This is a genomic window from Ferrimonas marina, assembly GCF_900129905.1.
Classification (GTDB): domain Bacteria; phylum Pseudomonadota; class Gammaproteobacteria; order Enterobacterales; family Shewanellaceae; genus Ferrimonas; species Ferrimonas marina.
This window is the reverse complement of the sequence record NZ_FQXG01000003.1, coordinates 56,389-114,059: the sequence shown is the minus strand read 5'-3', so window position 1 is coordinate 114,059 and position 57,671 is coordinate 56,389. Positions and strand designations below refer to the sequence as shown.

Annotated in this window: 55 protein-coding genes (2 of these 55 only partly in view); 34 read left to right on the top strand and 21 right to left on the bottom strand. The window is 55.7% G+C overall.

Going from position 1 to position 57,671, the window contains the following annotated elements; translation table 11 throughout:
* The 17 genes from BUC04_RS07525 to BUC04_RS07445 all read left to right on the top strand — a co-directional run.
* On the top strand, positions 1-786 hold the 3' portion of the coding sequence (locus BUC04_RS07525; RefSeq protein WP_067663268.1) for a flagellar hook protein FlgE. It extends 420 nt beyond the left edge of the window; the window shows 786 of its 1,206 coding nt (coding positions 421-1,206); the start codon falls outside the window, past its left edge; its stop codon occupies positions 784-786.
* A gap of 33 nt (positions 787-819) precedes the next feature.
* Positions 820-1,554: a flagellar hook-basal body complex protein gene (locus tag BUC04_RS07520; protein WP_067663271.1), complete on the top strand. Its 735-nt coding sequence runs from the start codon at positions 820-822 to the stop codon at positions 1,552-1,554.
* A 2-nt stretch (positions 1,555-1,556) separates the two neighbouring features.
* A complete protein-coding gene (gene flgG, locus BUC04_RS07515; protein ID WP_073325743.1) occupies positions 1,557-2,339 on the top strand; it encodes a flagellar basal-body rod protein FlgG in 783 nt (260 codons plus the stop codon).
* 72 nt (positions 2,340-2,411) lie between these two features.
* A complete protein-coding gene (locus tag BUC04_RS07510; RefSeq protein ID WP_143165583.1) occupies positions 2,412-3,104 on the top strand; it encodes a flagellar basal body L-ring protein FlgH in 693 nt (230 codons plus the stop codon).
* 17 nt (positions 3,105-3,121) lie between these two features.
* Positions 3,122-4,213 (top strand): flagellar basal body P-ring protein FlgI, encoded by a 1,092-nt coding sequence (locus BUC04_RS07505; RefSeq protein WP_073325741.1) that lies wholly within the window; start codon positions 3,122-3,124, stop codon positions 4,211-4,213.
* Positions 4,214-4,217: 4 nt separating this feature from the next.
* The gene (locus tag BUC04_RS07500) at positions 4,218-4,520 is read left to right on the top strand and encodes a hypothetical protein (protein ID WP_067663283.1); all 303 of its coding nucleotides are present in this window, start codon (positions 4,218-4,220) and stop codon (positions 4,518-4,520) included.
* Positions 4,510-4,974, top strand: a complete 465-nt coding sequence (locus tag BUC04_RS07495) for a hypothetical protein (protein ID WP_067663286.1) — start codon at positions 4,510-4,512, stop codon at positions 4,972-4,974. The genes BUC04_RS07500 and BUC04_RS07495 overlap by 11 nt, the downstream gene beginning before the upstream one ends.
* Before the next feature lie 72 nt (positions 4,975-5,046).
* Positions 5,047-5,748: a sigma-70 family RNA polymerase sigma factor gene (locus BUC04_RS07490; RefSeq protein WP_073325739.1), complete on the top strand. Its 702-nt coding sequence runs from the start codon at positions 5,047-5,049 to the stop codon at positions 5,746-5,748.
* A 30-nt stretch (positions 5,749-5,778) separates the two neighbouring features.
* Entirely contained in the window at positions 5,779-7,560 is a 1,782-nt protein-coding gene (gene fliF / locus BUC04_RS07485) for a flagellar basal-body MS-ring/collar protein FliF (protein ID WP_067663290.1), read from the top strand.
* Between the two features lie 11 nt (positions 7,561-7,571).
* Complete coding sequence (locus tag BUC04_RS07480) at positions 7,572-8,546, top strand: FliG C-terminal domain-containing protein (protein WP_067663293.1); 975 nt, start codon at positions 7,572-7,574, stop codon at positions 8,544-8,546.
* Between the two features lie 13 nt (positions 8,547-8,559).
* Positions 8,560-9,201, top strand: coding sequence for a flagella basal body P-ring formation protein FlgA (locus BUC04_RS24270; protein ID WP_067663295.1), 642 nt, complete (start codon positions 8,560-8,562; stop codon positions 9,199-9,201).
* The gene (locus BUC04_RS07470; protein WP_067663298.1) at positions 9,201-11,351 is read left to right on the top strand and encodes a flagellar biosynthesis protein FlhA; all 2,151 of its coding nucleotides are present in this window, start codon (positions 9,201-9,203) and stop codon (positions 11,349-11,351) included. Before BUC04_RS24270 ends, BUC04_RS07470 begins: the two co-directional genes overlap by 1 nt.
* Positions 11,352-11,354: 3 nt before the next feature.
* Entirely contained in the window at positions 11,355-12,251 is an 897-nt protein-coding gene (locus tag BUC04_RS07465) for a FliM/FliN family flagellar motor switch protein (RefSeq protein ID WP_067663301.1), read from the top strand.
* A gap of 12 nt (positions 12,252-12,263) precedes the next feature.
* Positions 12,264-12,626 carry a FliM/FliN family flagellar motor C-terminal domain-containing protein gene (locus BUC04_RS07460; RefSeq protein ID WP_067663304.1) on the top strand — a complete coding sequence of 121 codons (363 nt, stop codon included), beginning with the start codon at positions 12,264-12,266 and terminating at the stop codon, positions 12,624-12,626.
* A 22-nt stretch (positions 12,627-12,648) separates the two neighbouring features.
* The gene (locus BUC04_RS07455) at positions 12,649-12,966 is read left to right on the top strand and encodes a flagellar hook-basal body complex protein FliE (protein ID WP_067663306.1); all 318 of its coding nucleotides are present in this window, start codon (positions 12,649-12,651) and stop codon (positions 12,964-12,966) included.
* A gap of 161 nt (positions 12,967-13,127) precedes the next feature.
* Positions 13,128-14,003: a motility-associated protein gene (locus BUC04_RS07450; protein ID WP_073325737.1), complete on the top strand. Its 876-nt coding sequence runs from the start codon at positions 13,128-13,130 to the stop codon at positions 14,001-14,003.
* Positions 14,000-14,788: an OmpA/MotB family protein gene (locus tag BUC04_RS07445; protein WP_067663312.1), complete on the top strand. Its 789-nt coding sequence runs from the start codon at positions 14,000-14,002 to the stop codon at positions 14,786-14,788. The genes BUC04_RS07450 and BUC04_RS07445 overlap by 4 nt, the downstream gene beginning before the upstream one ends.
* Before the next feature lie 36 nt (positions 14,789-14,824).
* Here the strand turns inward: BUC04_RS07445 and BUC04_RS07440 are convergent, their stop codons facing one another.
* The 3 genes from BUC04_RS07440 to BUC04_RS07430 form a co-directional block, all read right to left on the bottom strand.
* Complete coding sequence (locus tag BUC04_RS07440) at positions 14,825-16,093, bottom strand: hypothetical protein (protein WP_067663314.1); 1,269 nt, start codon at positions 16,091-16,093, stop codon at positions 14,825-14,827.
* A 129-nt stretch (positions 16,094-16,222) separates the two neighbouring features.
* The gene (locus BUC04_RS07435) at positions 16,223-16,687 is read right to left on the bottom strand and encodes a hypothetical protein (protein ID WP_067663317.1); all 465 of its coding nucleotides are present in this window, start codon (positions 16,685-16,687) and stop codon (positions 16,223-16,225) included.
* Positions 16,688-16,716: 29 nt separating this feature from the next.
* Entirely contained in the window at positions 16,717-17,826 is a 1,110-nt protein-coding gene (locus tag BUC04_RS07430; RefSeq protein WP_067663320.1) for a hypothetical protein, read from the bottom strand.
* 113 nt (positions 17,827-17,939) lie between these two features.
* Between BUC04_RS07430 and BUC04_RS07425 the strand changes: the two genes are divergently transcribed.
* On the top strand, positions 17,940-18,560 hold the full coding sequence (locus BUC04_RS07425) for a hypothetical protein (RefSeq protein WP_143165582.1): 621 nt from the start codon (positions 17,940-17,942) through the stop codon (positions 18,558-18,560).
* Between the two features lies 1 nt (position 18,561).
* Here BUC04_RS07425 and dnaE read toward each other — a convergent pair whose 3' ends face one another.
* Positions 18,562-22,263 (bottom strand): DNA polymerase III subunit alpha, encoded by a 3,702-nt coding sequence (gene dnaE / locus BUC04_RS07420; RefSeq protein ID WP_067663326.1) that lies wholly within the window; start codon positions 22,261-22,263, stop codon positions 18,562-18,564.
* Positions 22,264-22,353: 90 nt separating this feature from the next.
* On the opposite strand from dnaE, the gene BUC04_RS07415 reads away from it, so the two are divergent.
* Positions 22,354-23,079 carry an exonuclease domain-containing protein gene (locus BUC04_RS07415; RefSeq protein ID WP_082766762.1) on the top strand — a complete coding sequence of 242 codons (726 nt, stop codon included), beginning with the start codon at positions 22,354-22,356 and terminating at the stop codon, positions 23,077-23,079.
* Between the two features lie 48 nt (positions 23,080-23,127).
* Here the strand turns inward: BUC04_RS07415 and BUC04_RS07410 are convergent, their stop codons facing one another.
* Genes BUC04_RS07410 through BUC04_RS07395 form a run of 4 tightly spaced genes read right to left on the bottom strand, consistent with a single transcriptional unit; the run spans position 23,128 to position 27,647 of the window.
* Positions 23,128-23,652 (bottom strand): hypothetical protein, encoded by a 525-nt coding sequence (locus BUC04_RS07410; protein ID WP_067663332.1) that lies wholly within the window; start codon positions 23,650-23,652, stop codon positions 23,128-23,130.
* Positions 23,653-23,666: 14 nt separating this feature from the next.
* Complete coding sequence (fliD, locus tag BUC04_RS07405) at positions 23,667-25,784, bottom strand: flagellar filament capping protein FliD (RefSeq protein WP_067663335.1); 2,118 nt, start codon at positions 25,782-25,784, stop codon at positions 23,667-23,669.
* A gap of 13 nt (positions 25,785-25,797) precedes the next feature.
* Positions 25,798-26,316: a flagellar export chaperone FliS gene (locus BUC04_RS07400; RefSeq protein WP_067663338.1), complete on the bottom strand. Its 519-nt coding sequence runs from the start codon at positions 26,314-26,316 to the stop codon at positions 25,798-25,800.
* The gene (locus BUC04_RS07395) at positions 26,313-27,647 is read right to left on the bottom strand and encodes a FliI/YscN family ATPase (RefSeq protein WP_067663609.1); all 1,335 of its coding nucleotides are present in this window, start codon (positions 27,645-27,647) and stop codon (positions 26,313-26,315) included. The genes BUC04_RS07400 and BUC04_RS07395 overlap by 4 nt, the downstream gene beginning before the upstream one ends.
* Before the next feature lie 361 nt (positions 27,648-28,008).
* Between BUC04_RS07395 and BUC04_RS07390 the strand changes: the two genes are divergently transcribed.
* The gene (locus BUC04_RS07390; protein WP_067663341.1) at positions 28,009-28,458 is read left to right on the top strand and encodes a hypothetical protein; all 450 of its coding nucleotides are present in this window, start codon (positions 28,009-28,011) and stop codon (positions 28,456-28,458) included.
* Positions 28,459-28,509: 51 nt separating this feature from the next.
* Here BUC04_RS07390 and BUC04_RS07385 read toward each other — a convergent pair whose 3' ends face one another.
* The 4 genes from BUC04_RS07385 to BUC04_RS23880 all read right to left on the bottom strand — a co-directional run bounded on the left by BUC04_RS07385 (position 28,510) and on the right by BUC04_RS23880 (position 32,975).
* The gene (locus BUC04_RS07385) at positions 28,510-29,427 is read right to left on the bottom strand and encodes a flagellin N-terminal helical domain-containing protein (protein ID WP_073325732.1); all 918 of its coding nucleotides are present in this window, start codon (positions 29,425-29,427) and stop codon (positions 28,510-28,512) included.
* An 11-nt stretch (positions 29,428-29,438) separates the two neighbouring features.
* On the bottom strand, positions 29,439-31,052 hold the full coding sequence (locus tag BUC04_RS07380; RefSeq protein WP_067663347.1) for a flagellar hook-associated protein FlgK: 1,614 nt from the start codon (positions 31,050-31,052) through the stop codon (positions 29,439-29,441).
* A gap of 173 nt (positions 31,053-31,225) precedes the next feature.
* Positions 31,226-32,395 (bottom strand): flagellin N-terminal helical domain-containing protein, encoded by a 1,170-nt coding sequence (locus BUC04_RS07375; RefSeq protein WP_067663349.1) that lies wholly within the window; start codon positions 32,393-32,395, stop codon positions 31,226-31,228.
* Between the two features lie 184 nt (positions 32,396-32,579).
* On the bottom strand, positions 32,580-32,975 hold the full coding sequence (locus BUC04_RS23880; RefSeq protein WP_159437666.1) for a flagellar hook-length control protein FliK: 396 nt from the start codon (positions 32,973-32,975) through the stop codon (positions 32,580-32,582).
* A gap of 999 nt (positions 32,976-33,974) precedes the next feature.
* Between BUC04_RS23880 and BUC04_RS07365 the strand changes: the two genes are divergently transcribed.
* Genes BUC04_RS07365 through BUC04_RS07355 form a run of 3 tightly spaced genes read left to right on the top strand, consistent with a single transcriptional unit; the run spans position 33,975 to position 37,070 of the window.
* The gene (locus BUC04_RS07365; protein WP_067663356.1) at positions 33,975-34,424 is read left to right on the top strand and encodes a hypothetical protein; all 450 of its coding nucleotides are present in this window, start codon (positions 33,975-33,977) and stop codon (positions 34,422-34,424) included.
* Positions 34,425-34,428: 4 nt separating this feature from the next.
* Positions 34,429-35,760, top strand: a complete 1,332-nt coding sequence (locus tag BUC04_RS07360; protein WP_067663360.1) for a fused MFS/spermidine synthase — start codon at positions 34,429-34,431, stop codon at positions 35,758-35,760.
* A gap of 2 nt (positions 35,761-35,762) precedes the next feature.
* On the top strand, positions 35,763-37,070 hold the full coding sequence (locus tag BUC04_RS07355) for a hypothetical protein (RefSeq protein ID WP_067663363.1): 1,308 nt from the start codon (positions 35,763-35,765) through the stop codon (positions 37,068-37,070).
* Here the strand turns inward: BUC04_RS07355 and BUC04_RS07350 are convergent.
* The 3 genes from BUC04_RS07350 to BUC04_RS07340 all read right to left on the bottom strand — a co-directional run bounded on the left by BUC04_RS07350 (position 37,067) and on the right by BUC04_RS07340 (position 39,334).
* A complete protein-coding gene (locus tag BUC04_RS07350) occupies positions 37,067-37,561 on the bottom strand; it encodes an SPOR domain-containing protein (protein ID WP_159437665.1) in 495 nt (164 codons plus the stop codon). The two genes, BUC04_RS07355 and BUC04_RS07350, sit on opposite strands and share 4 nt — an antisense overlap.
* 56 nt (positions 37,562-37,617) lie before the next feature.
* Entirely contained in the window at positions 37,618-38,385 is a 768-nt protein-coding gene (locus tag BUC04_RS07345) for a cupin domain-containing protein (RefSeq protein WP_143165580.1), read from the bottom strand.
* A gap of 133 nt (positions 38,386-38,518) precedes the next feature.
* On the bottom strand, positions 38,519-39,334 hold the full coding sequence (locus BUC04_RS07340; protein WP_143165579.1) for a hypothetical protein: 816 nt from the start codon (positions 39,332-39,334) through the stop codon (positions 38,519-38,521).
* 86 nt (positions 39,335-39,420) lie between these two features.
* Between BUC04_RS07340 and BUC04_RS07335 the strand changes: the two genes are divergently transcribed.
* Entirely contained in the window at positions 39,421-40,170 is a 750-nt protein-coding gene (locus BUC04_RS07335; RefSeq protein WP_067663375.1) for an NERD domain-containing protein, read from the top strand.
* Between the two features lie 18 nt (positions 40,171-40,188).
* On the opposite strand, the gene BUC04_RS07330 is transcribed toward BUC04_RS07335, so the two are convergent.
* On the bottom strand, positions 40,189-40,521 hold the full coding sequence (locus BUC04_RS07330) for a hypothetical protein (protein WP_067663378.1): 333 nt from the start codon (positions 40,519-40,521) through the stop codon (positions 40,189-40,191).
* A gap of 145 nt (positions 40,522-40,666) precedes the next feature.
* Positions 40,667-40,987: a hypothetical protein gene (locus BUC04_RS07325; RefSeq protein ID WP_067663381.1), complete on the bottom strand. Its 321-nt coding sequence runs from the start codon at positions 40,985-40,987 to the stop codon at positions 40,667-40,669.
* A gap of 174 nt (positions 40,988-41,161) precedes the next feature.
* Between BUC04_RS07325 and BUC04_RS07320 the strand changes: the two genes are divergently transcribed.
* From BUC04_RS07320 to BUC04_RS07300, 5 genes are all read left to right on the top strand, one after another.
* The gene (locus BUC04_RS07320) at positions 41,162-41,440 is read left to right on the top strand and encodes an HPF/RaiA family ribosome-associated protein (protein ID WP_067663384.1); all 279 of its coding nucleotides are present in this window, start codon (positions 41,162-41,164) and stop codon (positions 41,438-41,440) included.
* A 119-nt stretch (positions 41,441-41,559) separates the two neighbouring features.
* The gene (locus BUC04_RS07315) at positions 41,560-45,063 is read left to right on the top strand and encodes a DEAD/DEAH box helicase (protein ID WP_067663387.1); all 3,504 of its coding nucleotides are present in this window, start codon (positions 41,560-41,562) and stop codon (positions 45,061-45,063) included.
* Positions 45,064-45,177: 114 nt separating this feature from the next.
* Entirely contained in the window at positions 45,178-45,768 is a 591-nt protein-coding gene (locus BUC04_RS07310) for a hypothetical protein (protein ID WP_067663390.1), read from the top strand.
* Complete coding sequence (locus BUC04_RS07305; protein ID WP_067663393.1) at positions 45,758-46,567, top strand: prepilin peptidase; 810 nt, start codon at positions 45,758-45,760, stop codon at positions 46,565-46,567. Before BUC04_RS07310 ends, BUC04_RS07305 begins: the two co-directional genes overlap by 11 nt.
* Positions 46,568-46,581: 14 nt before the next feature.
* Positions 46,582-47,037 (top strand): hypothetical protein, encoded by a 456-nt coding sequence (locus tag BUC04_RS07300; RefSeq protein WP_067663396.1) that lies wholly within the window; start codon positions 46,582-46,584, stop codon positions 47,035-47,037.
* Positions 47,038-47,040: 3 nt separating this feature from the next.
* Here BUC04_RS07300 and BUC04_RS07295 read toward each other — a convergent pair whose 3' ends face one another.
* The 3 genes from BUC04_RS07295 to BUC04_RS07285 form a co-directional block, all read right to left on the bottom strand.
* Positions 47,041-49,458, bottom strand: a complete 2,418-nt coding sequence (locus BUC04_RS07295) for a TraM recognition domain-containing protein (protein WP_067663399.1) — start codon at positions 49,456-49,458, stop codon at positions 47,041-47,043.
* Between the two features lie 148 nt (positions 49,459-49,606).
* Positions 49,607-50,857, bottom strand: coding sequence for a secretion/conjugation apparatus DotM-related subunit (locus BUC04_RS07290; RefSeq protein WP_067663402.1), 1,251 nt, complete (start codon positions 50,855-50,857; stop codon positions 49,607-49,609).
* Positions 50,858-50,930: 73 nt separating this feature from the next.
* Positions 50,931-51,419 carry a hypothetical protein gene (locus BUC04_RS07285; RefSeq protein ID WP_067663405.1) on the bottom strand — a complete coding sequence of 163 codons (489 nt, stop codon included), beginning with the start codon at positions 51,417-51,419 and terminating at the stop codon, positions 50,931-50,933.
* 90 nt (positions 51,420-51,509) lie between these two features.
* Here BUC04_RS07285 and BUC04_RS07280 point away from each other — a divergent pair, with 90 nt between their 5' ends.
* Genes BUC04_RS07280 through BUC04_RS07265 form a run of 4 tightly spaced genes read left to right on the top strand, consistent with a single transcriptional unit; the run spans position 51,510 to position 55,385 of the window.
* A complete protein-coding gene (locus BUC04_RS07280; RefSeq protein WP_067663408.1) occupies positions 51,510-52,064 on the top strand; it encodes a hypothetical protein in 555 nt (184 codons plus the stop codon).
* Positions 52,061-52,843, top strand: a complete 783-nt coding sequence (locus BUC04_RS07275; RefSeq protein ID WP_067663411.1) for a hypothetical protein — start codon at positions 52,061-52,063, stop codon at positions 52,841-52,843. The genes BUC04_RS07280 and BUC04_RS07275 overlap by 4 nt, the downstream gene beginning before the upstream one ends.
* A complete protein-coding gene (locus BUC04_RS07270) occupies positions 52,840-53,862 on the top strand; it encodes a hypothetical protein (RefSeq protein ID WP_067663414.1) in 1,023 nt (340 codons plus the stop codon). The genes BUC04_RS07275 and BUC04_RS07270 overlap by 4 nt, the downstream gene beginning before the upstream one ends.
* 14 nt (positions 53,863-53,876) lie before the next feature.
* Positions 53,877-55,385, top strand: coding sequence for a hypothetical protein (locus BUC04_RS07265; RefSeq protein ID WP_067663417.1), 1,509 nt, complete (start codon positions 53,877-53,879; stop codon positions 55,383-55,385).
* Between the two features lie 42 nt (positions 55,386-55,427).
* Here the strand turns inward: BUC04_RS07265 and BUC04_RS07260 are convergent, their stop codons facing one another.
* Positions 55,428-57,488, bottom strand: coding sequence for an ATP-dependent helicase (locus BUC04_RS07260; RefSeq protein ID WP_082766763.1), 2,061 nt, complete (start codon positions 57,486-57,488; stop codon positions 55,428-55,430).
* Between the two features lie 147 nt (positions 57,489-57,635).
* On the opposite strand from BUC04_RS07260, the gene BUC04_RS07255 reads away from it, so the two are divergent.
* Positions 57,636-57,671, top strand: the beginning of a protein-coding gene (locus BUC04_RS07255) for a DNA topoisomerase (RefSeq protein WP_067663422.1). The gene runs 2,517 nt beyond the window's last position; 36 of the gene's 2,553 nt are visible here — the first part of the coding sequence; it begins with the start codon at positions 57,636-57,638; the stop codon falls past the right edge of the window.

Below are 57,671 nucleotides of genomic sequence, written 5' to 3'. Positions count from 1 at the left end.
AAAAGCCCAATGGCGCCCCAGGTAACCGCCAATGGCACCATTTCCGTGAACCTTGGCTCTGTACCTAGCCAGCCGACTCTGACCACTTCTTTGACCGTCTACGATTCCCGTGGTGAGTCTCACGTACTCGGAGCTCTGTTCAGTAACGAGCAGCCTGACACTCCGGTTGTTGGCCAGACAACCTGGACCATGAACTTCGACCTGGCAGGCACCGCAGTGAACCCGGCCGACACCTATGAAGCGGTGTTTAATCCAGATGGCACCCTGGCTGACATCTTGGTGAATGGTGCAGCCACAGTCCCTGCCGGCCACCTTCCGCTGGATCTGAGCACTGCACTGGGCGCATACGGCGTGACCACGGTAGACCTCGATATGTCTGCCAGTACCGCTTACGCTAACGACATCTCCGTTCGCGATGTAGCTTCCGATGGTAACGCGGCAGGTGAATTCACCACCTTCACGATCGAGAACGATGGCCTGATGACCGCATTCTTCGACAATGGTGAAAAGCGTGTAGTTGGCCAAGTAGCACTGGCGACCTTCGCTGCACAGCATGAGCTGTCTACCACTAACCGTGGAAACTTCAGCCAAACCAACGATTCCGGTGAAGCCATCTTCAAAGTCAGCGGCGGATCCTCAATGATCCTGTCTGAAACCCTGGAGATGTCGAACGTCGACGTCGCCGAGCAAATGGTTGGCCTGATCACCGATCAGCGTAACTACCAATCTGCTGCCCAAGTACTGTCCGTGGGCAAGCAGGTTTCACAGACGCTCAACAATCTGTAACTGAGGGCGGGCCCTGCCCGCCGGTTTTACTGAATGGATAACTCGTTATACGTCGGCATGTCAGCAGCGAAACAGCACTTCCAGCAGGAAGCGGTGCTTTCGCACAACGTGGCCAACGCCAATACGCCTGGCTTCAAGGCTGACCAAGCTGACTTCCACGCCCTGTACCTCAACGGCCCAGGGCTGAACGATACCGCCTTCACTCAACTCGAGTCGCTAAGTGTGGACAAGAGCAGGGGGACGCTGCGCACCACAAACCGCGAACTTGACGTGACCACGGCAAACGGCGCCTACATGGAGGTGCAAACACCGTCCGGCAGTCGCGGCTATGTAACCACGGCGAGCATCCAGCTCGACAACCAGGGGATGTTGCGGACCTCTGAGGGCCATTTCCTGCTTGATGAACGCGGCCCCGCCTCGGTGCCGACCGGTAGTAAGGTCACGATCAGCCCTGAGGGGCAGATTATTGCTCGATCACCCAGCGGCGCAGTCTTCCGGGAAGGCTACCTGCAACTGGTGGAACTTGACCACCTCAAGCTAGGTAAGTCCCCTGAGGGACTGCTGATCAGCATTGATGACACCCAGTCACCTCGGATTTACCAGGGGGACGGGATCCGTACCGGCGTGCTGGAGTCCAGTAACGTCGACAGCATGCTCAGCCTTGCTGAGCTGGTCCACATCCAGCGTAGCTACGAGCAAAGCATCAAACTCATGAAGGCCTCTGACAGTATGCACAGGCAATCAATCGGTATCTTAAGGGGGCAATAGCCATGGCAATTCCAGGCGTTAACGTCGCGGCCACAGGGATGCATGCCGAGCAACACCGCATGCAAGAGATCGCCAACAACTTAGCCAATGCCTCTTCCATCGGCTTTAAGGGCGAGCAGGCCGTTTTTCAAAGCCTGATGTATCAGCAGGTCCGGGAACCTGATGCTGCTGCAGGCGGTTCAGTGACCGGGGTTTACTCCGGTACTGGTGTGAAGATCGCCGGCGTAGCCAAGGATTACTCTCAGGGTTCACTGCAAATTACCAATGGCAGCCTTGATGTTGCCATCTCCGGTGATGGCTTCATCCCCATCGTCAAAGATGATGGCGCGGAATACTACACCCGTGATGGCCAGCTGAAGCGTAATGCGGAAGGGCAAATTGTAACCCTGCAGGGCTATCAACTGGCAGCCGACATTACCGTTCCGGATGAAGCGGAAGACATCCTCATCGATCCTAACGGGACGGTAAAGGCCATGATCCCCGGCGACCCATTCCCCCAGATCCTCGGGGAGATCGAACTGGTACGCTTTCAAAACCCCCAAGGCCTAAAACCACTGGCCGGCAACCTATACCAGTCAACAGCAGCAAGCGGTAGCGGTGTTTACGGCATGGCCGGTACCGACGGCTTTGGTGACATCATGCAAGGCGCTCTGGAAGCCTCTAACGTTGATACCGTAACCAACCTGGTTAAGCTCATCGAGGTTCAGCGAAACTTTGAACTGAACACTAAGGTCATGAAGGCGGCCGATGAGATGGCGCAGTACGCCAATCAACAACTCGGCTAAACCCAATTAATATCGTAGGTTTGTCATCCGCTTGATACCATCACCAGAGTGACTAGCGAGAAGGGAAGTAACGTGCGCAATATTTATAGTCTTTTGACCGGCCCGGCAGCATTGCTGCTGGCCGGCCTTTTTCTGTCGGGATGCAGTTCGACCCCGGATGCAGAGGATGCCACTGATGCCTACCTGACGCCGGACGAGCTCGTGACAGACTTTGACATGATCGCTGAGCGAGACGTCGGCACCATCTACAGTGAGAACGCCAACATCCTGGTCGGCACCGGGCGCTCCTATCGTATTGGCGATCTGATCGTAATCGAGGTGCAAGAGGACATCAGGGCCCGGGACTCGGCCGGTTCTTCTACCACTCGCAACCACACCTTCAGCAACGACGTCACCATTGATACTGGGTCCGCGCCCACCAAGATGGCCCTTGGCATTAAGTCCGGGAATCAGTTTGTCGGCAGGGGTGAGAACAGCCAAAGCCACTCAATTCAGGGCAACCTGACGGTGACCGTGGTGAAGGTGTACCCTAACGGCAACCTTGCTGTAGCCGGGAAGAAACGGGTCTCCCTAAAGAACGGCACCGAGACTATTGGCCTCTCCGGCATCATCCGAGAAGCAGACATCGATACCGCCACCAACTCGGTCCCCTCATCGAAGCTGGCCAATGCCCAGATCGTTTATTTGGGTGAAGGCGAGATCCACGAAGGCAGCAATAAAGGCTGGGCAAGCCGGTTCCTGTCTGGCGCCTGGTGGCCGTTTTAACAATTGGGGTTTCCAATATGATTCGAATGCTAATACTCGCCGGCGCTCTACTGGCATCGGCCCCATCCTTTGCCCAAAGGGTCATCGACCTGGTTGAGGTAGAAGGTGTGCGGCAAAACCAGCTGTCTGGGTATGGGTTGGTGATCGGCCTGGATGGTACCGGTGACCGTAGCACCTACATTAACAGGGCGATCGAGGCACAACTGACAAAGTACGGCTTTAGACTGCCTGAAGGCATCAACATCTCGGCGCGGAACGCTGCCGTGGTAGTTGTTTCTGCGGAGCTGGATCCCTTCAAGCGCACCGGACAAACCATCGATGTCACCGTCTCTTCAATTGGCAACGCAAAGAGTCTGAAGGGCGGTTCGCTCATCGCCTCGCCACTGCTTGGGCTGGACGGTAACGTCTATGCAGTGGCCCAGGGCCAGGTGCTGGTTGATGGCCTTTCCGCTGAGGGCCTAGATGGCTCTACTGTTCAGGTGAACACAACGACAGTAGGCCGGATCCCTGGCGGCGCCACCATCGAGCGCTATGTAGACACCGCCTTCACCACCAGCGCCAGCATCCGCCTGACGCTGAATGAACCGAACTACGAGACTGCCGCCAATATCGCGAACGAGATCAACTCAACGTTCGGCGCAGGCACCGCCACCGCAGTTGATGCCGGCCTGGTTGATGTCGCATCGCCAGCACCTGGCAGCAGCCGGGTCGACTTCCTAGCAGCAGTACAAAACCTGGATGTAGAGGTGGGTCGACCCAGCGCCCAGGTGACCGTCAACAGCCGAACCGGCACGGTCTCCATCAGCGAGAACGTGATTTTATGGCCTGTGGCGATCTCTGAAGGCCGCTGGACCATCAGCGTCTCTGAAGCCAGCAATGTGTATCAGCCACGGTCGTTCTCCGGTGGCGATACCATTGTGACGGCCAACTCCGAGATCCAGATTGAGCAAACCCAAGGCCAACTTTCAGTCGTCGCTCAGGGTGAACCGACTCTTAGCGACCTGGTTGAGGCATTCAACCGCGCTGGTACCGCTCCCAAGGATATGGCGCACCTGCTTCAGCTGTTGAAAAAGTCCGGCTCGCTCAGGGCGAAGCTCGTGGTGATCTAACGCGATGATCAACGAAATTCCCCCCCTCGGCGGTGTCCTGGGTGGCCCGATTGTTGCCCATGACTCCCCCGAGTCTGAACAAATCAAGGCGTTCTCCGAACACCTAACCGCCATGATGCTGGCCAAGAGCCTGCACCAGTCTGTCTCTGAGTCACAGCTAAGCAGCGAGACCCAGAGCGCTGGCATGTCTATGGCGCAAGAACTCCATTACCACCAAATGGTGCTGTCACTGGTTAAGGGACCACTGGATTACCTCCCCAAGGCAGTACAGCAACAGCTAACTCCTGAGGCCCAGAATGAGCAGTAAATGGAAAGCCCTGTTCGACGATATGACCCTGTTTCTCAATGCTTCAGAAACAATCATCCAGACGGTCCCTACCGCCCGAACCGCGGCAGCACAGTTCCAGCAAGGCCAGTTTGTCAGCGCCATGGATACCATTGAGCTGCAAACACACATCGCAGGCGAGCGCTTGCAGCGTATCCAGGCTGAGTGCAAGCAGGCTATGGGCGCCTATGACCCCGAAATCATGCGCCGCTGGCTTGATCAGCAACCGGCCGCTGCCGAACTTTGGCAACGCTGCAAGACCGCCGGGGAACTGGCTAAAGCGGAACTGACCCTACTCCAGGAAATGATGCAGGCCAACCAGGCGTTCTTTAACCAGGTGAAGGCCTCTGCATCGCCGTATGATCCAGAACTCAGGTCAGAATCCGACGCTCCTAAGCTCTATGGCAAGCGCGGCATTATCAGTGGTTCCGAGTGAAGATCGCACCCCGCGAACCCGGGTGCGATAAGCTGTTAGCTACCAAGCGATAAAGCCAGGAGTTCAGGCTTAGTGGTATCTCGGTCCGCTTACGAAAAGCGCCTAAAGCGTCCAGTCGATCTTTCCGCCCACGAAGGATTTGTCACCCGTATCGCGCACAATGTCATGCGCTCGATGGCGGTGCCCCCCTGTGTAGAGATCGACGACCTGAAACAACTGGGGATGATTGGCCTGCTCGACAGTTACGAGAACTTTGGTGAGGAGCAGGGGACAGCATTTGAGTCTTTTGCCTACCGCAGGGTGAGGGGCGAGATGATCGATCACCTTCGCGCCCTCAACCTGAAACCTCGGACATTGACTGACGATATAAAAAAGTATAATTCCCTTCTGTCGTCATTTCGGAACGAGCATCACCGGGACCCAACCCGGATGGAAATCGCTGACCAACTTGGGGTCAGTGCCAAGAAGGTCGAAGAGATCCTGGCCGGCGTTGGCACACCCATGATGGCCATTGAGGATGCTCCGGAAGTGCTGGACATGCATGCCACTGACATGCTCGAAGATTCCATAATTAATGCCGGCCTCGATATTGACTACCTAGAAAGCTGCATCGATAATCTTCCTGAGAGAATCAAGCTCGTGCTAAGCCTGTATTACCTAGAAGGGCTTAAGATGAAGGACATTGCCGCCATTATGTCCTGCAGCCAAGCTTATGTTTCGCAGCTACGCTCGGAAGGGATTTCCACCCTAAGGGAGATGGTAATTTCCGACTGACGGCTTCTTTTGCAGTTTTGAAGTGGAAATATGACAGCGATCTCCAGGTTAACCACCGCGTTCCAGAGCCTGAATTCAGCGACCAAGACCCTGGTTGTGGGTTCAATTATCTCCGTCGTACTCGGCACCAGCATCGTCGCCGCTATCAGTGCCGACAAAGGGGCGCTTGTCCCCCTGGTGTCCCCAGCTGACAACAGTGATGTTCCTGCTGTGCTGGAATCCCTGCGGGCAGAGAAGATCCGTTTCGAAATTGGTGCCGACGGCAGCGTGATGATCGGTCGCAACGATCTTGCCAAGGCACGCTCAGCACTGACAGCTGCCGGCCAGATGTTCCAGTCATCCAGTAGCGGTTACGACCTGCTGCAACAGGAACAGAGCATGTTCCTCAATGACACCCAATTGCAGCATTACGATGCGCAGATCCGGGTTGGCAACCTGATTAAGACGCTTAACAAGATACCCGGCGTGATCTCTTCCGAGGTGCACCTGGCGATGTCCGAGCGTACCGAGTTCCTGCGCTCATCGAAGCCCGCTTCTGCATCAGTGATGCTAGAGCTGGCCCGAGATGTCAGACTCACCCAGAGTCAGGTACAGGGAGTTGCCAAACTGGTAGCAAACTCCACCCCCAACCTCTCCGCCAACGACGTGGTGATCACCGATCAGTTTGCCAACCAACTGACCAACAACAACTCGGACAACATGTCCTTCAGCAGCAGCCAGCGTGAACATACCACTTACGTCGAGAATGAGCTGAAGCGAAACATCACCAACGTCATGGCCCCCATCTTTGGGGCCAACAACATCCGGGTAAACGTCGTTGCCCGGATCAATTACGACGAGGTTAAGTCGACTACCGAGTCCTACTCTGATGAACCCAACCCCATGGTCAGTGAGCAGGTGGAGCTGGACTTTGATGAACGTTACCGCGGCGGACAGGGAGTGCCGGGAGCTACCTCCAACCAACCCCCAGGCCATGCCGAGTTTGAACGCCGCGACCGGTCATTTTACGGTGACGGCAATCCTGCTCTGCGACATGAGAAATCCACAAGGAATTTCGAGGTTGGGCGCACCATCACTCAGACCAATTTTGCCGGTGCGGTAATTGAATCGATCTCTGCGGTAGTGGTGGTCAACCGCCGTGTCATTGAGCTCGATCTCCCGCAAGAGAATCCCTCCCCCGAACAGATCACAGAAGCCCTAAACCAAAGACTCCAGACCCTTGAGCTGCTGGTCGAGTCTTCCACCTATGGCGTCAATGAGAACGATCTGATCAGCGTCGTAGCGGAGCCCTTCCTCCAGGCCCCTGCGGCAGAGGCGGACGGAGCAGAACCCGCCGAGGCTAGCCTGTTTGAGCAACTTGACCAGACTGACTACATAGTTGCTGGAGCCATTGCCCTGGTTGCTGCGTTGCTCATTGCTGTCCTGGTGCGACGCCGACGCGCCCAGGTTCCTGAGGCATCCGAAGGCGTGATCATGCTCGAAGGTGATGACACCAACCCGGTTGACCCGGAGACTGGCATCAGTGAGCCCGAAACGTCAGATATCGACCTGCTCAAGGAGAAAGCACTGAGCATGTTCGAAGAGAAGCCAGAGGCCTCGCTGCAGATCATGAAAGCCTGGCTTAGCGACGATGACGAAACTATCGACTTCATTGTGAGCGGCGGCCATGCGCGAGATGTATCCCTAACCCCAGGAGATGCCAACAGCACAGAACTCCCCGAGAGTGACTCGGGGCCCGACGGAGACGATGCTGAAGGGAACGACGCCTCCAGTAACACCGACGACCGTGAACCGGCCTCCACTAAGGACTGAGGGTACCAAGCATGAGCCAGAGTAAAACCCTGATGAAATCGATGACTGGGCCCGATAAAGCGGAATTGCTGATGCGCCTCTTGGGTGCCAAAAACTGCGAGAAAACCATTGGCCGCTTGCCACAACTGCAACTCGAACACCTGCTGGACCGTCTAAACACGGCTCCGCGGGCCATCCCTGACCGACAAGCGATCTGGGTACTCCACGAGTTCGCTCAACTGGCCACCCGCCAGGTCGAGCCGGAAGATGCTGAAATGGACCCCAACCTGAACACCCAGCTGGAGCAGGTACTAATGGAGTCCAACCCGAGCTTTGAGAAGAAGCTCTTTGGGTTTACAAAGCTAGAAGACCTGGGTGCAGATCGCGTATACACCCTGATCAAGAACGAGAATAGCCAGGTACTGGTAATCATCTTGAGTCGGGTCTCCAAGGTAATGGCCAACGAAGTGCTGGCGCTTATGCCCCCTAAGCAGCGCTGCGAAGTGATGATCTCGATGGGCAGGTCCCCCAGCGTTCCGGTTGAGCGAGTAGAACAGGTGAACCAATTCATCGAATCCCAAATCGATCACCTCAAAACCCTGAAGAGCTATGACGGCGCCTCTGAGGTTGCGGAACTGCTTGAAACACTGCCGGAAGAGTCCATGGACACCGAGATTGAGGCTATTGCTGCAGCTGATCCGGACCTGGCGGAACTGGTTCGCTCCAAGATCCTGAAGTTCTCTGATGTGATGGCACTGCCGGAGAACAATGTGCGTGTGGTGATCGACGGCCTCAACGCCATGACCGTCGGCATCGCCTTGGTCAACGTCAGTGAGGAAGTCAAAGCCAAGGTTCTTGGTGTAATGACCGAAGGCAACCGATTGATCGCGCAAGCAGAGCTGATGAGCAAGAAGCGACGCCGGGAGGCGGACATTACAGCGGCTCAGTCAGAGATCCTCAAAGCGGCTAAACGAAAAGAGGCAGAGGGTCGTGTTGACCTGCGCTAGGCACTGATAGCCCATGAGAATCCTGCTACTTGCCGCGGGTCTGGCCTTGAGCACGTTACCTGCTCATGCCAACCACTATGAGGACGCCGTACAGCAGTACCTTGCCTCCTTGGGCGTAGATGTCTTTTCTGTTCAGGTCCCTGGTGCCCCCAGCGACCTGGAAGACTGCGATCAACGGGCCATAGTGACCCCGAAAGCTAACCGGCTTGATCGCGGGGTGGTTGAGTCTCTGTGTGACTCAGGGCGGACCTACCCATTCAACGCTACTGGCGTGGCGACTGTATTCGCCACGACCAGGAGTTTATCTCGCTGGAGCCCCGTCGACAGGTCCAGTTCGGCAGAAGCCCAAGCCAATCTTCGTATCGTCCGCAGTGACATGCTATTCCCTGATGGCCTGCCACGCGGCCACGAGAGCACCAGACCGCTGCGAAGCGGATCCTACGTGCGCCACTCCGATCTGCGACCGACTCCAGCAATCAGAAAGCGACAGGCTGTAACCCTGAGAACACAGATGCCCGGGCTGGTTTTCGATACATCTGGCGAGGCCATTCGGGACTTACAACTGGGCGAGGTAGGGAAGTTCATCAATACCCGATCTGGCGCAACGGTAAATGCGCGGGCAATTTCCCAGGGCATCGCTCTGATTGAGCGCTAATGGAAGAGAAAATGAACGGACGGATTTTCGACAAACTCAAGGCTATTGCAGCGAACGCATCAGGCGCCCCGCTGCTGTTGCTGATCATGCTGGCGATGATCACAGTTCCGCTGCCGGCGGCCGTGCTCGACTCCATGTTCACCATCAACATTCTGTTGTCGATCGTCATCCTCCTGGTGGCGGTACGGACTCTTAAACCGACTGACTTCTCCGTATTCCCCACCGTACTACTGATGGCCACCCTGACTAGGCTTGGCCTCAACGTTGCCTCAACCCGGATTATTCTCACCGAGGGGCACACTGGCTCAGCTGGCGCAGGCCACGTTATTGAGGCCTTCGGGACCTTTGTGATCGGTGGCAACTGGGCGGTCGGTCTGGTCGTTTTCCTGATCCTGCTAGTGGTGAACTTCATCGTAATCACCAAAGGTGCTGAACGTATCTCTGAGGTGAATGCCCGGTTCACACTCGACTCGCTACCCGGCAAGCAACTGGCCATCGATGCAGACCTTAACCAAGGGGCGATCACAGCCGACGAGGCGGGCAAGCGTCGCAAAGAACTGGCCCTCGAGAGCGAGTTCAACGGCGCGCTGGATGGTACATCCAAGTTCGTAAAAGGTGACGCCATTGCCGGGATCGTAATCCTGCTGATCAACATCATCGGCGGCCTGATCATTGGCGTAGTACAGCACGGCATTCCGTTCACTTCTGCCGTTGAGACTTACACCTTGCTGTCGATCGGTGATGGCCTGGTGGCACAAATACCAAGCATCATTCTGGCATCAGCCACTGCACTGATCATCTCCCGGTCGTCTACCGATGTCTCACTGTCGGATTTGGTTCAGATCCAGATCTTCGATGATCCCCGCACTCTCTACATGGCATCCGGCCTAATCATCGCCATTGGCCTGGTGCCTGGCATGCCGACCTTACCGTTCGTTGGCGTGGGCCTGCTCCTGCTGGGCATCACCCATATGATGGCCAAGAATGCACCGCCTTCTGCAACTGAAGATGGCGCATCTGAGGCGGCAGCCAGCCCGGTACCTGGCGGTGTTGAGAACTTTGATGGCGAACCGCTTGTCCCGGTTGAGAAGCCGGAACTGAGTCTATCGGACATCACTCCGCCGGATCCCATCGTGATCGAGCTCGGTATGCGCCTAACCCCGCTGGTTGATGAACTGACCGGGGATCTCAAAGCGCAGGCGATCGGCACGAGGCAGATGGTTTCCCAGGAGTACGGGATCCTGATCCAAAGCATCAACATCAGAACCGTCCGGGATCTGGACAGCGAGTCTTACCGCATCCTGATACGCGGCATCCCTCGCGCCAAAGGCAAGGTTAAAGCAAGCCTAGTGCAGGCGATCAACATGGACGGCCTTGCCGGAGAAATCGACGGGATACCAACTAACGAGCCAGTGTTTGGCCTACCTGCGTTCTGGATCTCGAAAGAGCAGGAATCCGATGCTCGAAGCCGCGGGTACGTCGTCACTGCCCCAGCTAGCATCATTGCGTCTCACCTAAACCAGGTCATGATCAAGAACCTCGGCACCCTTTTGGGCCACGAGGACGTTAGCCGGATGATGGACCACCTCCGCAACAAGTTCCCCAGGTTAATCGACGAACTGATCCCCAAAACCGTCTCTGTTAGTCGCCTGCTGACGGTCATGCGCTATTTGTTATCTGAGCAGATCAGCCTTTCTGATATGAGCACGGTACTAGAGACGATAGCGCGCTATGCCCCGCAGGGACTCACCGATCAGGAACTGGCAGATCAGGTCCGCAAGGCTATGGTGGAGAGCATCATCTACCACCTTTCCGGTAGCACCGAGAGCCTGGACGCCATCTGCCTTGACGGCAAACTGCAAATGCAAATGTTGCAGGGCCTGAATATGAAGACCGGTGATCTATCAATCGAACCCGAACTGGCACGAGACGTTATTATTAGAATTGGCCAGATGACCGAAGAACTGTTGCGCCAGGGTAAGCCGGCCGTGCTGTTTGTGCCCCATGCCCTGCGCCTTCCGCTGGTTGATCTGGTACGGCCAATCATCCGCGAATTGAACATCCTCTCGACAGAAGAGATCCCCAAAAGCTTGATAGTCAACTTTGCCGGGACTGTGGGTTATGATGACCCAGTTATTAATGGAGATTAACGAATGAGCTCTAACAGCCCTGAAAGCGCTGGTTTCGAGCCTTTGGGCCAAGACCTTGGTGATGAAGTTGAGCGCGCCTACGATCCCAACTGGGCGCCTGAAGCGGACATTAAAACGATAACGCTGGACTCCAACATCAGCCGCCTGACGGATCTGCATCGGGAAAACAGCCGCCACATCGCTCAACTGTTCAGCCAGATGATCGGCCGGAAGGTCACCTTTGAAGATGACGAGGTGATCACCCAGTCCACCTACGGTGAGTACCTGAAAAACGGCTATACCTGCGGCTACCTGCATCGCTTTGATCTGAATGACCAAGGCTTTGCCATGCTCCATCTCAACTTCCCGGTTATCGACCACCTCGTGGCTCTGCATTACGGTGCATCTGCATACCGCCCCACAAGCGACGTGAGAGCGCGTATGGGCTACATGGATGCCATCACCCTGGAACCGCTGGCTGAGGCCATCGCAGAGCATTACGTCGACTCCTGGAGCCATTTGCTGGCCGTTAACGCAAGCGACCTGGGCAAGTTCAACGTAGAGCGGCCTATCTATCCTGAGCAACAGCCGGTGGCCATATACCGCTTCTGGTTTGTCATTGACGACCAGCGCCACTCAGTGGACTGGGTTGTTGACGCTGCATTTATCGCCGAGGTGCACGAACTTGCAACGTTCAAGCGCTCTGAAGGCCTGCTGAAAACCGCCGCCAAGGCCAAGCTGAATGTGGACGTGGTTCTGCTCGAGCGCCCCAAGACCCTCGAGCAGATTTGCGAAATCCAAACCGGCACCATGATCCCGCTCCGCCAGATCAACGAAGTGGACCTCACGGTGCAGGGCCAAGTCGTCGGCAAAGCCAGCTACGGCCGCCACGACAACGAAAAATACATCCAAATTAAATAAGGAACCTGAGCCATGTCTCAAGAGATGAACGATCACGAACAGATGGCACTGGGCTCTATGGAATCCATTAAAGCCCTTGGCCAGGAGATTGACCCTAACTCCCCGGCGGCTAGCCTGGCTGCCAATCCCGCAATTCTGCCGCCGGCACTCGAACTGCAGATGAGCGTTGTAGTGGGCAACGTCAAGATGTCATTCGATGACATTGGCCAAATGGTCCCCGGCCAGGTGCTTCCACTGCACAAGCAGGTCAATGATGACATCGACCTGATGATCAACGGCACCCCGTTGGCGAAGGGCCAGGTTGTGACCCACGAGGGTAACTATTACCTGAAGATCACCAAGCTGGTTGAGTACGCAGACCAGCCCCTGATCTAAACCGGCACCGGAGGCACCGCTTATGAGCATCGAGGCGTCATTGGCAGATCTACAGGTCTCTATGGACCGGATGTCTGCACAGGCAGGGATCCCTGCGCAGCCACCTGCGAATCAGGTTGTTTCTGCCAGCATGGCTGACAGCTTCGCCAAAGCGATGAACGAAGCTAACCAGTCAGCCATAGTAGCGTCTCAAACCAAGCAGGCCCTGCTGCGGGGCGATCCGAACGTCACCATGGCCGAAACCCTTAGGGCCCAGACCCAGGCTTCGCTGTCGTTTGACCTGATCATGGAAGTCCGTAACAAGCTTCAGCAGGCATATCAAACGATCTCTAGCCAGTAAGCTAGATGACTACCTGCACTAGAGCGGCCGCCAGCACTCAATCTGGCGGCCGTTTTTCGCTATTAGAAGCCCGCTCTAGCTGCGGCCTGAGCCGATTTCCCTTGTGGACCCACCAACTCCGCTATCATGGTTTTCAAGACCCTCTACTAAGAACAATAAATATGAGGCCTGTCCTTTCCTTCTTTTTGCTGTTTGCCAGTGTTGTTGGTGGCTTTTTCCTGAACGGGGGCCACCCAGGGCTCCTCTGGCACCCGGGCGAGTACATTATCGTTCTCGGTGCCGCGGCCTCCATCTTCCTGATCAGCTATCCCTTCAAGGTCGGCTTTCAGGCCTTCGGTGCCATCAGGCACATGATCAAGCCGCTCTATTCGCCGGAGAAGTTCGAGGAGACGCTGTGCCTGATGGCAGAGCTAAAGATCCACCTAGAAGCCAATGGCAGTTCCGGCCTGGATGAGCACCTGAACAAACCAGAAGCCAGCCCCCTGTTCCAGCGTTACCCCAGGGTTCTCAAGGACAAGAATGCCGTCAGCTTTATCGTCGACAACTTCCGCTTACTGGAAACCGGCACTGAGCAGTTTATGGCCCATGAACTTGAGGCCATCATCAATGCTGACATTAAGAGCCAGTACACGGAAAGCCTGACCCCCTCAAAGGCGATGTCATCGCTAACCGAGGTGATGCCGTCGATTGGTATCGTCGCTGCGGTACTGGGCATGAACGTGACCATGATGTTCATCGACCAGGAACCAGCCGTGGTGGGCGCGAAGATCGGTGCCGCGCTGTTCGGTACCTTCCTTGGGATCTTCAGTGGGTACGGGGTGTTTTACCCACTATCTGCCGGCCTAGGTAAGATTGCCGAGCAGAGGCGCGAGTACCTGACTGTCATCAAGTCGTTCTTGATGGCGATGGTCAACGACTACGCCCTGTTCGTTACAGCGGAAGTGGCGAGGAAGCAGATCCAACCTGGCTACAGGCCGGACTTCCAGCACCTGCGCAACCGGATCCAGGAAATCCTGACCAAGGCGAATGAATCATGACGCAACCGATCATCATCAACCACCCAGAGGAAGATGGTGCGGTCGCTAAGAGCAGCGCCTGGAAGATTGCGCTGGCGGATTTCTACACCACCCTATCGTGCGTCTTCTTCGTCCTTTGGATCACCAGCCAGATCCCGGAGGACGCCAAGACCGGGGTTGCTGAGTGGTTTCAAGGTAAGGACACGCAATCCCTGAACTTCATCAAGCGCACCTACGGTGAGGTGTCAGTCGATGATACAGCCATGATCGATGGCCGTGCGGATAACCAGAACGACAAAACAGAGCAGGGCGCAGACTCTGATGTTGCCGGCGTCGATATGACCGAGATCTACCGGAAGCTTAAGTCGATGGTGCGAGAGGATGCAGCCCAGGTTCTGATGGACAAGGACGCCGAGATCATCGAGATCCAGTTCAGTTCTGACTTCCTGTTCCGCAGCGGCTCAGCGTCACTCAGCGAAAAGGCCCGCGGGGGCATCGCGGAGGTCGGTGAGGTGCTTGGTACTACGCCGGTGTTTGTTCATGTCTTCGGCTACGCGGATAACCGGCGGATCAACTCGCAGCGGTACCCAAGCAACCTTCATCTGTCGGCACATCGCGCCATCAGTGTCATCGGCGCTCTTACTGCCGGCGGCGTTGAGCACAACCGGGCCACGTTGCACGCGGAGGGCGAGTTGAACCCCATCGGTGACAATGAAACCGTTGCCGGCCGCAGGATGAATCGCCGGGTAGTTGCCTACGTGACCAAGTCATCGGAACTCCCCGACGCCATCGAAGAAGCACAATAAAAAATGGGGCCCTGGGCCCCATTCTCTTTGCTTATATCAGGCTAGCTGCTGCTCGATTGCCTTGATACGCGCTTCGTAGTTTTGCGCTTCAGCGCGCCACTGCTGCATCTCAGCGGTATCTTCTTCAGTGGCCATATTGACCATGCCCCCGGCATTCTTAATTTTGCTCCGCAGGGTGCGACGCTCAGCCATCAGATGGGAGCGCTCGAAGGTCAATCGCTCTCTGGCATCTTTGTTGGCCATACCTGCGTCAACAGTGCTCTGGATCTCGTTCAGGATTTCCTTGATTTTCCTCTCCTGGAGTTCGATCTTCTCCTCACGAGACTGCCCTTTGCGGCCGAGTAATTTCCCGCCCGGGGAAGTCTGACGCTCCTTCTCTGGGGCCTTCTTTAGCTTATCCAGTTCAGTCTGCAACTTGTTTCGGTCAGATATCAATTGCGTGATCGGAGCCGCCGGCGCACGGCTCGGGCGCTTCTCTGGCGCGTAGCCCTTGGCCTTCTTGAGAATGGTGCCCTCGCTGGGCATACGCTTCTTGAACTCAGGGTCGGCTTTCAGGAGAGCTTTGTAGCGGGCAACCAGACCCTCAACGTTCATGCGCTCGCGGATGAGATAATAGGTATTGGGCAACTTTGGACGGCCAGGATTCCGCTCCATCTCCTCAAGCTCGCTTGGGTAGGCCTCGTAGCGATTCTTCCTGGTGAAGCGATCAACCGCCTTAAGGTTGGCGCGGATTTCAACAAGAGGGTCAACATCCAGGGGCTCTTCTTCGACACACTCCAGCAGGGTCTGGACCAGCTGATGATTCAGCTCCATGAACTTCTCTAGCCAGAACGCCTGTAGGGCAGGAGTGAGGTGACATACGGTTTCACTAAGCTGCTCAAGGACCTCTTTCGGCCCCAGCTCGGCGAAGTAGTCCTCGTTAAACATGTCATCGACTTCGGCCAGCATCTCCTGGTCGTCTTCATCCACGTTGCTGTAACGCATCTGATAGGTGTCGATCAGCTTAGAGAAGCCATAATCCGCCTGCTCCAGCTCGTAGTTCGCAACAGCCTCTGAGTAGCCACCCTTGTCGATCACTTTCTTCAGCTTGAGAAGGGAATTCTCTGCCAGGTAGATCCAGGCTGCCTCTTCGCCGACCGAGTCTCTAGACCGAGCTTGCTCATCACGCTCCTTTGGCGACATATCGGGATAGGATGACATCAGGATCGCATTGTTTTCCCTGCGGTAGCCCTCCAGCCTTTCTTGCGCCTCAGCTATTAATCGCAGCACGTCTTCGGGGGTTGCTGCATCCAGGAGTGTTTTCATGATCGCCAGCCTTGTTGTTGTCTACAGGCCAACTATACATAGAATAACTAATGCCGACAACTCGGCAGGCTGGCAATATTATTGTTTCTATAGCGGATTTAATTTAACCTGCTGGCGGATCAGTAGGTATTAGTTACTGGTATTAGGCACCTGCTGTCGCTGGTAGAGCAGGTCTTCGATGGGATCGTACTCAATCCCTTCCATGTCGTAGATCTGCAGGTTGACGCTCTCACAATACTCTATGGCCGGCTGCAACCTCTGCGTCACCTCCTTCGCATCCGCCAGCATATGCTTGCTCAGATACTGGCGGTTGTGGCGCACCAACGCCTCCCCCTCCAGCCCCTTATCCGCCGCTGACTGGTGCATCTCCATTCTTGATTTAAATAGCTCACCGGCCTTAGCGAATACCAACAACGCTTGGTACGCATCCTCAATCCCAACGTTGGCGGCAGCCAGGCACGCCTGCGTGTAAGCATCGGATGCGAAGACATCGTTGGTAGCCTGGATCCGCGCCATAACTTCACCAACTTCTTTCGGCCCGAAACCCGGGGCAGCGGCCGCTGTGTTGCTGGTAGCGACGAACACCAGCGCCATTGAAACCGCTCTAATAGACGGAATGCCGATCATGCCTGCACCCCGCCCTGGAGCTGATTGAATTGACCTAAAGGGGCGTATAGGCCTCTGGAGACCTTAACGATTAAGGGAGAGAAATTAATGAAGTTGCTGTATCGATAATGCAACGCCGGATCCCCCTTGGTTACCCGCTCTTCCAGCTCCTTCTCACGGATCACTTCCCCGTTGGAAAAAGCCTTTAACGCATCCAGGGAAAAGCTGTCGATCTCTTTGCGCAATGTGATCTGATCAGGGTCAAAACTCACCTGATCCCCATCGACGCTAACGCCAGGCTGCTGCTTTATAATCCCCACAATCACGCTTTGTGGTGGCCGCTGACTATAGCCAGCCCCCTTGTCCTTTTCAGTGTCTTTCACGCTCCTGCACCAGAAGCGGTCAAGGCCGTCTATCAAGCTTCCAATTGGCACTTTTTGAAAGACAGTGCCGATCTGCAACACCCGGGTCACCAACCTGTTCTCAGAGCCCGCGTCATATACCCAGCTGTCCGTTGTCCCAACCAGTCTCAAATCAGGGTAGCCATGGATCAGATCTGACGTCACCTGTCGCAAGTGATCCCTGGAGGCGAACGCATCAGTGAGGGTGTCATGCTGATAGATATCGTGCAGTGACACGGCACCGTTATGCCGGCTGCGCTTTTTGATGTAGGCGAGAACCATTTCTTGCAGGTGGCGGGTTTCATGGGTCACCACATTGTCCACGCCGCCGATCTTCAGCGAGTAGTAATGCGAATCGCCCAGCAGAGCCTGCATACAAGCCAACATAGACTCGACACCAAAGCCATCAGATAGGTACCCACGCGCCTTGCCCCACTCCTCGAACCTAGAGAAGGGAAGCGGTACCACCTTGGTGAGCTCATCGTTGGCTTTGTGCAGGGCCACCAGTCCCTGGCGTTGAGCGACCAGCCCATCAAGCGTGCGCTTGATGGCCTTTCGACACCCCTCGCGAGTGACACCATAGCGCTGGGATATCTCCTGAAAGGTAGCCGGCATCTCGCCGGCTAGACCCAACTTAGCGAGGGTCATCTCCCTGTTGCGAACCGAAAGCGTTCCTGTGTCCACGAGGCCTATAGCTTCGCAGATCTCTCCTTGGATCAAGCTCATTAATATACTGTCCTACATCAAGCTAACAACCTGATTTTAGGTGCACCCAGAGGTTAGTCAATCCCCCCGGGTAAGGGTAATCTATAAGAAAACGAAGGCAATAATTAACGATAATGGAATGGCAATTGAAGGGGCCGTGGCGATCGGCCTATGACGCGTATCGCCGGGAGATCACCTTTCGCGAGACCGACCGGGTTCGGCAGCGCTGGGAAGGGCACAATCACGACTTGTGCCTGGCACTGCTGAAACTGCAATTCCGCAATAAGACCCCTCCGCAAGGGGAGAAGCTCCGGGATATGGCGGCGGCCATCTATGTCGCCAACGAGAACAAAACCCTCGCAGTCGACAAGCAGCGTGTGAGCATCGATTGGATCAGTTTTGCCATCACCAACAGCGAGGTCAGCACCACGCTGAAGGACTGCCCATCTGGCCGTGGTGGCTTGCGCATCTACGTCGAGGCCCTCATCTCAACGCTGAACCTCTCTAAGGCCGAGATCCAGCTAATCAAGGATACGGTTGGCGGCGAACACACCGAGCAGATGCGCACAATCAAAAAGGCGACAATGTCGCTTCCTTTGGCCCACGCCAGTGAAGTTCGCGACGTCACCCACTATCGGCGGCTATCCCGGATGGTACTGACCCAGGCCTTCTTTGATAACTGTGCGGAGGACTTTAAACCCTACCGGCCAAAGTGGAGCCTGCTGGACAAGGCCTGGTTCAAGCTAAACAGCTAGGTCAGGGGCGGCCTTTGTTCATGACCAATTCGGCCTGATTCAGAGCGGCCCACAAGGCCTGATGACGGGCATTGCGGGTCATATCGCCCACCTCCTTCAACTCTTGGTCCCGATGGTCGCGCTGCAGTGTCGAAGCATCATCGGTACCAAACTGCCCGCCGCCGCGGTAGACCAGCTCTACGCCCTGTTCGCCGAACTGGTCCCGCAATTGGCCCAGCACAGCGTCGGTAATTCGGATGCTCCTTTTACTGACCTGACGCTCCTGTTGCCGGCCCCCCTTCGAGATCTTGACATAGACCCGGGTGCCACCCATCGATGCGCTCTCGATGACCTCACGAACCCGCGTGACAGCGGCACTATCAAAATCTGGACCGGCCAACAGCCGGATAAATGCCAGCTGGCTCTCCCTCAGATCCAGCAATCCCTGCATCTCCCGCACCACCAATTGCTGGCTATCGGTACGCTCATTGAAACGGATGTGCCCCTTGATCACCACCAGCGCACCCTGAACCAGGTGTTGGATGTTGCTGGTGAGCGCCTTACCAAAGAACGCCGCCTCTATCTGCCCTGTGCCGTCATCCAGCTTTGCGTAGGCAAACTTACCCCGCCGGCCCTGGCGGATATCCACGGTGACCAGCTGAGCAGCAATGACGGCTGGTCGCTCCTGCCGCTTCTTAGAGGCCAGCTTTCGACCTTCTGCTGTTTCATCATCTGGCTCGGCACTGTCTTCCCCATCGATGTCCGACACCACGTAGTCGCGTAACTGGCCTGAGATCAGCGGGCGTACCTCCTGGGCATACTCATCCAATGGATGGCCGCTTAGGAACAGGCCCAGGGTCGAATACTCGTTAGCTAAGGTCGTTGCCCGGGTCCAGGCATCTGACTCCAACGAAGCGCTTGCGAGCACCTGCCTGACGGTCTCCGCCGCGTGATCTAACGGCACCGACTTCTTCAATTGGTCGCGCGCTGTGACCTGTGCCAGCGCAACCTGGGACAGGAGCACCCACCGCGGGAGCTCAAAATCGTCCAGTGCACCGGCGTAGATCGCGGCTTTGAGAACCGTTTTCCCCGGGTTTGTGCGGACCAGTAGGTCGGCCAGATCTTTGAATGGCCCATTGGCATCTCGCTCAGCCAGCATTGACTCAACGTACTTGTCGCCGATCCCCTTAGCTGCTCTCAGGCCATAACGGATCCCCGCCTGCTCCACCTGGAAGTGGCCACGCGACTGGTTGATGGAGGGGCGCAGCACCTGGAGGCCCATGCGGTGGCTCTCATGAATGAACCCGACCGTTTTGTCGGTTTTCTCCATCGCAGAGGACATTACCGCCGCCATGAAGTGATCAGGGTGGTGGGCCTTTAGCCACAGGGTCTGGTAAGACACCAGAGCGTAAGCCGCACTGTGCGACTTGTTAAAGCCATACCCGGCGAACTTCTCGATCAGGGTGAAGATCTCTGAGCTGATGTCCTGACTGATCCCATTGGCGGTGCAACCGTCGACAAAGACGCTTTTCTGCTTCTCCATCTCCTCCGGGTTCTTCTTACCCATTGCCCGGCGCAGAATATCAGCCTGACCCAGGCTGTAACCCCCAAGCACCTGCGCAGCCATCATCACTTGCTCTTGGTACAGGATCACCCCGTAGGTGTTAGTCAGGATCGGCTCCAGCAGCGACGAAACCCGCTTATCCCGGCTCGCCGGGATGATGAACTCTACCTCTTCCCTGCCATGTTTACGGTTAACAAAGTTGTCCACCATCCCAGAACCCAAAGGCCCCGGCCGGAACAACGCCACCAGAGCGATCATCTCCTCGAAGTTCTCTGGGACAATCCGTCTGATGAGGTTCTTCATGCCGGAGGACTCCAGCTGGAATACCGCGGTGGTTTCGCATGTCTGAAGCAGGGCAATGGCCTTGGGGCAGTCCAGCGGGATCTCCTCAGGGTGGAGGGGGGGCAGCCCTTTCGCCTCGCGTTCACGGTTAAGGCTTTGCAGGGCCATGTGGACGATAGTCAGTGTACGCAGCCCCAGGTAGTCAAACTTCACCAGGCCGGTTTTCTCGACATCACTCTTGTCGTACTGCGCTGCAAGGTGCTCCCCTCCAGGATCGCACATAGTGGGGCTGAAGCCGTCGATCCCCCCCGGTGCGATGACGATACCGCCTGCGTGCCGGCCGGTATGCCGGGTCAAACCCTCCAGCTTGAGCGCGTGCTCCAGCAACCGGCGCATTGCCCCGTCCGAATCCGCTAGCGCCTGCAGATCAGTCTCTGGCCCCATGGCATCAGCCAGCTTAGTACCTGGCTCGCCGGGGATCAGCTTGGCAATGCGGTCGCCCACTCGGTACGGATGGCCCAGCGCCCTTGCAACGTCGCGCACAACTGCCCTGGCAGCCATGGTCCCGAAGGTTACGATCTGACCGACAGCCCGGTGGCCATACATGTCAGCCGTGTGCTCGATGACCTCATCCCGCCGGTCCATGCAAAAATCGACGTCAAAGTCGGGCATGGATACCCGCTCTGGATTAAGGAAGCGCTCAAACAGCAAGTCGTACTGCAATGGATCCAGATCGGTGATCTTCAGGGCATAGGCCACCAGCGAACCCGCACCGGAACCCCGACCCGGACCCACAGGAATATCGTTGTCCTTTGACCACTGGATGAACTCCATCACGATCAGAAAGTACCCCGGGAATCCCATCTGGATAATGATGTCCAACTCGTACTTCAAACGCTCCTGGTACTCCTTGACCTTCGCTTCATCGAAGTACCCAGGGCTAATCCTTGCCAGTTGCTCCAGTCGCTCAGCGAGCCCTTCAGCGGCCTGGCGGCGCAAGAAGTCCTCTTCGCTTACCCCGGCGTCCCGCGCTGGCGGATAATCGGGCAGGTAGTACTTTCCCTGCTTCAGGTGGAAGTTACACCGTTGCGCAAACCTAACGGTGTTCTCTACTGCCGCCGGCAAGTCAGCAAACAGCGCCGCCATCTCATCGGCAGACTTCAGGTATTGATGCGGAGTGCAATGATATGGGTCCTGCTCAGCAAGGCTCTCAGCGGTGACCTTTCTGGCAATCGCCACCCGGATCAAATGAGACTCGTAGTCCTCTGGGCTCAGGAACCGGACCACGTTGGTGGCGACACATGGGGTTGCTGTGGCCTTGGACAACGCCACCGCGGCACTGTTGAAACGCTCATCGTCAGGATGCCCCACCCGCTGCAGTTCGATGTAAGCCCCATCCGTGAACGTGGACTTGATCCTTTCCAGCAGATCACGAGCCGCATCGGCCTCCCCAGCAAGCAGCAACCGCCCGATGGCGCCATCGCGCCCACCACACAACAGCAGCACTCCGCCAGCGTGTTGCTGGAGGACAGAAAACGGGATCACCGGGTGCTCAGCCTCCTGGTGCTCAAAAGCCAACGAGGCGATCTTGAGTAGGTTCAGATAGCCTCGCTCATTGGCGGCGTAGAGAATCACCGGGGCAGGGGAGTCAAACTCTTCAAAGCGGACAGCCGCCTGGTAACCGGTTAACGGCTTCACCCGGTGCTTCTTGCCCAGGTTGTACGCCTTCACCGCGGCATGCATGTTGCCCAAGTCAGCCAGACCGACCGCCTTACCCCCCTCCGCAGCGACTGCTTCGAAAAGCTGGCCAGGCCGGATCAACGAATCCTGCATGGATAGGTCTGAGTGAACATTCAGGTGAACAAACTGCGCTGCCAAAATGGCTCCTAGATCAGTGACTCTCTCTGTATCATTAGGCTACCGCATCCGTTAACTGGATGCAGAAATACGTATCTTGCGGGAGCAGTAATGGGAATGAACTTCGATGGCCGTGTACTGGTGGGGGATACCGAAACCACCGGCATGGGCCCAGACCACAAGATGATCGAGATTGCACTGGTTGAGCGTGTCGCTGGCGTGAACACCGGCAAGAACTACCACGAGTATCTTGATCCAGGCAGGGAGGTCGATTTCGAAGCAGAGCAGGTTCATGGCTGGGACCGCGAAAGCCTAGTGTCCGAATCCGGTGGCCAAACCTTCCCCGACGTGGCCGAGGCACTGGTTCAGTTCGTTAACGGCGCCATCGTCTGTTTCCACAACGCCCAGTTTGATACGGAGTTCCTAGACCGCGAACTCCAAGCCTGCGGCTACAAGCCCTTGTCGGAATACTGTACCGTCGTTGACACACTGGAGTACGCCCGGCGGCTTTATCCTGGCAAGGCCAATAACCTGGATGCCTTGTGCAAACGGCTCAAGGTCGACAGGAGCAATCGCACCTTGCACGGCGCCCTTATCGACTCAGACATCCTAGCCGACGTTCTGTTCGCCATGCTCAGCCCCAAAGAAAACCAAGAAATGCTGTTCGGCAATAAGGCGGGGGGCCAGGCTGCACCTGACTGGAATGGTAAGAACCGGGAGCAGTTGCAGCAGATGCTGCTGGCGGGACTGACCCCGATGAACACCGATCTGGCCACCATCGAGGTCTCATCAACTGAGAGTGAAGCCGACACAAACTTCTTCGTCCCCGCCTCCTGAGCATTATCTCCAAGAATTGAAAAAGCCGGCTTAATGCCGGCTTTTTTGTCAGTCTGCTGTGGGGTGCAACTGGGTGCTCTCAACGAGCCGCCCGTGGGCGAAGAAGACAAACCGCACCAGGTTATCGTAGAGGTCCTCCCCGTCCGACTCCACGTCGTGATCACGAAGGCGGGCCCTGAGATAGCGCAGGCCAGCTTCCACATCGCTCTCCTGGGCCCAGAGATAACGCTCATCCAGTTGTTGAATGCTCGCCAGGGTGCTCACCCAATCCAGTGGGCTTGAATGGAGATACGACAGGCGGTCCTTCAGATCTCCAAAGATCCTTCTGTTCAATTGGTGAACATAAGCCAGACCTGCTGCCCCAGCTAAAACGCCCACCACAAACCCAATCACACCGGAGGAACTGAGCAGAGCAACGATCCCCATTACAGCGATCGCCACAATCATGCACATCACGAAAGGCACACTGCTCAGCGCCACCCGCCCCTCTGAGTTCACACAGTACAGCTGGCGAAAGCGAAAGTAGTTGGACTCGACATGATAGCCAAAATTAAATACCGACATTTTTTCCACGTCTTGCTCCAGCCCTATTTCTTCTCGGTAAAGAACATCTGCTCCAACATCTGGGTAGTGTTGGTCGCAGCTACAAACCTGGCCTCATAGGCGCCGTACTGCTTGAAGTGAAAGGTCTCGCGCTTAGCGTACGAAGCCTCGAGCTCCTCAAGCTGAGAGAGCAGGCTAGCACTGTCCTGAGCGTCCAGATCTGTGGTGTACTGGCTCACCTTCTCGCCGATCACCCCGGTAGTAGTCGCCATTTGCTCAAAGGCATTGTTCAGGCTCTCCAGGAAACCGCGCTGCAGGTCAATAGAGCCGGTGAGGCCTGAAGGCGCCCCCGGGTCGACCTCGATGGTTAGGCCCTTGGTGTCATTGTCCAACATGGACGTCAGGGTGTTCCCCTCACCGATAGCGAGTTCGCCATTGATGCGGCCAACGATGTCGACCCCGATGGCAGGATCGGCCATCTGGGTAAAGCCAAGGGCTGCGTTGTCACTGGTGATCTGCACGCTCCGGCTGGCGCCATACCCCGCCGTCGCAATGCTAAGCGACCCATCAGCGCCGGCCACCACCTCGACGGAGTGGCCGCCGGAGCGGATCTCGGCGTTGCCGTTGATCTGCGACTGGATGATCAGCGCCAGCTCATCAGGTGTATAGGTGCCCTGGGCGATCTGGATATCTACGGCGACACCGTTGATGCTCACTGAAAGATCCTGATCTCCTGCACCAATGGTAACCGCACCCGGCAGCGCACCAGAGGACGCCCGGGCCTGCTCGGCCTGAGTGGTCACCTCGAAGTCGTAGCTCCCGTCCTTGGTGTAGTAAGCGGTGATATTGCCGCTCATGTCGTTACCGTAGTCGCTCACCTTGACCCAGGAACTGCTGGTCTCAGCCGTGGTGAGCAGGGCGTCACTCAACAGGTGGGGGTTGTTACTCAGTGCGTCAGTCAGGGCACTTCGGTCCAGCACCAGGTTGTTGTTGGCATCGAAGGACAGCCCCATCTGGGTGAGGTTGTAGTCCCCGGACTCGAACACCCTGATGGCGTCATTCATGGCCTCGATAACACCGGCAACGATCCCCTCACCGTGCAGGGCACCGCGGTAGTCTGCACCGGGCGATGCATCGTCCAGGAAACCCAGTGAATCCATGAGCAGGTTGTAGGAGTCCACCAGGTACTGAACGTTCTCGATCAGCTGCTCCGGGTTCTGCTCAATAGAGATGTTCACTTCTCCACTGGTGACGCCGGTCAGGCTGATGTTCATGCCCATGATGTCGGTGGCCTGGTTGGTCGAGCTGCTGTACTCGATACCGTTGACCTTAAACAGTGCATCTTGGCCCGCAATCGCTTGGGTCATGCCGCCGCCGAGCCTGCTGTAGGCAAAGTCATTCAGCGAGCCAGAGCCGGCCTGTGCATCCGGCGTTGCCGTGATCTGCATGTCGTACTCAGCACCGGTCTGCTCCGAGCGGAACACAACCTGGTAGCCGCTGCCTGTGGACACCAGTTCAGCCCTCACACCCATGTCGGCGGAGTTCACCTTAGCCACCAAGTCCTCTAGAGTGTCACCCGCCTCCAGCGTAATGGTGCCGCCAGCGCCCTGACCGTTGCCCGTGAAGGTACCGTCTGGAGCGTAGCTGCCAAAATCAAAGGTTAGATCACCAGAGCCGGCCAGCTGATCTGGGGAGGTAAAGTGAGTGCTGCCCAAAGTGCTGGATTGAGCCAGCTGGAGCACTTCCAGCGAAAACTGGGCGTTGTTCCGGAAAGCGGACTGATCAGCAATCGACACCTTGGCAGCATCCGGATCGGAGACGTAGATGCTTTGAGACACCAGGTAGCCGGGATCGGATAGGCGAGTCAGGGTATCCCGCTGGAACGACTGCACGCTGGTTTGCAGGCTGTTGAGCGCACCCTGGCGGACCCGGGTGTTGGTGATCTGCTGCTGCAGCATTGGAATGCTGGTACCGAACTCCTGCAGCAACTTCTGATCTACGATGAGGCCGGTATCAAAACCGAAGTCGGAGCCACCACCGGAAGCCTGCAGGATCTGGTTGGCCAGCTCAGCGTTGGAAGTCGCGTTTTGGAAGTAAGTGGTACCACCTACCAGTTGACCGCCGTTATTGGAAAACGGGTCAAACGAAAGCCCAGTTGTCATTATTATTATCCCCTTAGGTTGCCGCGGTCACATAGTGATACTTAGCCGGGATGGTCTGCCAGGTCTTCAGCAACTCTTCAGCGATGCGTAGGGCATCGCGGGCAAACTTAGGATCGCCGGTCTTCGCGCATTCAAGATTTTTACCGATGATGAACGAGTACAGGTAGCGGAAGTCCTTGGCCAACTCCGGGAACTTATCGTCCTGCAGCACTGACATCAGGTGGGTCAGGATCTGGTTGGCCTTGTAGAGCAAGCGGCTGCGCTCAGCGTTCATCTGCCCCGCTTGTCGCAACAGGTTGCCCCGCTTTTTCACGTTTTCAGCACCAATAACACTCAGTGTATCGGTTCCGGCGCCCAGTTTGTCAGCTGCTTGTTCAAAGGACTTAGCGCGCTGAATGTAACCGATGGAGTCTTTCAGGCATCGGATGATCTCTGAGTAGAGTAGGGCCGTCAGGCGATGGGGCGATGCCCCCGCAACCCGGCTCTCGAGGCTACGTGCATAAAGCTTGTCAGCTGCAAAATTACGACTCATTGTCTCAACCTGTACTTTTGGCTCAATTGGGAAATCCGCTCTTGTGACTCAGAGACTGAGACCGGTTCGTCAGGACGCTGCCGGATGAATTCGATGAGCTCTGGGTGGGCGGCTATGGAAAGATCGACGTTAGCGTCCGTGCCATGCTTGTAGGCGCCAACCTGAATCAGATCCCTATTATTTATGTAATCGGCATACAGCCTACGTATCGTAACTGCTTGGTCTAAATAATTTGGCGCGGTGACATCCGGCATAACCCTGGACAGCGAGTTCGGAACGTCGATGGCCGGGTAAACACCCTGGGCGGCCATCTCTCGGCTCAACAGGATATGCCCATCCAGCACGCCTCGCGCAGCGTCTGCCACTGGATCGTTGGGGTCATCATTCTCTGTCAACACGGTGTAGATAGCGGTAATGGACCCGCCAGCGCCCATCTTGCCGGCTCGCTCGACCAACTGCGGGATCATGCTGAACACTGACGGTGGATAACCTTTGCTGGCCGGCGGCTCGCCAAGCGATAACGCCACTTCCCGCTGAGCTTGGGCGAAGCGAGTCAGCGAATCCATGATCATCAGGACATTGTGGCCGCGGTCCCTGAACCACTCTGCAATCGCGGTGCACGTCTGGGCCGCCTGCAGCCTGGCCAGTGGCGGTTCGTCGGCCGGCGCAGCCACAATAACACTGCGCTTGCGAGCCTCTGGGCTCAAGGTTCGCTCGACGAATTCCTTCACCTCACGACCACGCTCACCAATAAGGCCGATCACCACAATGTCTGCCGCGGTGTTCTTGGCCATCATCGACAGCAACACGGACTTGCCCACACCGGTACCCGCGAACAGGCCTACCCGCTGGCCCTTGCCGATCGTCATGAGGCCGTTGATCGCCCTCACGCCAACGTCTAGCGGTTCGTCGATGACTCCGCGCTTGAGAGGGGAGATCGGTGCGCTTACCAACCTGGCAGGACCCTCGACCCCAATAACACCCAGATCGTCGATCGGGTGGCACTGGCAATCGACGACACGGCCCAAGAGGCCCTGGCCAACCAGCACCGATGCCTGCTCCTGGACCAACTCCACCTCACCGCCCTGGCGCAGGCCGCCAACGTAGGCGATCGGCAAAAGAGAGGCCTGGCCATCAGTAAAGGCAACCAGATCCGCAGGTACACGGCTACAACCCGCTTTGAGCAGGTACCTTGATCCTATCGTCCCCTGAACCCCCGACACCCTTAGAACCATGCCAGAGGTCGAGCTCAACCGCCCAACCTGCGTTGCTGGCGGAGTAACCCCCAGCTTGATAGATGCCCGGGCAAACCGGTCTAACAATGCCGACACACGCGACTTCCCAAACAACAATTAACTCTTCGAGCTTACCAGCACCCCGCATGAATCCGAAGGGGACATTGGAATCACCCAACCAAAAGGAAGATCCTTCGTCACGACCAGTACAAGTAGCAGCCTTGGTTAACGCAAACCGCTTTGCGCCCTAGCCCACGATGGCCATTCCGGCACCCATAGCGAACACGCACAGCCCAAATAGAAACCAGGTTGTTCACTTGCTTGCTCAAGCTGCGCTTTTCTACTGGAGATTCTATGTGCACTCACAATCAGTGCCAGGTTCTAACGTAATGTGCTGTGTGATTTGTGGACGTTTATTTGTAATGTAATGCATGACTGCTTAAAGCCGGAGCCACCTATGATCACTAAAACTCACTTTGACAGCCCCAAGCCTGGTTTTGCCATAGTCGTGGCATTGCCGGAGACAAATGACGGTTTCACGGTCCAGTCTTTACAGTTCCGCTGCCTAAATCACCACAGGCTAGTTGCATCTGTACTCTTACAGGCTGCCGAGCTATGGGAAACATGTGCCGCTGACCAAAGTCACTGCAAGAGCGCATTTGAACTCTACGTCTCAGGTTTTGTAAAGCGTTGGGCTTACAACCAACAGTCAGGTGTGGTGAACGTCATGCCTCAGATTGGCATTTGCGAACTCTTGGTAGGGGGACAAGTGATTACGTTAAAGCTGAAGGCCCTCAAATCACTCGCACGATCGTTCTCCAAGAAAGCAGAGTTTGATGATGCAGTGGCTGAGAAAGAGCGGATCGAAAACTCCCAGCCAGAATCTAGTGAACAAACTGGCTATTAAACCGATCAAAAACGCCGGCATGGGCCGGCGCTTGTTCGACAAAGGACAAGGTCAGAACATCTGCAAGAACTGGTTGGTCATGTTGATGCCAGTCTGGACCACACCCATGTTGGCCAACTGCAACTGCTCAAACTGCTTGATCTTAAGGCTAACCTCAACCAGATCGGCGTCCTGCAGACTGGACAACTGCCCACGGTACATCTCATCAAACGCGTTGAATTGCGCTGACTGACGGGAGACGCTGGCCTGATCCAGCGCCAGGCGGTTAACAGACACCAGCGCATTCTCGTTGAACGCATCGGCGTCCGCTTTGTATTGAGCCAGCTCAGTTTCATCCAGGTTAATCCCAGTGGCCAGCCGGTCCCGGGTGGCCATCATGTGATCCAGCAGGGAGTTACCCGCACCGTCGGAGAAAACTGCAGAGCCATCCCAGGTGGTACCGACGCTGGTCCCAGTCCCGGTCACCATCTGCTGCTGGTTAGCGTCACCGACATAGGTTGCACCGATGATCCGACCGCCAGTGTCGTAGACCAGGTCAAAAGGAGCCTGATCAGTTACGGCGCCGCCAAAGATGTACTCACCGTTGGCAGCCCGGGAGTTCGCCGTGGTAGCCACCTCATACAACAGCTGGTTGATCTCCTCGGAGAACGCTTTGAGGTCGTCACTGTTGGTGGTGCCGTTAGCCGCCCGGTCCATGATCTCAACGTACTTGCTCAGGGCATCATCGAAGCGTTTCAGGTGAGTCTCACCCTCACCCAGACGCAGGCCAATGGCATCGATGTTCTTGGAGTATTGGTCGTTCTCGGCTATCGACTTCTTCAGCATGGTGATCTGCGCAATGTCCGCCGGAGCGTCCTTTGCTTGAGACACCTTGACGTTCATCTCGCCCATGGCCTTATTCATCAACGCAGATGAATTGATCATGGCCATACGGTTGGACTCAAACGATTGGAGCGTGGAAACTCTCATGGCATCCCCCTTTAGAAGACGCCCAGCAGGGAGTTGAACATACCCTGGGACGTCTGGATGATCTTGGAGCTGGCTTGGTACAACTGCTCGAACTGGATGAGCGAGATCTGCTCCTCCTCGAGCACGACACCGGACAGCGCCTGCTGCTCAGCCAACGTGGAATTAAGAATGGACTCTGCGGTAGTCATTCGGGACTGTGCACCGCTGGCTTTGGTCCCGATTTCGCTGAAGGCAATGCTGAAGCCCTCAGTGATGGTGCTCTCGCCGCCACCCATGATGGGCTGGTTCTTGAGCCCGGCGAACGCCAACAGGTTGCCGTTATCGCCATCGACCACCGGCAAGTTAGCCGCGGCCGCAATGTCGTCAGCTGTCGCTACAACCGTCATCTGCTGCGCGACATCTCGCATCGGATCCAGATAGAACTCATCGCCGTTGTTGGCAGCGCCCGCAGGCATATCAATGGTCACTCCATTCACAACAACCGGCAGGCCCGCACTGCTCGACAGCAACGCGCCGGTATTGGCATCGCGAACCTCAAAACCGGTAGGCGTCCTGGTTAGCACCATCGGATCCGCTTTGAGGCTCTGGGTGTCAGCGTGGGCGAAAGTTAGGTTGATCTGTGCATTACCGGTGTTACCGGAGCCAGCAACGCCATAGCCCATCATCTGCGCGAACAGATCCGGGCCATTCACACCAGCACTGGTGTAGCCGTTGTTGTTGATCTCGTTAGAGGCATTCACCAGGGTCAGAGCAAGTAGGCCGAGCTGGCGGATAGTGTCCTCAACCACCTCTTCACGGGTGGCAACAGCAGCGCCAAGACTACCACCCAGGACGTTGGGGTACTCCGATACCTGGAAGTTACCGACGTAGATCTCAGGATCGTTGCCAAACTGGCCCGGGCCCACCGACATGTGGTTGACCAGGTCTTTGTCGACGAGGGGCATGCCGTTTTTCAACTCCACCCGGGTCGTGCCGTTATCGTAAAAGCGCACCTGCACATCAACCAAACCCGACAGCTCAGCCAGCAGCGCATCGCGCTGGTTCAGCAAGGTCGGATCTTGGCCGCCGGCCGGCGTAGCCAGTATGGTCTCATTGACCCGGGCCAATTGATCCATCAGTTGGTTGGTCCGCTGCACCTCGGTACCAATCTGGCTGTTGAGCACGTCAATCTGGGCCTCTAAAGACTCAGAGGTGCTGTTGAAGGTGTAGGCCATGGTGGCCATGGCATTGAGCACCAACTCGCGGTTAGACGGGTTGTCATCAATCATCAACCGTTCAAACGACAGCAGATACTCGGTGGTGTTGTAGCTCAGCGGATTGTTGTAGTTACCGTCGGCATCCATCACCACACCGGTGACCAACTTGTCGGTGAACGAGGCCTGGGTGGAGTACAGGGTGGTGTAGGACAGCGCAGAACGGCTATCCCCCAGCCGCTGATTCAAAAAGGCGTCTGCCATGCGCTCAGAGGCTACCACCAACTGGCCACCCAAGCCGGTGGAAAAGCGTACGGATTCTCGGGCGAAGTTCGGGTCCGATGAAAACTGGATGTTCTTTGCGGCCGTCGCTGCAGCCGTTTTAAAGCCGGCCAGCGATTGCTGTGCAATGTTGATCATGTGGGTGCTCATGCAGGCAAATTCTCCTAGACGCAAAGACCCCGGTAAATAGACTTCCTAATAATATAACCGGTTTGCCGGAACCAGAAGGGAACATCCTCACCTAAACCGTTATTTATGAGGCTTAGAGCGTCTGAAACAACAAAAAGCCCGCCATTCGGCGGGCTTTCTCAGTCAGTAGGCGCTTAGCGCAGCAGACCCACAACCTCTTCGGCCATGGAGTTGGACTGGCTCAGCATCGCCTGGCTCGCCTGGCTCTTCACCTTCTCCTGGGCCAGCTGCATGGTAGCGGCGGCGTAGTCGGTGTCCTGCAGCTTGCTCAGGGAGTTGTCGGTTGCAGATTTAACCTGCAGCAAGTTCTCCTGAGCGTATTCCATACGGGTCTGGGCAGAACCGTAGTGGGAGCGAGCTTCGGTGACCTTGTCCAGAGCAATGCTCAGAGCGGACTGGGTCGCGCCGATGTTGGTGCTGTCCTGCAGGGTCAGACCGGACACACCCAGACCAGCGATGGACATGTCGTAGTTGCGCAGGAAGATGTTGTCGTAGCTGTTGCCGGAGCTACCTACGGAGATCACGGTGTCGCTGAAGCCGTCAGCGCCAGCAGCTACGGTGGAGGTACCGAACTCAACCGGACTCGCGGTCACGGTGATGTTGTTCGGGTTGGTACCGTCGGTGCCGCGATCGTTGTTCTCGATCACGATCTGGCCCTGGCTGTTCAGGCTGGCTACGGCGTTAGCACCGGCTACGCCGATGTCAGCGTTGATGCGGGAGATCACTTCGTCAGCGGTCAGCTTCTCGCCAGCGACGAACGCGGTGCTCACGGATACGGTGTTACCTTGACCGTCTTCAACGTCAAAGTCGAAGCTGCCGGCACCGGCTACGGTGATACCACCGGAGATATCGATGTCAAACACGGCCTTGGCGCCGGTGTCGCCTTCCTTGTTCAGCAGGTTAATGCCGTTGTAGGAAGCACTGAATGCGTTACGGTCCAGTTCGGCCAGCAGGGACTGGAACTCCTGGTCCATTTTCTGACGATCCTGGGTGGAGTAAGCACCGGTAGCGCTCATCTCAGCCAGTTTGGTCATGCGGGTCAGCAGAGCTTCGGTTTCCTTCAGGGCGGAGTCCATGGTGGAAACCAGGTTTACGCCCATACCGGCGTTGTCCACAGAGGTCTGCAGGCTGTTGCTCTGCACACGCATGCGGGACGCCATGCTGGAGCCGGCAACGTCGTCGGCGGCGGAGTTCAGGCGGGAACCGGAGGTCAGCTTTTGCATCACAGATTGGATGCCCTGCTGGGACTGACCAATCTGATTTACAGAGTTCTGGCCAATGGGGTTGTAGTTAATTGACAGCATAGATGCACCTTTTGTCTACATGTAACAAAGAGGGAGATGGCGCAACTTAATTATTATTAGAATTGTGCGCCGAAACCCTCGCCTGTACATGGTTAATCGGCGCGGCTATTTATTTTGGTAAGTTAACGCCCATAAATAATATGGGCGTGGGTGTCTATCCTAATGTTTATTTGTCGAAAATAAATTAAGCGAGGATGCTTTGCGCTGACTCACGAGTGGCGATCTCAGAGTCGGAATTGCTACTTGAGCCTTCTGTGTCGCCGGCGGCGCCTGCAGTTGTAGAGCTGGCCTGCCCCCCCTCATCGCTGGAGTGATCTGCTCCGGCAGCAAAGGCGTTCTCGCTACCACTCTCCGCACTAACCTCAACATCCACGGGGTTGCCCTGACTATCCAACCGGGCCTGCAGGACGGGCAGGTGCTGGCGGATGAGACTCGCCGCCACTGGATCCCGAACCGCGATTTCAAGCTTGATCCCAGCCTCTGTTTCCTTGGCGATCACTTTGACCGGACCCAGGTGCTTAGGGTGAACCATCACTTCGAACCCTGGCTTGCCAACATTCATGCTGATCATGTCCGCCATTGCCCGGCCCCATGCAGGCTCGGTGATAGGAACCGTGACCATCTGCTGGCCAGCATGGTTTGAAACGCCCTGTGGCAACTGGATCGTTGGCGGCGTGTAAGCAGGGCTTGGGATCAAGGGACCCTGGTTGCTGTCGGTGATTGCTGGCGCTGCCGGCCCCACAGGCGCTCCTGGGTCAGCAGCAGGCGCAGAAGCTGGCCTGTGGGCAGCCAGCCCCACTGCGGAAGATGGCACCGTGGCAACCGACCTTATGCCTGCTTCTGTATGCGTAGGTGCCTTTTGTGTGACAGACACAGTATGGTCACTTTCGGGTCCGCGGCCGACGGGCCTGTTATTTGTCTCAGCCAACCGCGGTCGGACCTCACCCACTGTGCTAGCCACTTCGGCCACATTGCCCTTGCTCACGGCGGCATGGGGCAGTGCCTCTTGCGGCCCTGGTGGCAACGAAGTAACACGGGCCTCACCTGTGATACGGTCGAGCCCCCCAGGGGTTCGCTGAATTACAGTGCCTTGGGATGGATCCTCATCCGGCACGCCCTGTGCCCCCTCTGACCTGCCCAGCGGCACCGGCCCAGACACGATCGGTGGCACAGAGATCCCTTCGTCTTCTACAGTGTCATGCAGGGTCCCCGACACCTGCCCCCCAGAGGAAAGAACGTCATCCCCCTCTGCGCCGGCCACTGAATCACCTTGTGGCTTTGCAGAGCCCAAAGGTCTGCCGAAGCCACCAACAAGATCCACCATCTCTAACTCCTCCCCCTGCTGCGAGCCTGCTGTCTTAGGTTCTGCCTCCGGACCCTCCCTGTCGACACCAGCCGAGCCCACTCCCTCAAAGATGGAGCGGAATTCTGCAGCGCCTTCGACCGGCCCGTCACGCCGTGAAGCGGCCGGCTGGATCCCCGGCAGTACCGGGCTAGCTTTGAAATCCATAATCCCTCAAATACAATCAACAGGTTGAATACGATCTTACATCCACGGTAAGCCCAAAAGGTGTAATTAATGGGTTTAAGCAAGCTCCTACGGCGCCAAAAGGCACTAAGCCAGTTCAAGCAAGAGACCAAGTCGGTACTGGACAAGGCATTAAAAGCCAAGCTTCATGCCGACGAACTTCTCAGCGCGGCCACACAGGAACTGGAACAGGCGCAATGCCGCCTGGATAGCCACCTTCAGACTCCATTATCGACGACGACCTACGGTGGATTTGCCAGTCTTCATAATACCCAGGGTGCCCGCTTAATAGATGATGTTGAACGATCTCGGCAAAAACAGGAAGAGCACAATGAAGTGGCCGAAGCCCGCCAGGCTGAATGGGCCCGTGCTTACAGCCGAGATAAAGGGATAGAGAGGCTACTTGGCAAGATAAAAACCGAGATCCGCTCAGCCATGGAGCAAGCCGAACAAAAAGAAGCTGATCTCATCAGCGCCCACAAGAGCATGCGAGAGGAATGACACCATGATCTACTTGATAGCCTGGCTCGAAGGGGTCATTGGACTTTCCATCGAACTGCTGTTTATCAGGCAACTCGGCCCCGAGGCCGGCGGCAATTACATCGCCACTGCACTGGTGACAGCCGCAACCCTGATAGGCCTGACCCTTGGGTATCTTAGCGGGACCCGTTCGACCGAAACCCCCATGAGCCAGATCTCCATGAACTTGATCAAGGTAGGCGGTGTAGCCACGGTGACACTGTCGAGCTTGGCCATTAGTACCACGTTCATGGTTATGACCAACCACATGCCAAGACTGGCTGTCCTCGCGGTGTATACCTGCTTCAGCTGCATCCCGATCAGCTACTGGCTGGCGCAGACCTTCCCACTGCTACTGCAAGAGGCACACAGGAGGAACAGTCACCACCAGTCGCTGCCGGCCAAGACCATGGCGGTGACAACGCTGGGCAACGTGATCGGGATCGGCACCATTTCCCTGGGCATGGTGTTCGTGCTTGGGGTGCCGGCAGCTTTGACCTCGGTAATCCTATTGTCCCTTCTCACCGCGCTACTGTGCCATACCACCGGGCTTCGGCTGGCAACGGTGTGCTCACTGGCGGTTCTGGCGTTTCCACTAAATTACCTCCTGCCGATGATCACCCTGGATGAGGCCAACCTTTACAACGATATCTACGTGGTCGAGTCCAGCATGCAGCGGCAGATGATCATCAACAACGCCGTCCACTCGAGCATCGGGTATGATGGCCAGCCTTCGGAGTATATCCAGCACACCCAAAAGGCCCTAAGCGAGTTACCTGATGGGGCAGAGGTGCTGGTGTTGGGTGCTGGCGGCTTTACGCTTTCTGAAGGGGCAGGGGTAGCGCACCTGATCTTCACCTACGTCGACATCGACCCAAGCCTGAAGGCACTGGCTGAGAAGAAGTTCTTGGAAAAGACCATTAACGGCAGTTTCATTGAATCGGATGCACGACACTTCCTTGATACGGCGGCCCAGAGCTACGATGCGATCCTACTGGACGTGTTCAACTCTCGCTTTAGCGTCCCTGCAACGGTGCTTACCGTTGAGGCCTACCACGCTATCCGCGACCGCCTAAATGAGGATGGCATTTTGATCATCAATCGCATCGCCCACCAGAATCTACTCGACGACTATGCCAAGAACAGCATGGCAACGATCAGCTCAGTGTTCCCTGTTTGCTACCACGAGCGGGTGCAGACAGACACTGAGGCAAGCAGCATGGTGAACATCATCAGCACATGCTCCAAGACAAGAGCCGGCCTCTACCGCGACCCGATTAACCGCAGTGAGTTGGACTACGTACGGACAGGACTATAAATATGACCGGATCGCTGCGCGTTCATATATCCCTGGCAATAGCCTGCTCGGCTATGCTCTGCGCAGTGCCCCACGTCGAGACGACGTCAGGAAACCCCAAAAGCAGCGGCGATACAGCCACCACTGCTCATGATGCACAGTTCTTGGGCACCGGTCGTGTAGAGCCGGTCACCGTCAGAGTGAACAAGCGCAGAACGACCCTTACCGATCCGGCTACCATCGCCTGCCTGGACCCCGATGAAGTTGTCAGCATAAGGGCTGTCCAGAGGTGCCACCTGCATGTCGGGGATCTAGGCAACTACTCAGCAAGTCAGTACCCATTGGTGAGCCGTAACATTGCCAGAGATGAGCAAACATCGTACCTGGTGCCAGGACAAGGCACTGTCCTACTGCAGGAGCATTTCCAATACCCGACAGCTCACCATCAGGTGGATGCCCTAATTTGGCTAGTATGGCTATGGAACTGGGAGTCACTGGCCGCCACCGGTGTCTGGATGTTTGAGCGCCCATCCTACTACCCGGAAGCGGCACTGCTCCACTTAACACCCGAAGCGCACAATCTGTTCGGCATGGAGTTGTTAGAGAGCTACTTCACCGCCCTTTTCCAGGACTTTGCCCGACTATCTCGCCGCAACGTCGCCCTGGTCCTGTACGACCATCAAGGCAATAAGGTCCTCCAAACCCACGGCAGGAAGCACGCTGACAACCTTGAAAGCCGGGGCCTAAAACGGGAGAGAGACGAGCTTCTGGCCTTCGGCCCACGCGGGCACTGGGGTGGAGTGGTCCCGAACAACATGGACTGGCTAGACGCCCAGGCTTACGACAACCTCTACTTCATGGACCGGCCTGGGTATTACCCCGGACCCGTAAGCCTTGGCTGGTTCGACCCCGCCTGGTTCGAACACCGGATCGATCCGGTGGCTACCCGCAGGGTGGCCAAAGAGGATGGCGCCAGCTTCGTCATTGCCCGGGACTTCGATGCGGGTAGCTTCACGGTGAGCTTTGAGCTTGAAGGGCAGGGCAGGGTGTGGGTCGGCCCCCGGCGAAACCATCACTTACGACACCGGAGCACAGGCCCTCAAGCCAAGCGCTTCGCCAACGTTCTTTGTGACGAACGCATGTTCGTAGAAGTAGACACTGATCTTCAACAGGCAACACTAACCTGCGGTGATCAAGAAGTGGACACGGTTAAAGTAGGGGACTCGACCGGCTACGTAATGGCGATGCAGGTCGGCGTGGAACTGAGCGCGGGGAGTTCAGTCTCAACCCCCAAAATCAAGCGTAACCAGAACGGCGAGGAAGTGCGCTAGCCACCAACCTTGATACACCGATGGTAGCCATGCCGGTCCATACCGTGAGATAGCCTGTCTGCCTCCCGGAAAGTCAGGTCACGGCCAACCCGGATTTGGTACCACTCGCCAGTTTCAACCACCCGGGCTTCGGGAACACCCGCGTCAATCAGCATAGTGACCTGCTCACGGGCCTCTGATTCGCTTCGCAGCGATGCACACGCAAGCGATAGACTGGCGGAGCTTTCAACCTGGCTTGAGGCGAGGTCAATAGAGTGGCCCTGCAACCGATCATGGTAGTCATAACCCGATTGCAGCACCGGCAAAGCCACCTGCAGTTTTTTCTGCTCCTCGATCGCAACGGTGGATCCAAGGACTTTGGTCTGGTCGATCGTCTCGATCACGACCTCAGCGGTTGTCACCGGTTGGAAAAGCGCATAGTCAGTGGCAACCACAACCAGGGCCCCACCGAAAACGGTACCCACTGAGAAACTGACCAGGGCGGTTAGCAACTTGGTCCGGCCAATGTTTTGGCCAGTGGGGCGAGGTCGGTGCTTTGTCATAACGGTTACCGGCGGGACGTGCTTCCGAAAGATCCCAGACTCTTTTTGCTGGCCCGCGTGATTTTCTTGGCCAGGTCACTCACAGGCACCAAGTCACCCGCCGTGCTCATCTCCCACTCAAAATGCAGCACCTGCTGGGCGAATCGGTCCCTGGGATCCAACTCCATCATTGCCATCAATGGATCGGGGTTGCGTTGCAATTTTACTGGTTGAAGATCCGGATCGGAGTCACTTAACCACAGCGTACGTTTGACCCGGTAAGAACGGTGCTCCGGAATTACAATCCAGTCGCCAAGGGTCACGAAAAACCGGTTCTCGCTTCGGTAATGAGCTACCCAGGAGTCGATCAACGTCCGAACAGGTGACCCGTCTGCACTCGGGTAATCAGCCACAGCTGCAATCACACGCGTCCCGTGCTCGCAGATCCGTTTGACCAATGCATGCTGTTCGTCGCTGTACTGGGCGGTCTCGACGTAGAATACGCCGGCCCGATCTGGCCTGACATTACCGCGGGTGACTCCAGGCATGTACTTACAGGGCTCTGGGACAATCAAATCACGGGGATCACTTGCAAGGTAAGTCGTAATCCCACTAGAAGCCTCCTCCACTTCCAGACGACTGCGCGGTTCAGCACGAACCGGCTCCGCTTGCTGATAGCGGGCGGGCGGAGTCCAGTGGAACAATCCGGTCTTAGCAGCATCTGCGGCCGGCTCACTAGCATAGACACTCGGGACAATAGCCAGCACTGCGAAGGCCAATGGAAGCATTTTCATTGGTTTTTAAAACCCGATAATTATGTTTGATAACAATCTAGCACAGTTCATTCGGGCTCTGGGGCCGGGAATAGCGCCGAGAGTAAAGCGGCACGACACGTTGCCACTTCGAAGGACAGGGCTGAGGACATCGCTAACCCAAGACTGGCCCCGGGGATGGGTCAGCATGGCTACAGGGGCCCAGGCTAGCAGAGGCATTGAGCCTGATACGTTTCACGCTGTCGACCAAGTGATCAAGGACCACCACGTAGGCATCTTCGGCGCCCTGCCCACTCTCAATGCAAGCATTGACGATGAGTGTGTTCTCACTAATAGAGATGCCTGATATCCGAAGGCCCTCTGAGGCCTCGCCAGCGTCCACCCTGACTGCCATAGCCTGGTGTGGCAAGCCATGTACCCAATCACCAAACACCAGCGGCTTGGCAGAATGAGGAAGCAATACAGAGGTCCAGACGCGGTAGTCACTGTTGCCATCAACACCAGAGTACGGCCTAAGGGTCATCGGGGGGGACCCAGCTGCATCTGCTGGCTCAACGGTACTCCAGGATGCCACTGGCCGGAAGACGTCGATCAACTCCTGCTGCTTTTCAACCAGAGCCACGGCAACAGCAACGGCAAGGCAAAGTAGCGCCAGGGGCAGACCGACCACAAACGGGCTCGCGATAGCCTGCCGGGCAGCGAAAAACGCGACAGCCGCAGTAAGGATGGTCTGCAACCCAAACAGGTATTGATATTCCGCAGCAATCGCCGTTACGGTCTCAAAGGAAAAGGGCAACAGGATGTCGAGATAGACCGCGGACTGGGCCACAACCAGAAACAAAAAGATCGATCCTGCGATGACGAGTCGAGTAATTTTAAATATGGAGATCAGCGCTAGGCCCGCCAAACCAGCCAGGCCGGCGACCATTATCCAAAGCATTACCGGGCTCAACATTAGTTGTTGACTCATATAAATATTGCCGTTCACCAACTATACATCGCAGTACGGTAAACTTAGAGCCGTTATTAACGCCGTGTCTTGGAGAGACTGTCAGAATGATCGTTTTATCAGCCTTCCTGGTTATCGCCATCTTGTTGGCAGTCTGGGGGCTGTTTACCTTGAGCTACAACAACGAGCGCCGCTGTGCGGAACGCGCACGGGCCCGGGTGAGCGGCGCGCTATCAGCAATCATCGATGAAGAACACGCACTGTGTCTCCACGAACTGAGGTTTGTCCACCAGGGTAAGGAGCGGTTAATCGACCACATGATCTTTACCTCAACCAGGGTGTTCGCATTGGCCTCCACCGACCTGGACGGGATACTCGATGCCCCTGAAACCGGCAAGTGGTCCCTAGGGTTCCGCTTTACCACACTGCCCAGACGCAACCGCCTGGCGGAGCTAAATGAAAGCATCGATGCGCTGCTGGATCATCTAGAGTTTGAAGACCGGTCCTACCGCGCAATCATCGTACCGCTGGTCTGCGCAACCGGTCATGGCTCATTAACCATCAACTCCAGTGACCAGGTGCAGTATTTTGAGAGCATCTTTGAAGTGATTGCCAATGAGTTTGAGCAAGCGAGCATTGGCTCTCACGATCTGGTTCAGAACCTGGCTGGTTCTGTGTACGGCAAGCTACAGCACCACTGTCCAAGCGAAAACTCAAACTTCTCCAGCCAGATCTTCCACAGCACCCGTGCCAGGGCAGAGCAGGCGGTCAAGCGAAACGAGGAACTGGGCCTTGCCCTGGGACAACGAAAAAATGCGCTTCAATTAGCCTGGGACTTTTTGAAAGCGCATTTTTAGGGAGATCTGGCCACTAACCTACTTGGGGTCGGTGGTAAACCCCAATTGGTAAAGAAAGTCTTCGTCTTCATCCGAGAGGGTGCGCCCGATCTCCTGTTCCTCTCCTCGCCACACCGCGTCAATGCTCTTGCGGCGGAAAAGGATCTTGGTAACAGCTCTCAGTGCGATGGCGATAACAGGGCTAAGCACCAGCAGAACCGCGCCGTATCCCGCCAACTCAGCATTAGCGGTACCAGCGGCAACCAGCATTACCAGAAGACCCAGCCGAGCAAACAAAGATAGAGTCGCCTGGATAGGCGCATGCACCCATCCAATCCGTCGAACGACAAAATCAGGCAGAGGTATCAACATATCCCACTCCTTGGTAGATACAGTTACCACCTAATATACATAAATATCAAACGAAAGCAACCCCTTGCGCCTCTAATGCATAAGTGCGGCGCCCCCAAGGGCCGTTAACTCCAAGGTCAACAGAACCGGGAGGCGCCTAAAATTGTCACAGCAACGGGTCGGGGTCGTCCGCGAGGATGGCCTCTATGTCCGGCAGGAAGTCGTTCTCCACCTTATCGATATGCGCCAACATTTCATCCGTTAACGCGATCCTATCCTCATGCGGCAAGGGGAACTCTTCCTGGGGCGTACTGCTTTGCAGGCGGTTCCGGTACCGCATCATCGACTCCCTATGCTCTTGCACCTCTCGATGGGTAAAGGCGATCACCTTTGCATCCTTTTTCCCGTAACAGTCATGGCGACGGGCCATGAGCAGAACGGTTACGTTTTCCAACCGTTCGGTCAGACTTTCTAACTTCTCAATCATCAGCAGTCTCTTATCGGACTTTTTTCACCAGCCTAACCCCAGGCTGAGAGATCGGAAATAGCCACATTGAGCTGCTCAGCGGTAGTGCTTGTTTCTACCGACAAAATAATTATGGCTATTAGTGAGTGCGGGTTTGGTAATCTGGAGGTACCCAATAGTGATCGAGGTAGCCGTATGGAAGTCACAGCAAAGGGTTTCAACCTATCCCCCGCGAACCAAGAGTTTATCGCTGCTAAAGCCGAAAAACTGAAGAACCGACAAGTCACGGTCCAGTCTTTGCACATCGAAAGCAAGGACGACCAGTTCACCACGCAGATCGTAGCAAAGCCCATTTCCGGCGCAGCGTTCAACGTCAGGAAGAGCAACCAGCACTTCATGGCCTCAGTTACCGACGCCATCCACACCTGCCTGTCCAAAGCCGATGAGCGCAAGCACCGCACAATTGGTCGCTAAGCGACAATAATTATGCCTGCTGAAACCCCTGTATCTACAGGGGTTTCTTAATATCCCATCGGTTGACACGACTGTGATAATTGCTATATTCGGACTGTAATTACGCAGAAGAGCTAGCCATGAATTTCCAGTACTCCCCAGAGTTGTTGTTTTCCGTCGATGGCACGTTCAGTGCAGTCGATGGCGAGATTAATGCAGCCTTCTATCTGGACCTCGCAGCACAGATCCACCAGGACGAGTCGAAGCGCTTTGTCCTTGTTACCAATGGTGGCCCCGAGCAAGATGATGCATATGCTGCAATGGATAGCCTGGTCCCGGGTAAGGTTGTGTCATTAACAGAACTCGACACTCTCCCGTTCGACAGTGAATCCCCGACACATACCGTGGCAGCGCGCCAGGCATCCGCATACCAACGCCTGGTCACCGAATCCCCGAACGTGGTCATCTGCTCGCCCAGCTCGCTGCTGCACAAGTTCCCTGGGACTGATTTCTGGCTCAACCAACATTCCAGCCTTCATATCGGCGCTGTAATTAACCGCCAGGACCTAAGCAATCGGCTCACTGAGCTTGGATACGTTGAGCAAAACCTCACCGAGAACCCAAAAGATTTCTCGGTACGCAACTTACGAATTGATCTGTATAGCGATAAGCCGTACCGCCTCTACCTTCGAGGTCTTGATGGTGACAACCTCAGCATTGAACAGATCAAGGAGTTGGACACACGCAGGCAAATGGGGACTGGCCCGAGGCTGACCCGAGTTGAGCTTCCGCCATTCCAGCCATTCCTGATCAACAAGGATTTCGCCGGCCAGTTCCGCACCAGCTGGCGCCAGCGCTTCGCCGACCAGCTTAAGAACGATCACTATGTGAATGCCCGGAACCTGAAGCTTGACGGGTCTGGTATAGAAGCGTTTGCACCGCTATTCCACAAAGTCGCTCTTAATAGCCTGTTCGGCCAGCTCTACCCGTCGACTTTCTTCTATTTCCCTGGCACCAACGAAGCTATAGGTCGCTACCTGGCCCTGATCGACAAGCGCCATGAGCTATGCCGACAGCAAGGCTACCCGGTGGTCGAGCCCGTTGAGGCTTGGGTCGGTAAGTCCGGTCTTGACCACGAGATCGAGACACTGCACCAAGAGCACCGCGGGGTCATCCATATCGGCCCAGGGACAGGCAAAACGACAACCGCGCTGTTTGCGGCTTCTTTTCTGGCAAATCTGCAGCAGTTTAAAGTCAACACTAAGAGCCCGGATAGTCTGCGTCACTCTACTATCCAGGAAACCATGGAGCTGATTGAGTCCTACCAGGACCGATTCGAGCGGCTGGTGTTTGTGCTCAACTCCAACAAGCGACTGGAGCAACTCCAAAGCATTCTTGAACTGACAGACGTCAAAGCCCAAGCCGTCGAGTCGTGGGGAGATATTACCCCGGGTGGCAATATCATCCTGTCTCCACTCAAGGGCTCAGTAGAGTGCCCAGAACAGGGGCTGGCCATCTTGTGCGAAGAAGACCTGTTCGGCATCCGGATCCACGACCCAAAACTGCACGAAGATGTCGATTCAGCCGTAGACATTATGGGTGCCCGCGCTCTTACCAGCATTCAAGAGGGCGATCCGATTGTGCATGGTCACTTCGGTATTGGCCGTATGTGCTCCTTTACCCCCATGGACTTCGGTAACGGCGAAGAGATTGTCATCAAGATTAACTACAAGGGCGAATCATCCCGCTTTGTCCGCCAACAGGACCTGGGCTGGGTCTCGCCCTACAACGGTGCCGATAAAGACAACGCCCCGCTTGATGGCGCTGACGGTGAGAAGATCAAAGAGCGCAAAGGTAAGCTCAAGATCACCGGCTGGAAAGACTCGCTGCAAAAGGCCGAATTGAGCATCAAGTTCCTGCTTAAGGAATTAACAGAGCAAGAGCGACAAGCAGAAAAAGCCGGCCTAGCAATGGCGCCAGCTAACTACCAGTACAAAACCTTCTGCAACAGCTTCCCGTTCCAGCTAACCACCGATCAGGTTAAGGTCATCGACGATATCAACGGTCGAATGGAAGCCGGCAAGAAAGTAGATAAGCTCCTGTCAGGTGATGTTGGCTTTGGTAAGACCGAAGTGGCGGCCCGCGCCTGCTGTCGAGTGGTAAGCAGTGGCTACCAGGTTCTCTTCCTGGTCCCCAACAACTTGCTGGCCATGCAGCACTACCAGTCAATGAAAGGCCGATTTGCAGAGAGTGGTTTCGAGGTATTGCTATTCAGTGCATCCACTACTCCAGCTGAAGCCAAAGGGATTAAGCAAAAGCTCAAAGATGGCGATCCTGTCATTGTCATTGGCACGACCAAACTCACCCAGAAGACAGTCAGCATTGCTAACCCCGGGCTTGTCATCATTGATGAAGAGCACCGCTTTGGTACCAAGGACAAAGAGAAACTGAGCCAGCTCAAAGAGCAAGTTCACGTACTGTCTCTTACGGCCACACCGATCCCCAAGTCACTGGGTTCAGCACTGCACTCGATGAGAGATCTCGCCACCTTGCAAACTGCACCGCAAGGGCGTTTGCCTACGGCAACCCACATCATGGACCGCGGTGACAAAGACAAATTTAAAGAGTCCGTTGAGCGGGAGATCTCCCGTGGCGGCCAGGTGTTTGTCCTTCACAACCGGGTGAGCACCATAGAAGCCCGAACCCAGGAAATAGAAGGCCTGTTCCCTCACCAGGATGTACGTTTTGCCCATGGGCAAATGGCCACCGGTGAGCTGGAAGCGATCACCACGGAGTTTAGGGAGAAAAAGTTCAGCATCCTGGTCGCTACCACCATCATTGAGACAGGCATCGACATCCCTAACGCCAATACCATGTTCATCGACAACGCGGACCAAATGGGGATCGCCCAACTGCACCAGCTTCGTGGTCGTGTTGGTCGCTCCAGTCGCCAGGCGTACTGCTATCTGATCGAATCGGAGAGCCCGACAGAAGACGGCTTGCGTAGGCTGTCGGACCTCAAGGAAGCGTCAGGGCTTGGCAAAGGCCTGGAGCTGGCCATGGCAGATCTGGAGGCGCGCGGGGCAGGGGAGCTGCTCGGCGAAGAGCAAAGCGGTATGATCGAAAAGACCGGCTACTCCTACTACCTGAAGATCTTTAAGCACCTCGCTGACAAAGTCGATGCATTTGGCACAGAAGTGCTCGACGCCAGCAACCTGACCGGCGATCTCTGCGCCATGAACATGCCTGTCGACGCGCTTGTTCCAGAAAGCTACATCCATGAGCCGGGACACCGCCTTATGGCAGCGCACATGACTCAGTCTGCGCTTGATGACCACTCGCTCAACCTGGCCATCGCCTACCTTGAGGATAACTACGGGCCTGTGCCGGCAGAGGTAACTCAACTGGTGACTGCCCAGCGCCTGCGATTGCTCCTGGACAGCAAAGGCGTGACCAGTGTGCATGGCAATGGTGCCACCACCATTAAAGTGCTGGATACGCTGGACCCCAAATCCGTCGCTCAATCTCTGCGATTGGAGCTTGGACAATGTGACTTCGACGAACACAGTCTGCTCTACCGCGATGACGAAGCAGCCTTTCTTAGGCACCTGGCCTCTAGAAACGGCCTCCCAACGCTGCACTGAGCAAACGCTGGGCCGGGAATTTAGCAGTAGGGCCGTTCACCCCAATCCCCCGGCCTAAACCAATCACAATTCACGACGTGGCGCCCCTTAGGATTTCTTCCAAGGGGCCGTATCATGGTGCTGATCAGATTTGATAAGGGCCCCATGATGCGTTCCATTATTATCGCTACTGCTGCCATTCTGCTATCCGGCTGCGCAGGATTCACTGTGAGTGAGTCCTACATGAACGAGCAACTACTTGAGGTTGAAACACGGTCGTACGAGGTCACCTACCACATCGGTGAAATGGACCCAGTCGACGCGAAAATACTGCTTGAAGGGCATACCGTCTCCATCACAAACCAAGGCCCGATCGTCCACCTGACCGGAAAGACAATCGCTAACGGTGACGATTACACCATCAACACCACATTCATCGCCTCGGTCACCGGTGGGCTGTACCTGGACACCAGGGATATGACCCTCCAACTGACTAATCCAAAGGTTAAACTGCATAGCGCAAGGGAAGTGGATCCGCTGGTAAGGCGCGACTACATGGATCTGACCCAGGAAGCCCTAAATGCAATCGTCCTTTACCATTTTGATGATGTCAGCCTCTACAATGGGCCTGTTGATGATCTGCATGCGCTGCTGGCGGAATACGACTTTGTACAGCTAAAAACTCGCGATGGTGCCGTTGTGATCCGGGGCCAGCATGGCAACTGACACGCTCATCATCCTGATTGCTTGCGTGTATGGGGCATGTGTGGGCTCCTTTCTCACAGTCTTGACTACCCGACTACCCATGATGATTTTGGGGACGATCAAGTCACCAGTATTCGACACGCTCTGGGGCAGGTCGCATTGCCCCAACTGCAACACCCTGATTCCCTTCTACCGAAACATCCCGGTTGTCACATGGCTGTTCCAGCTTGGCCGAGCTAAGTGCTGTGGTGGGAAGATCCCCGGCAACTACTTCATGCTCGAGATAGTTTGCGCGGCCATACCAGGGGTATTCCTACTGAACTTCGACACTCAGTCGGCGCTCACACTGTCATTATTTAGCTACTTCGCACTGGCACTGATAATTATTGACATCAGACATCTGCTTGCACCGTTCGCAATCACTATCCCGCTCGGTGTTCTGGGTTTAGTGCTGGCGGCCTCAGGAACCCTAGAAACCAATGCGATGAAGTCACTGGCCGGCGCATTGTTTGGCGGCGGCATTGTCCTAGTACTCTATGCGATTGGCAGACTAACAACGGGAAGGGAGTGGCTTGGGCTGGGTGACCTACCCCTGCTCGGAGCAGTGGGGGCATGGGTAGGGCCAGACGGGTTCATACTGTCATGGGCATTCGGCCTAATGGGTGTCCCAGTGGCGTATCTACGTCGCCTCATGCCATCAGACCCCGACGTCCCAGAAGGTGCGCTCCCAATGGCGCCGCCCATTTTAGTCGGCGCCCTGATCACCCTAATTCTCAGTGAGTTGGGGCTATTGATACCCCTACTCGAATACAATAATTAAAGGAGGGCTCAACTATGACAAACAACTTTAAAGCTCTGCTGATCGCACTTACTATCGCTGCACCAGCTGTTAATGCGAGTGCATACTCGTGCGCCACCGATGACGTAGAAGCAATGCAGTCTATGGCCGAGCAACTGGAAGCCACAGATGAGAATGGCGAATTGATGGCCTATGACGCTGCCGGCAACCCGGTGGTAGCCGACAGTACGGAAGATTTGGCAGAGGAAGGCTACGAAAGCTCCTCAAATGCCCTGGGTCCACTACAACCCCTTATGAACTGTGCGACCCTCGGTATTTCTGTTATATCGAGCCCTTCAGCAATCAAGGGCGCGATGTGTGACGGCGGGTGTGCAAAAGAGATCGCCGAACAGTGCAAGTTCTCTGTTGGCATTACTGGCATCAAGTTCGAAAACCCGACAGCTGCCCCCATTTGCCTGCCCATGATGTGGCTGGTCCTAGCCTTTAAGTAAGCGCTAAAGGTCTTCGTCGGCCTGGATCTGCGCGATCAGAGCCTCCAGTTCATCGTCAGCAATCCTCTCGGGACTGGCTTCGGGGTAGGTATCCAACTCCGCAGCCAGACCAGATAGGTCTTCCTGGTCCGGCAGAATAGCGTCCACTGTGTAGCGGGCACGCTCCTCAACAGATAGGTTCAACCCGATAGAACGGATACGGGCGTTGATGGAGTCATTAATAACGTCCTTCAGCGTACTGCCTAACCCCCTACCGCTATCCTCAACACCCCTATCAGACTCTACAACTGGGGCCCTAGACTGAAGATCAGGCTTGCTGGTCCCATCCACTGAAGCAGATGCTGTGGACTCTTCCATCTGAGCCACACTCTCAGGTTCAGCCGGTTTCGGTTTCTTGGCCTCTTCCGCTGCCTTGGCAAGGCGTTCTTTGTCCCGTTCCTGCTTAGCCACCAACGCGGCCATCCCAGCGTCAATGAGCTTACGCTGCACTTCACCCGCAGCAACGGCAAACTGACTGGCACTGGAGGACGGCATACGCCTGGACATTGCCAGGCCATAGTGACCGAACAGGCGTTTAAGCCCTTCGCTTACCTCAACACCCTCTGCTTTGTTTTCCTCACTAAGCAAGTTCTTACGATAGGTCTCGCGCTTTTCACCCAACTCACGCAATTGGTCCGTTGTGGGTTTATTCACAATAACGAACTTGTTGGGCTTCATATAAGTTGAGAGGAAAGGGTCAGCATAATATAACTGCGCTCGGATAAGGTAATCCTTCCAAAGAATATGTGCCTGCCCCGGCCTTTGGCGCACCAAATCGCGCAGGTTAACCCTATTTACGTTTCTGACGTCAGTGGTACCACGATCCCGATATGAACTGGTCCCAGAACGCTCTTTCCCACTGGCATACTCAACCTGAGCTTCGCCAGCCCTTTTTTGAACAAGCTGGTAAGTATCCTCAGCATCTTCCAACTTCATTACCACGGTGAAGTTAGTATTCGCGACCGTTGACTTTGCCTCAATTTCTGATGAGCGTGTGAATCCTGGGTAATCCTGACCCGCCCAAAAGCACGAAACGCCAAGTGACCTGGCTTGTGCTGCGACTATTGAAAACCCAGGTACCGCATAGAACCCATACTCGTCCATAATTAATACAAATGGAACGGATGAGTTAGTCGGCTTGGTATCTACAACGGTGGCTTTAGACCCCTCCGCTAAACTGCCAAGTGCTGGGGCAAGAGCCGATCTAATACCACTGATTACCAGTTTTCCAAGGCCCGCCAAAGCTTGTGGATCTCGCGAAAGCGCTGGTAGCATTACAAACAGTACGCGGCGGTTAAATACCACATCCCTAAAGCTAACCTCACCAACGGGCGTATCAAAAATATGCTTATAAGTTGAGCTCAAATCAGATAAGACGCCAGTCAATTGCATCTGCAAATAACCGTGGCTTTCTTGGGCCTTCGCATTAAGCGTGCCCATAAAGGCATCTTCTTCGGTGTAGCCAGGCAAGTCCAACAAATACTTCGTCATATCGTATTTGACCGCGTCAGGAACGTTGGCCTTGTCCTGAGTCAACTCAATGCACTTATCCAAGGGCATGTACTCTCGAATCTTGCGCACGTCTAGGTTGAAGTCACCACGGTCCCTCATGTACACCAGGCAACTCAGCACGGCCTTGAGCATCGCAGATGCTCGCTCCTGCCACATTGGGTCAGGGCCCGCATCAGGCATCAAGCCGACAATCAACGTCCTAAGTTCGTCCGCAGTGCCGCTATTAAAGGGTTGGTTGGTATTACTGAGTCGGGATAAGTCTCGAATCTCTTGCGTGTCACCTTTGTTTTCAGGGATGAGGTAGTTAATAAGAAGAAGATCATCTTCTCGGCCCACACGACGACATATTGAATAAACCAAATGCCAAATCGTGTTGTCACCTTTACCGTCGACCATCATGCATCCAGAGCCAAATAACATACTCTGATAGAGCACACCCAAGAGGAAGCGAGACTTGCCCGATCCGGTGCTTCCGAAAACCAACGCGTGCGTGGTTAAATCACCAGTCGAGGAATATAAGGGCGTGTAGTCATCGAGGGAAGTTCCCCATAATAGGATTCCGTCATCATCATTCGGTTTTGCCCCTGGGTTGCGCGGGCTTCTGAAGGTGTATTTTGTTTTCTTTGGCCTTAGAATTAGAGTGATGACAAACGCTACGGCCAACCCTAGGTCAGCAATTAATGACAAAGGGTTTTCAGGCGGCAGCAAAAGTCCTAGGGCAATGGTCGCAAAGCCACACATCATCAGAATGAAGGCGTCATTGTCCCGAAAGAATCGCTTAGCTTTGACTGATACTGGAGCGGTGTCGCGCCACATCAACGAAGGATCTAGATCCTCATTAACGCTGACGCCATGATAAGATTCGGCCATCTTTTTATTCTTATGGTAGACACCCCACCATTATATAGAAGTGAGATGCCTACCCCCTGAATAGGCCCAGTGTCGCTAACGTTAGATTTTTTACTCTCTTTGTTGGCGTCCGATTAATTTGTAAGTGAAAGGCAAATCATCAGACAGGTCAATCCTCTACGCCAATACCCAGTGACCGTTTCCAGCCATCGATTGCGGCTTCAACTTCTGGGACAGGGATTGCTTTACCCCACGCATCTTCGACCAACCTCTGACAAAATGGTCCCATTGACTCCGCAAAGGTTACCTCCCGCCCTTCAGTACTCATGCAGTACCACAATGGTCGATCCAGGGCCTTTAGAGAACGCATTGATTCAGATGCCACCACGCCGCTTCCTCTCGCCTCATCCATCAAGGACATCAAACCACTGCGAATATAGCCGTGTCGCGACATAACGCGCTCGCCCACAATCTGCTTATACGCCTCAATGAACACCGGACTGAATACAAAATGCTTTTCGTACTCGTGCCGGTCCCATTGCTTGGCCTTCTTCCCGAGCTTATCGGTCTCTTTGACCATAGCGGTGAAGAACCTTTGCTCCTCTGGGAGCAAGCCCGTGGGACGCCGCTTGGCTTCACCCATGATGTGCTGGGAAAACTCGACAACGGTTGACCTTATCGCCTCTGACGTGGGATTTATATTCGAGACCAAGTTCTTGTACAACTCCGCCTCATGCTCTTCAAGATGCTGTATCCCAGTGAAGCGGCGGCCTAGCTGTTCAATCAAGCATTCCCTGGCCAGATCCTCATCAAAGCCATCTGCACCGTCCCATATTGCCCGGTTCAAGCTCGTGTCCCTCTTGGCACGCTCCTCAAGCCCCAATGGAGGAGCCATTAGAGCCAACTCTCCAGGGTCCAGACTGGCTGCCGACGCCTCGGAAGACTTATCACCTCGCATAAACTGAATATCTACCTTGGCCGGATCTGTATCGAGATAGGGCTGCAGGGAAGGATAGATTGCGGCGTTCTGGGCAAGCAGGGAACTCATGTTGTGAATTTTGACGTTGCGCTTCTCGCGCTGGAATCTGCGCACCCCGATGCCGAGAAACAGCAGTCCGAAGGTCAAGTAGAGGTACTTAGCGACATGGCGGTCGATGATTTCCCGGGTTTTGGCGTCTAACTGATCGGGAGTAGCTTCGAGTAGGAACTCGAATGCTGTCTTCAAGGTCTGGAATTCCCTCCCAAACCAGTCATCACCGGTGTGCAGCATTGGCAGCACCTGGAATGGTGCCAACTCAGCAATACGCACCCATCGCCACACGAACGCTAAAACATCGGTGTAGCTAACCAACACATGCACGGCCGCGATCACTGCGACGGCGATGATGATGTACCCGCTGTCTGATTTCTGCTCACTCATGCTTGGCTAGCCTTCATATTTATACTCGTTAGAACGTCGCCACCTAACGGCGAATAAATTAATACCTTGCTGACTACCATCTCACGGTCTCCCTCTTTTCGGCCCGCTTCTCCCAATCCATTGTTGAGAATTCGCTCACTTCGATTGTCAGAACCGTCTTGCCACCCTCAAGAAAGGCATCAAGCTGCGCTAACTCAATGGCGCCAAAGCGCTTGATCAATGCGATACGCTTGGGCCGCAGACGGAACTGAATGGCGCAGCGCACAGTCTCACCGTCCATCGTTACCTCTGCGATCAGGTACAGCATGTTCCTGGCACTATCCACTTGAGCGGCCACCCACCTTGGGTACTGCAACAGCGACTCCAGATGCACCGGGAACGCCAGAACAAAGGACACGGGCTCACCCGACCCATCCTTGTAATGACTGTATTGACCCAGTGATTCAGACAGGGCCTGGCTTGCCAGCAAGGTCGCCTTTAGCCCATGACTGGGCCGGTTATCGAACAGATCTGGGTTTCTTTTGGCGAACCCAAGCGGTTCGTCTAACTCTGTGCCATTCAAAACAGTCTCAACTCCCGCACTTTGGCAGTTTGGCCCCTTATACTGATTAGAAGGGCAGCCGGTACCTCGCATAATTATAAGGTTTTTGAAGTGACAGAACGCAGAACAATCAGCGATGCGGTCGCTGTGTTTGGCCAATCCCTATTGCGCCACACCCACGACAGCCAACCCTATTCGCAACTACTGGTGGGTGGTTGGAAGTCCCCGACGACCGTCAGCGCCCTCAATTATGACCAGGGCTGGCTGCCCCATTTGATGTTCGCAGCAGACAAGATTGCTATTGGGCTCTTTGGCAAACCCGTCTGGGAAGCGCGGTACGAATGCGACCCTACTGCAGTAGAACACCTCGCTGCTAGGGATCACGAACGGGAAACCGTAGATTGCAACAACACGCTGGTAGCCCTGATCTGCGAAAGCGCACTGCTTGAGTCGGTGATGATTCTGGACGGTAAGGCCTACCTAAAGCGCGAACCTGAGATGGAATACCTGGAGTATCCCAGCCAGCACCACACAGATATTGATCTGCTTGAACAGGCAACCCTGCTGACCCACTTCTTCGATACCTGGACTAGGCAGGTTACGGGGCCAGAAGCCCAGCTTCAGGAGCCCCAGCCTATGACAGAAAACGCCGGAGCCGCACAATGAGTGAGATTGAGCTCATCTTTGATGACGATATGGATCTGCCGGAAGAAGAACTCGACCCTGAGGTCGAAGAGCGGGGGATCCAGACTACCAACGAGCAACAGTGCCTGTTTGCTCTGCGTGAAGTCTACCCCCTGATCAGCGCCCTTAGACCAGCTGAAATTAATGATCAGGGCATTGGTCGCATCTTCCAGCATTACGCCGATGGCTGCCAGGTGGTGGCCCACTGCCTGACGTTGGATAGGGCCCCAAGCTCTACGCCCGGCCTCAGTCACGCCCTGGCCTCAACGGTTGCATCGCTTCACACCGCCGGCATCACTGACGATTTACCAATGTTCGAACGCGCGCTGATGGTTGCCTGCCAGCAAATCAAGGACTATTACGAGCAAGGCGATGCCGGGCCATTTCGGGAACTCCAGCACATCACTGATTCAGGCCCGTTTAACGAGTTGAGCGTAACTGCATCCTTGCTACCAATCCTTGCCAACGCCGGCCTGAAGCAGGACGTACGGACCTTAAGCCTGTTCACCGATCTTATTGTGCGTGGCCTTCAACTGCTGATCCGTGGCCACTTCGCCAATAGCCATGGCCATAAGGAAGTGATCCCACAACTTATCCCTGCGGTCGGCGCCTTGGCGCTGACCCTGATTAAACAAAACGACGACGGCGCCAGCCATGAAGCGGACCTCATCGACGAGATGGAGATGCGCCTGGATTACTGCGTTCAACTCGCCACCATGGTGGTCGACCTGGAACGCCGATACAACACGGACCGACTATGAAAAAGAGCCTGATTACCACCCTGACAACGGCGGTGGCTTTAGCCCTCTGTTCCAGTGCCTTCGCGACGGGGCTTCCCACCATCAAGCCGGAAGATACGATCGTCAAGAAGGAGGAGAACAAGCTGGCTGAGCAGATCCACAAAAAGCTTGAGGAGCAGATCCGCAAGCAGGTTGCCCAGTTCACCGCCAACCTTCAGACCGAAGTCGATGCGAACTACGCTGCTGCTGCAAACTTAATCGCCCGTGAGGGCCAACGCGAACAGGAACTCCAAAACTTGGATCAGCTCAGCATGAGCCAGCCAGATCCTTCAACCTGTGACGCACTGGCCGTAGCCTCCGTTGGATCCCAGGACCCCTGCGACACCATGAGCGATCAGTCAAAGGAGCAGCAGCAGCGACCCGAAGAGAGCTTGAAGGACCGGATGGAGCAGTTGCGCGATCCCGACAACTTCTCGCACCAGCAAGCCACTGCCAACCAGCAGGAGCGGATTGCAGCGGTGGTAGAGCGCATCGACCGCAACCACACAATCAATGGCCCTGAAGTGTCCGATTCAGGCCCGGCTGTCCCTATGACACAGTTAACTGGACTTGCCACTCACCTGGTCAGCCATGAAGGCTATAGCGAAGACGAGGCTGTGTTCGGCATGGACGTAGCACTGGCCATCGTCGGCGAGAGCCCGGTGAACAGTTCTCCCACCATGACCCCGGAACAACGGGCAATGGCACTGCGTGGTGAACTCCGGGCCGCCAGCTTACGACAATCCCTGGTCGGCAAGGTCAATGACCGGACCATGTTCGGCGGTTTGCCCTCTGCCCTAGATCAGCGCAATCTGATGTCCGACTACATGTGGAACGCAGAGAAGCGAGAGATGGTCGGCACAAACCCGTCTATCCACGCGGTGGAACGGCAAAGAGTCCAGCAGGTAGGAGTGGCGGCGTATAATAATCTTAAGAGGGTTGAGACTCTGGCAAGCTTGGAGTTTCTGTTGGCCCAGCAAATCCTGTTGCTTACTGACTAAGTAGGAACTAGTAAATGTCAGATACTGAATTTAATGGCAATAACGAGCAGGTTCCCGAGCGGGCATTGGAATCCATTCCGCTAGAAGCCCTCCAGGCTATGGACACAGAAGCATCTGCAGTTGATCCTGAGTCCAACATTCAGACCGAGCAGGCTGTTCAAGCAGAAAGCTCAGTCCATGCTCCTGACCCCGAATCCATCCCTCAAACTGAAACCCAGCGGTCACCTGAGACCCCGGCAACGCCTTCAGCACAGGATCAGGCTAAATCGGGCAAATTCGCAAACGGCGAAGAAACCCGCGAAGGCAGTAATCCCACGCATTCCATGTACCTGAAGGCAAGCGATCTTATGGCTTGCCTTCGAGGAAAGCCCGACACTGAGTACAGTGTTAATGGACTTATGGGTCTGCTCAAAATCGAAGCTGACCAGCCATTGGCGACGGTCTTAAACAAGCTGGATGAGATCAACGGCTCTAACGGCTCTCTAAAGCGCGGGGCCATTGAGCAAGTATTCAAAGAAGTCTTTGGTCTTGATAAGGCACTATCAGAGGAGCAAGTTAAGGCCCTTCCGGAGCTCAAGTCAGACCCATCAAACCTGATGAACGAGGCCATCGATAGCCTATATGATGGTCTTCACGACAACACGCCCACCATTTCCCCCCTGATCTACGCAGTCGATAGTCGCGATAATGATGGCAACATCCCGGATCTCTCGGATGGCCTCAAGTCCGCTCTTGAGAAGGCAGGCATTAAGCCCGGGAAACTCACCCGAGACGAAGTTAAGCAGGCTAATGAAGCCGATGAACACGGCCGCGGCAAGCGTGAGACCGAAGAAGAGAAGAAAAAGAAACAACAAAGAGGCGTCGCATTAGACCCCTTATCGGCCGCCATTCTTTCTGGTGCAAAGGGCGTAGGCAATAAGTTCAAAGCACATCGCGACAAGCAGGCAGCAGACAAAGCGAAGAAAGCCCAAGAAGTTGCGGCAAAGCAGATCAAGCACTTTGCCCTTCTCGGTGGAAAAGCTACCCAGGTCAGGGACCTTCTCAACAGTGGCAACATTGCCGAGACCATGGCACTGCTCCGGAATAACCCAGATCTCGCTAAACTCTTTGTTGACCTGGCCCATGATAACGAAACTGCCGGCAAGAGCATGTCAGAGGGGTTACGTGAAGCAGGATTCGATAACCTAGATGCCAAAGAAGCACGGAAGATCATGAGCGACTTGTATGAGCAATCGGGCAAGTATCTCAGCGAGCAAGCGCAAAGTGCTGAGCCAGATATGAAGGGGGTTTCTGACGTAATCAATGGCATGGAGGTTCTTACCTCAGCAGACCACGGATCCCCGGTCCCCGGATTGGACTCCAAGCGCGAAGTATTGAGCAAAGGTGCAACGGAACTGTCCTCGAAGAAAGGCTCTGAACTTGGCGCCGACGACAAAGGGAAACTAGAAAAGCTGAAGGAGAGCATTGCTGCGATCGTAAATGCCATCAATGCGGCTATATCTAGTCTAACTGGGCGCAAGTAACGAGGCCCAACACAGAATGCCACCCCGAGGGGTGGCTTTTAGCTACCCCCTAACCACTCCGGCACCGGTGTGCTGCAGCACCTCAGCCACGAAAGGGGACTGCTCCGTAGATAACGTCTGGCCATGCTGCAGGCGCTGACAACTCCAGGTAACGCAGAGCTCGCGTTTGGCCCGGGTTACCGCCACATAGAACAACCGCCGATTTTCCTCGATGTCATTGAAGTGCTCGGCCTCCTTAGCGCTCAGTGACTCGCTGTCGGCACCCATGACGTAGAGGTAGTCGTACTCCAACCCTTTTGAGGCGTGCATGGTCATCAGGCGCACCTTGCCGTCCTGCTCTTCGTCCATGTCCGGGCTGGCCTGCGCCATCAAGACCAGATCCTCAATGGCCTGCTCTGCAGTCAAACCGCGGCCCAAGGCTTCCTGAAATTGCTCCAGCACAAAGCCGACGTTCTGCTTACGCAGGTCAACTGACTCTTGCGCTTGGCTGGCGGTGGCACGCTTGGCTGCTGACTCCACACGGGGCAGGAAGAAGATCCGCCAGATTTCAGCGACAAATTTAACGAGCACTTCCGCGTCATCAAAGTGCTCGTAGCACTCCCGGGTACGGTCAACCACATCCAGGAAGGCCCTGACCTTCTTAGCCGCAGCTGTCCTAGGGGCAATGCCGGCTTTGGTTGTCTTCAGCCGCTTGTCACTCTCTGCCTGGAGGAACTCATAGACGGTCGAGTCCTGCCCCAGGCCGGCATTGACCTTGTTGACACTGACACCGAGCGATACTGATCCCAGCACCCGTAAGGCTGCCATGTTGTCCCACGGCTGAAAAACGAAGCGGAGCAGGGCCACGGTGTCCCGGACCTCGGCGCGCTGGAAAAATGCCGTGTCTCCCTCAAGCAGGTAGGGGATCCCTTGGGCGATCAGTTGCCGCTCCAGCTCCTGCTTGATTGGCCTAGACCGGTACAGCACGGCGATGTTTTTGCCCGTGACCCCCGCTTTGAGGCGTTTAGCGATACCCCCTGCAATGAAGCTTGCCTCGCGCAGGTCATTGCCGAACTCGTAATACGACACCGGTGTCGGTTCTATCTTGGCCTCCGCCAACAGCTGGCCATCAGAGTTCGGGACCCTCTGGTTCATTGCCGCCGCGATGGCATTGGCACACTCAATCACCGGCGGTGCCGACCGGTAGTTCCGGATCATGTTGATGATCTGGGCATCCTGATACCGGCCGAGGAAGCCGATGATCACCTGGATGTCAGACCCACGGAAGGCGTAGATGGACTGCTTCTCATCGCCTACAACGAAGAGGTTACGGTGCTGGCGGGCAATGGCGTCCATGATCCGCATCTGGACGGGGTTGGTGTCCTGGTATTCGTCCAACATCAGGTAACGGAACCGCTGCCCGAGTGAGTCTGCGATGGTCGGCTCACGCTCTAGCATGTGGGCGCAAACCACTAGAACGTCATCGAAATCGATCCCGCCAGCCGCCCGGCACTTCTGCGAGTAAAGCTCCCACAACTCCTCCACCACCAGAGCGAAGTCTGGATTGACCTCTTCGTTACCACTGACGCGCTGATAACGGTATTCCGCCAGGCTGTAGCCGCGGGACCGGGCCCAACCCATCTGACTGTCCAGATCGGACAGGCCAATGCTGTGTTCATCGCAATAGGCCTTTGCCGGCAATCCCAGCTCCTCAAAGGACTCCTTGAGCAACTTCCGGGAGTCAGCGTCGCTCATGATCCCGACATTGGCCATGTCGATGCCTTGTTCGGCCAGGTAGGAGGAATCCGGGTACCGCGAGAGCATTTCCCGGTAGACCACCGAGTGGAAGGTCCCGGCGGTGATATGGCTGGCGCTGTCACCTACCATCTCGCGCAACCGCTCTCGCATCTCCGTCGCGGCCTTATTGGTGAAGGTAACCATCAGGATGTTTATGGGGGAGATCCCGGACTTAATCATGGTGGCGCAGCGATGGATCAGGGTTTTGGTCTTACCGGTACCGGCGCCGGCCACCAGCATCACTGGACCCTCGATGCACTCAGCTGCCGTCCTCTGTTCTGGGTTCAGAGAGGCATTGATGTCCCCAGCAAGGTTGTCAGCGTTCAAATTGCACCATCCGAAGTCGGTTAATCCATTAATTATGCCTCAGCGGCCATCGTCGCTACAAACCAGACCGGCTAATTAATAGTCGGTTCCAGGGGGACCCGCTGGAGATCGGTAATATGGTGAGAGGCCCCTGTTGTTTGGATTGAGATGAAACTGCTGCTGACCGAAAAAAAGAGCGTTGCT

What these genes read in the sequence shown, in the direction of transcription:
- BUC04_RS07305 (WP_067663393.1), top strand. Translation starts at nt 45,758, where the DNA reads ATGGCAACTGACACGCTCATCATCCTGATTGCTTGCGTGTATGGGGCA.
- BUC04_RS07300 (WP_067663396.1), top strand. Translation starts at nt 46,582, where the DNA reads ATGACAAACAACTTTAAAGCTCTGCTGATCGCACTTACTATCGCTGCA.
- BUC04_RS07415 (WP_082766762.1), top strand. Translation starts at nt 22,354, where the DNA reads ATGGGAATGAACTTCGATGGCCGTGTACTGGTGGGGGATACCGAAACC.
- BUC04_RS07320 (WP_067663384.1), top strand. Translation starts at nt 41,162, where the DNA reads ATGGAAGTCACAGCAAAGGGTTTCAACCTATCCCCCGCGAACCAAGAG.
- BUC04_RS07325 (WP_067663381.1), bottom strand. Translation starts at nt 40,987, where the DNA reads ATGATTGAGAAGTTAGAAAGTCTGACCGAACGGTTGGAAAACGTAACC.
- BUC04_RS07365 (WP_067663356.1), top strand. Translation starts at nt 33,975, where the DNA reads ATGGGTTTAAGCAAGCTCCTACGGCGCCAAAAGGCACTAAGCCAGTTC.
- BUC04_RS07390 (WP_067663341.1), top strand. Translation starts at nt 28,009, where the DNA reads ATGATCACTAAAACTCACTTTGACAGCCCCAAGCCTGGTTTTGCCATA.
- BUC04_RS07290 (WP_067663402.1), bottom strand. Translation starts at nt 50,857, where the DNA reads ATGAGTGAGCAGAAATCAGACAGCGGGTACATCATCATCGCCGTCGCA.
- BUC04_RS07375 (WP_067663349.1), bottom strand. Translation starts at nt 32,395, where the DNA reads ATGCTGTCAATTAACTACAACCCCATTGGCCAGAACTCTGTAAATCAG.
- flgG (WP_073325743.1), top strand. Translation starts at nt 1,557, where the DNA reads ATGGCAATTCCAGGCGTTAACGTCGCGGCCACAGGGATGCATGCCGAG.
- BUC04_RS07380 (WP_067663347.1), bottom strand. Translation starts at nt 31,052, where the DNA reads ATGAGCACCCACATGATCAACATTGCACAGCAATCGCTGGCCGGCTTT.
- BUC04_RS07445 (WP_067663312.1), top strand. Translation starts at nt 14,000, where the DNA reads ATGACGCAACCGATCATCATCAACCACCCAGAGGAAGATGGTGCGGTC.
- BUC04_RS07265 (WP_067663417.1), top strand. Translation starts at nt 53,877, where the DNA reads ATGTCAGATACTGAATTTAATGGCAATAACGAGCAGGTTCCCGAGCGG.
- BUC04_RS07500 (WP_067663283.1), top strand. Translation starts at nt 4,218, where the DNA reads ATGATCAACGAAATTCCCCCCCTCGGCGGTGTCCTGGGTGGCCCGATT.
- BUC04_RS07450 (WP_073325737.1), top strand. Translation starts at nt 13,128, where the DNA reads ATGAGGCCTGTCCTTTCCTTCTTTTTGCTGTTTGCCAGTGTTGTTGGT.
- BUC04_RS07480 (WP_067663293.1), top strand. Translation starts at nt 7,572, where the DNA reads ATGAGCCAGAGTAAAACCCTGATGAAATCGATGACTGGGCCCGATAAA.
- BUC04_RS07425 (WP_143165582.1), top strand. Translation starts at nt 17,940, where the DNA reads ATGGAATGGCAATTGAAGGGGCCGTGGCGATCGGCCTATGACGCGTAT.
- BUC04_RS07440 (WP_067663314.1), bottom strand. Translation starts at nt 16,093, where the DNA reads ATGAAAACACTCCTGGATGCAGCAACCCCCGAAGACGTGCTGCGATTA.
- BUC04_RS07275 (WP_067663411.1), top strand. Translation starts at nt 52,061, where the DNA reads ATGAGTGAGATTGAGCTCATCTTTGATGACGATATGGATCTGCCGGAA.
- BUC04_RS24270 (WP_067663295.1), top strand. Translation starts at nt 8,560, where the DNA reads ATGAGAATCCTGCTACTTGCCGCGGGTCTGGCCTTGAGCACGTTACCT.
- BUC04_RS07295 (WP_067663399.1), bottom strand. Translation starts at nt 49,458, where the DNA reads ATGGCCGAATCTTATCATGGCGTCAGCGTTAATGAGGATCTAGATCCT.
- fliF (WP_067663290.1), top strand. Translation starts at nt 5,779, where the DNA reads ATGACAGCGATCTCCAGGTTAACCACCGCGTTCCAGAGCCTGAATTCA.
- BUC04_RS07505 (WP_073325741.1), top strand. Translation starts at nt 3,122, where the DNA reads ATGATTCGAATGCTAATACTCGCCGGCGCTCTACTGGCATCGGCCCCA.
- BUC04_RS07495 (WP_067663286.1), top strand. Translation starts at nt 4,510, where the DNA reads ATGAGCAGTAAATGGAAAGCCCTGTTCGACGATATGACCCTGTTTCTC.
- BUC04_RS07385 (WP_073325732.1), bottom strand. Translation starts at nt 29,427, where the DNA reads ATGAGAGTTTCCACGCTCCAATCGTTTGAGTCCAACCGTATGGCCATG.
- BUC04_RS23880 (WP_159437666.1), bottom strand. Translation starts at nt 32,975, where the DNA reads ATGGCGGACATGATCAGCATGAATGTTGGCAAGCCAGGGTTCGAAGTG.
- BUC04_RS07435 (WP_067663317.1), bottom strand. Translation starts at nt 16,687, where the DNA reads ATGGCGCTGGTGTTCGTCGCTACCAGCAACACAGCGGCCGCTGCCCCG.
- BUC04_RS07430 (WP_067663320.1), bottom strand. Translation starts at nt 17,826, where the DNA reads ATGAGCTTGATCCAAGGAGAGATCTGCGAAGCTATAGGCCTCGTGGAC.
- BUC04_RS07455 (WP_067663306.1), top strand. Translation starts at nt 12,649, where the DNA reads ATGAGCATCGAGGCGTCATTGGCAGATCTACAGGTCTCTATGGACCGG.
- BUC04_RS07470 (WP_067663298.1), top strand. Translation starts at nt 9,201, where the DNA reads ATGGAAGAGAAAATGAACGGACGGATTTTCGACAAACTCAAGGCTATT.
- BUC04_RS07400 (WP_067663338.1), bottom strand. Translation starts at nt 26,316, where the DNA reads ATGAGTCGTAATTTTGCAGCTGACAAGCTTTATGCACGTAGCCTCGAG.
- BUC04_RS07340 (WP_143165579.1), bottom strand. Translation starts at nt 39,334, where the DNA reads ATGAGTCAACAACTAATGTTGAGCCCGGTAATGCTTTGGATAATGGTC.
- BUC04_RS07270 (WP_067663414.1), top strand. Translation starts at nt 52,840, where the DNA reads ATGAAAAAGAGCCTGATTACCACCCTGACAACGGCGGTGGCTTTAGCC.
- BUC04_RS07310 (WP_067663390.1), top strand. Translation starts at nt 45,178, where the DNA reads ATGGTGCTGATCAGATTTGATAAGGGCCCCATGATGCGTTCCATTATT.
- BUC04_RS07345 (WP_143165580.1), bottom strand. Translation starts at nt 38,385, where the DNA reads ATGAAAATGCTTCCATTGGCCTTCGCAGTGCTGGCTATTGTCCCGAGT.
- BUC04_RS07355 (WP_067663363.1), top strand. Translation starts at nt 35,763, where the DNA reads ATGACCGGATCGCTGCGCGTTCATATATCCCTGGCAATAGCCTGCTCG.
- fliD (WP_067663335.1), bottom strand. Translation starts at nt 25,784, where the DNA reads ATGACAACTGGGCTTTCGTTTGACCCGTTTTCCAATAACGGCGGTCAA.
- BUC04_RS07520 (WP_067663271.1), top strand. Translation starts at nt 820, where the DNA reads ATGGATAACTCGTTATACGTCGGCATGTCAGCAGCGAAACAGCACTTC.
- BUC04_RS07335 (WP_067663375.1), top strand. Translation starts at nt 39,421, where the DNA reads ATGATCGTTTTATCAGCCTTCCTGGTTATCGCCATCTTGTTGGCAGTC.
- BUC04_RS07315 (WP_067663387.1), top strand. Translation starts at nt 41,560, where the DNA reads ATGAATTTCCAGTACTCCCCAGAGTTGTTGTTTTCCGTCGATGGCACG.
- BUC04_RS07360 (WP_067663360.1), top strand. Translation starts at nt 34,429, where the DNA reads ATGATCTACTTGATAGCCTGGCTCGAAGGGGTCATTGGACTTTCCATC.
- BUC04_RS07465 (WP_067663301.1), top strand. Translation starts at nt 11,355, where the DNA reads ATGAGCTCTAACAGCCCTGAAAGCGCTGGTTTCGAGCCTTTGGGCCAA.
- BUC04_RS07460 (WP_067663304.1), top strand. Translation starts at nt 12,264, where the DNA reads ATGTCTCAAGAGATGAACGATCACGAACAGATGGCACTGGGCTCTATG.
- BUC04_RS07330 (WP_067663378.1), bottom strand. Translation starts at nt 40,521, where the DNA reads ATGTTGATACCTCTGCCTGATTTTGTCGTTCGACGGATTGGATGGGTG.